This window comes from Clostridium grantii DSM 8605 (assembly GCF_900129965.1).
Lineage (GTDB): Bacteria > Bacillota > Clostridia > Clostridiales > Clostridiaceae > Clostridium_AF > Clostridium_AF grantii.
This window is the reverse complement of record NZ_FQXM01000002.1, coordinates 346,028-403,698: the sequence shown is the minus strand read 5'-3', so window position 1 is coordinate 403,698 and position 57,671 is coordinate 346,028. Positions and strand designations below refer to the sequence as shown.

General features: G+C 30.5%; 52 protein-coding genes (1 of these 52 cut by a window edge). 8 read left to right on the top strand and 44 right to left on the bottom strand.

Going from position 1 to position 57,671, the window contains the following annotated elements:
- Window positions 1-40 precede the first annotated feature (40 nt).
- From arcC to BUB83_RS01805, 4 genes are all read left to right on the top strand, one after another.
- On the top strand, window positions 41-970 hold the full coding sequence (gene arcC, locus BUB83_RS01820; RefSeq protein ID WP_073336394.1) for a carbamate kinase: 930 nt from the start codon (window positions 41-43) through the stop codon (window positions 968-970).
- 72 nt (window positions 971-1,042) lie between these two features.
- Window positions 1,043-2,389: a uracil-xanthine permease family protein gene (locus BUB83_RS01815; protein ID WP_073336392.1), complete on the top strand. Its 1,347-nt coding sequence runs from the start codon at window positions 1,043-1,045 to the stop codon at window positions 2,387-2,389.
- Between the two features lie 229 nt (window positions 2,390-2,618).
- Window positions 2,619-3,149, top strand: a complete 531-nt coding sequence (locus BUB83_RS01810) for a ribonuclease domain-containing protein (RefSeq protein WP_073336390.1) — start codon at window positions 2,619-2,621, stop codon at window positions 3,147-3,149.
- 18 nt (window positions 3,150-3,167) lie between these two features.
- Window positions 3,168-3,449, top strand: a complete 282-nt coding sequence (locus tag BUB83_RS01805; protein ID WP_073336388.1) for a barstar family protein — start codon at window positions 3,168-3,170, stop codon at window positions 3,447-3,449.
- A gap of 26 nt (window positions 3,450-3,475) precedes the next feature.
- Here the strand turns inward: BUB83_RS01805 and BUB83_RS01800 are convergent, their stop codons facing one another.
- From BUB83_RS01800 to BUB83_RS01790, 3 genes are read right to left on the bottom strand one after another with little or no spacing between them, the layout of a single operon-like run.
- Window positions 3,476-4,210, bottom strand: a complete 735-nt coding sequence (locus BUB83_RS01800) for an amino acid ABC transporter ATP-binding protein (RefSeq protein ID WP_073336386.1) — start codon at window positions 4,208-4,210, stop codon at window positions 3,476-3,478.
- Window positions 4,211-4,221: 11 nt separating this feature from the next.
- Window positions 4,222-4,890: an amino acid ABC transporter permease gene (locus BUB83_RS01795; protein ID WP_073336384.1), complete on the bottom strand. Its 669-nt coding sequence runs from the start codon at window positions 4,888-4,890 to the stop codon at window positions 4,222-4,224.
- Window positions 4,891-4,913: 23 nt separating this feature from the next.
- Window positions 4,914-5,723 (bottom strand): amino acid ABC transporter substrate-binding protein, encoded by an 810-nt coding sequence (locus BUB83_RS01790; protein ID WP_073336382.1) that lies wholly within the window; start codon window positions 5,721-5,723, stop codon window positions 4,914-4,916.
- Window positions 5,724-6,075: 352 nt separating this feature from the next.
- Here BUB83_RS01790 and BUB83_RS22635 point away from each other — a divergent pair, with 352 nt between their 5' ends.
- Entirely contained in the window at window positions 6,076-6,900 is an 825-nt protein-coding gene (locus tag BUB83_RS22635; RefSeq protein WP_073336380.1) for a prepilin-type N-terminal cleavage/methylation domain-containing protein, read from the top strand.
- 183 nt (window positions 6,901-7,083) lie between these two features.
- Here BUB83_RS22635 and BUB83_RS01780 read toward each other — a convergent pair whose 3' ends face one another.
- The 6 genes from BUB83_RS01780 to BUB83_RS01755 form a co-directional block, all read right to left on the bottom strand.
- Window positions 7,084-8,409: a 5'-deoxyadenosine deaminase gene (locus BUB83_RS01780; RefSeq protein ID WP_073336378.1), complete on the bottom strand. Its 1,326-nt coding sequence runs from the start codon at window positions 8,407-8,409 to the stop codon at window positions 7,084-7,086.
- Window positions 8,410-8,441: 32 nt separating this feature from the next.
- Complete coding sequence (xdhC, locus tag BUB83_RS01775) at window positions 8,442-8,927, bottom strand: xanthine dehydrogenase subunit XdhC (RefSeq protein ID WP_073336376.1); 486 nt, start codon at window positions 8,925-8,927, stop codon at window positions 8,442-8,444.
- On the bottom strand, window positions 8,920-9,807 hold the full coding sequence (xdhB, locus tag BUB83_RS01770; protein WP_073336374.1) for a xanthine dehydrogenase subunit XdhB: 888 nt from the start codon (window positions 9,805-9,807) through the stop codon (window positions 8,920-8,922). The genes xdhC and xdhB overlap by 8 nt, the downstream gene beginning before the upstream one ends.
- 19 nt (window positions 9,808-9,826) lie before the next feature.
- The gene (gene xdhA, locus BUB83_RS01765) at window positions 9,827-12,106 is read right to left on the bottom strand and encodes a xanthine dehydrogenase subunit XdhA (RefSeq protein WP_073336372.1); all 2,280 of its coding nucleotides are present in this window, start codon (window positions 12,104-12,106) and stop codon (window positions 9,827-9,829) included.
- A gap of 321 nt (window positions 12,107-12,427) precedes the next feature.
- Complete coding sequence (gene ade, locus BUB83_RS01760) at window positions 12,428-14,152, bottom strand: adenine deaminase (RefSeq protein WP_073336370.1); 1,725 nt, start codon at window positions 14,150-14,152, stop codon at window positions 12,428-12,430.
- Between the two features lie 46 nt (window positions 14,153-14,198).
- Window positions 14,199-15,575, bottom strand: a complete 1,377-nt coding sequence (locus BUB83_RS01755; RefSeq protein WP_073336368.1) for an NCS2 family permease — start codon at window positions 15,573-15,575, stop codon at window positions 14,199-14,201.
- Between the two features lie 377 nt (window positions 15,576-15,952).
- On the opposite strand from BUB83_RS01755, the gene BUB83_RS21470 reads away from it, so the two are divergent.
- Window positions 15,953-16,129 carry a ribosome alternative rescue factor ArfA gene (locus BUB83_RS21470; protein WP_143160449.1) on the top strand — a complete coding sequence of 59 codons (177 nt, stop codon included), beginning with the start codon at window positions 15,953-15,955 and terminating at the stop codon, window positions 16,127-16,129.
- A gap of 121 nt (window positions 16,130-16,250) precedes the next feature.
- Here the strand turns inward: BUB83_RS21470 and BUB83_RS01750 are convergent, their stop codons facing one another.
- Window positions 16,251-17,018: a sulfite exporter TauE/SafE family protein gene (locus tag BUB83_RS01750; RefSeq protein ID WP_073336366.1), complete on the bottom strand. Its 768-nt coding sequence runs from the start codon at window positions 17,016-17,018 to the stop codon at window positions 16,251-16,253.
- A 169-nt stretch (window positions 17,019-17,187) separates the two neighbouring features.
- On the opposite strand from BUB83_RS01750, the gene BUB83_RS01745 reads away from it, so the two are divergent.
- Window positions 17,188-17,397 (top strand): DUF378 domain-containing protein, encoded by a 210-nt coding sequence (locus BUB83_RS01745; protein WP_073336364.1) that lies wholly within the window; start codon window positions 17,188-17,190, stop codon window positions 17,395-17,397.
- Window positions 17,398-17,422: 25 nt separating this feature from the next.
- Here BUB83_RS01745 and BUB83_RS01740 read toward each other — a convergent pair whose 3' ends face one another.
- From BUB83_RS01740 to BUB83_RS01580, 33 genes are all read right to left on the bottom strand, one after another.
- Window positions 17,423-17,689 carry a stage V sporulation protein S gene (locus BUB83_RS01740; protein WP_073336362.1) on the bottom strand — a complete coding sequence of 89 codons (267 nt, stop codon included), beginning with the start codon at window positions 17,687-17,689 and terminating at the stop codon, window positions 17,423-17,425.
- A 122-nt stretch (window positions 17,690-17,811) separates the two neighbouring features.
- Window positions 17,812-19,359 carry a ribonuclease Y gene (rny, locus tag BUB83_RS01735; protein WP_073336360.1) on the bottom strand — a complete coding sequence of 516 codons (1,548 nt, stop codon included), beginning with the start codon at window positions 19,357-19,359 and terminating at the stop codon, window positions 17,812-17,814.
- Between the two features lie 168 nt (window positions 19,360-19,527).
- Window positions 19,528-20,610, bottom strand: a complete 1,083-nt coding sequence (recA, locus tag BUB83_RS01730) for a recombinase RecA (protein ID WP_073336358.1) — start codon at window positions 20,608-20,610, stop codon at window positions 19,528-19,530.
- 189 nt (window positions 20,611-20,799) lie between these two features.
- Window positions 20,800-21,348 (bottom strand): CDP-diacylglycerol--glycerol-3-phosphate 3-phosphatidyltransferase, encoded by a 549-nt coding sequence (gene pgsA / locus BUB83_RS01725; RefSeq protein ID WP_073336356.1) that lies wholly within the window; start codon window positions 21,346-21,348, stop codon window positions 20,800-20,802.
- Window positions 21,332-22,666 (bottom strand): 30S ribosomal protein S12 methylthiotransferase RimO, encoded by a 1,335-nt coding sequence (gene rimO / locus BUB83_RS01720; RefSeq protein WP_073336354.1) that lies wholly within the window; start codon window positions 22,664-22,666, stop codon window positions 21,332-21,334. The genes pgsA and rimO overlap by 17 nt, the downstream gene beginning before the upstream one ends.
- Window positions 22,667-22,743: 77 nt before the next feature.
- Window positions 22,744-25,110 (bottom strand): FtsK/SpoIIIE family DNA translocase, encoded by a 2,367-nt coding sequence (locus BUB83_RS01715; RefSeq protein ID WP_073336352.1) that lies wholly within the window; start codon window positions 25,108-25,110, stop codon window positions 22,744-22,746.
- A gap of 106 nt (window positions 25,111-25,216) precedes the next feature.
- Window positions 25,217-25,945: a ClpP family protease gene (locus BUB83_RS01710; protein WP_073336350.1), complete on the bottom strand. Its 729-nt coding sequence runs from the start codon at window positions 25,943-25,945 to the stop codon at window positions 25,217-25,219.
- Window positions 25,946-26,001: 56 nt separating this feature from the next.
- Window positions 26,002-27,210 carry an aspartate kinase gene (dapG, locus tag BUB83_RS01705; protein WP_073336348.1) on the bottom strand — a complete coding sequence of 403 codons (1,209 nt, stop codon included), beginning with the start codon at window positions 27,208-27,210 and terminating at the stop codon, window positions 26,002-26,004.
- A gap of 46 nt (window positions 27,211-27,256) precedes the next feature.
- A complete protein-coding gene (locus BUB83_RS01700; RefSeq protein WP_073336346.1) occupies window positions 27,257-27,532 on the bottom strand; it encodes a YlmC/YmxH family sporulation protein in 276 nt (91 codons plus the stop codon).
- A 122-nt stretch (window positions 27,533-27,654) separates the two neighbouring features.
- A complete protein-coding gene (locus BUB83_RS01695) occupies window positions 27,655-29,775 on the bottom strand; it encodes a polyribonucleotide nucleotidyltransferase (RefSeq protein ID WP_073336344.1) in 2,121 nt (706 codons plus the stop codon).
- 104 nt (window positions 29,776-29,879) lie between these two features.
- Complete coding sequence (rpsO, locus tag BUB83_RS01690) at window positions 29,880-30,143, bottom strand: 30S ribosomal protein S15 (RefSeq protein ID WP_073336342.1); 264 nt, start codon at window positions 30,141-30,143, stop codon at window positions 29,880-29,882.
- Window positions 30,144-30,283: 140 nt separating this feature from the next.
- On the bottom strand, window positions 30,284-31,219 hold the full coding sequence (locus BUB83_RS01685; protein ID WP_073336340.1) for a bifunctional riboflavin kinase/FAD synthetase: 936 nt from the start codon (window positions 31,217-31,219) through the stop codon (window positions 30,284-30,286).
- A 13-nt stretch (window positions 31,220-31,232) separates the two neighbouring features.
- Entirely contained in the window at window positions 31,233-32,105 is an 873-nt protein-coding gene (gene truB, locus BUB83_RS01680) for a tRNA pseudouridine(55) synthase TruB (protein WP_073336338.1), read from the bottom strand.
- A complete protein-coding gene (locus tag BUB83_RS01675) occupies window positions 32,102-33,064 on the bottom strand; it encodes a DHH family phosphoesterase (protein ID WP_073336336.1) in 963 nt (320 codons plus the stop codon). Before BUB83_RS01675 ends, truB begins: the two co-directional genes overlap by 4 nt.
- Window positions 33,061-33,411, bottom strand: coding sequence for a 30S ribosome-binding factor RbfA (gene rbfA, locus BUB83_RS01670; RefSeq protein ID WP_073336334.1), 351 nt, complete (start codon window positions 33,409-33,411; stop codon window positions 33,061-33,063). The genes BUB83_RS01675 and rbfA overlap by 4 nt, the downstream gene beginning before the upstream one ends.
- Window positions 33,412-33,425: 14 nt before the next feature.
- Window positions 33,426-35,510 (bottom strand): translation initiation factor IF-2, encoded by a 2,085-nt coding sequence (gene infB / locus BUB83_RS01665; RefSeq protein ID WP_073336332.1) that lies wholly within the window; start codon window positions 35,508-35,510, stop codon window positions 33,426-33,428.
- 24 nt (window positions 35,511-35,534) lie between these two features.
- On the bottom strand, window positions 35,535-35,816 hold the full coding sequence (rnpM, locus tag BUB83_RS01660) for an RNase P modulator RnpM (RefSeq protein WP_073336330.1): 282 nt from the start codon (window positions 35,814-35,816) through the stop codon (window positions 35,535-35,537).
- A gap of 42 nt (window positions 35,817-35,858) precedes the next feature.
- Window positions 35,859-36,908, bottom strand: a complete 1,050-nt coding sequence (gene nusA, locus BUB83_RS01655) for a transcription termination factor NusA (protein ID WP_073336328.1) — start codon at window positions 36,906-36,908, stop codon at window positions 35,859-35,861.
- A gap of 17 nt (window positions 36,909-36,925) precedes the next feature.
- Window positions 36,926-37,387, bottom strand: a complete 462-nt coding sequence (gene rimP, locus BUB83_RS01650; RefSeq protein WP_073336325.1) for a ribosome maturation factor RimP — start codon at window positions 37,385-37,387, stop codon at window positions 36,926-36,928.
- Window positions 37,388-37,579: 192 nt separating this feature from the next.
- Window positions 37,580-41,935: a PolC-type DNA polymerase III gene (locus BUB83_RS01645; protein WP_073336323.1), complete on the bottom strand. Its 4,356-nt coding sequence runs from the start codon at window positions 41,933-41,935 to the stop codon at window positions 37,580-37,582.
- 50 nt (window positions 41,936-41,985) lie between these two features.
- Window positions 41,986-43,035 (bottom strand): flavodoxin-dependent (E)-4-hydroxy-3-methylbut-2-enyl-diphosphate synthase, encoded by a 1,050-nt coding sequence (gene ispG, locus BUB83_RS01640; protein ID WP_073336321.1) that lies wholly within the window; start codon window positions 43,033-43,035, stop codon window positions 41,986-41,988.
- 18 nt (window positions 43,036-43,053) lie between these two features.
- Window positions 43,054-44,073 (bottom strand): RIP metalloprotease RseP, encoded by a 1,020-nt coding sequence (gene rseP, locus BUB83_RS01635; RefSeq protein ID WP_084133345.1) that lies wholly within the window; start codon window positions 44,071-44,073, stop codon window positions 43,054-43,056.
- Window positions 44,074-44,091: 18 nt separating this feature from the next.
- Entirely contained in the window at window positions 44,092-45,246 is a 1,155-nt protein-coding gene (gene dxr / locus BUB83_RS01630; protein WP_073336526.1) for a 1-deoxy-D-xylulose-5-phosphate reductoisomerase, read from the bottom strand.
- A 258-nt stretch (window positions 45,247-45,504) separates the two neighbouring features.
- Window positions 45,505-46,305, bottom strand: coding sequence for a phosphatidate cytidylyltransferase (locus BUB83_RS01625; protein WP_073336319.1), 801 nt, complete (start codon window positions 46,303-46,305; stop codon window positions 45,505-45,507).
- Window positions 46,306-46,315: 10 nt separating this feature from the next.
- Window positions 46,316-47,074, bottom strand: a complete 759-nt coding sequence (locus BUB83_RS01620; RefSeq protein WP_073336317.1) for an isoprenyl transferase — start codon at window positions 47,072-47,074, stop codon at window positions 46,316-46,318.
- 59 nt (window positions 47,075-47,133) lie between these two features.
- Complete coding sequence (gene frr / locus BUB83_RS01615; protein WP_073336314.1) at window positions 47,134-47,691, bottom strand: ribosome recycling factor; 558 nt, start codon at window positions 47,689-47,691, stop codon at window positions 47,134-47,136.
- Between the two features lie 21 nt (window positions 47,692-47,712).
- On the bottom strand, window positions 47,713-48,432 hold the full coding sequence (pyrH, locus tag BUB83_RS01610; protein WP_073336312.1) for a UMP kinase: 720 nt from the start codon (window positions 48,430-48,432) through the stop codon (window positions 47,713-47,715).
- 94 nt (window positions 48,433-48,526) lie between these two features.
- Window positions 48,527-49,438 carry a translation elongation factor Ts gene (tsf, locus tag BUB83_RS01605; RefSeq protein WP_073336309.1) on the bottom strand — a complete coding sequence of 304 codons (912 nt, stop codon included), beginning with the start codon at window positions 49,436-49,438 and terminating at the stop codon, window positions 48,527-48,529.
- Between the two features lie 25 nt (window positions 49,439-49,463).
- Window positions 49,464-50,165: a 30S ribosomal protein S2 gene (rpsB, locus tag BUB83_RS01600; RefSeq protein WP_073336306.1), complete on the bottom strand. Its 702-nt coding sequence runs from the start codon at window positions 50,163-50,165 to the stop codon at window positions 49,464-49,466.
- A gap of 197 nt (window positions 50,166-50,362) precedes the next feature.
- Window positions 50,363-51,142 (bottom strand): GTP-sensing pleiotropic transcriptional regulator CodY, encoded by a 780-nt coding sequence (codY, locus tag BUB83_RS01595; protein WP_073336298.1) that lies wholly within the window; start codon window positions 51,140-51,142, stop codon window positions 50,363-50,365.
- 186 nt (window positions 51,143-51,328) lie between these two features.
- Window positions 51,329-53,425, bottom strand: coding sequence for a type I DNA topoisomerase (gene topA / locus BUB83_RS01590; RefSeq protein WP_073336296.1), 2,097 nt, complete (start codon window positions 53,423-53,425; stop codon window positions 51,329-51,331).
- 356 nt (window positions 53,426-53,781) lie between these two features.
- Window positions 53,782-54,858 carry a DNA-processing protein DprA gene (gene dprA / locus BUB83_RS01585; RefSeq protein ID WP_073336294.1) on the bottom strand — a complete coding sequence of 359 codons (1,077 nt, stop codon included), beginning with the start codon at window positions 54,856-54,858 and terminating at the stop codon, window positions 53,782-53,784.
- Window positions 54,859-54,866: 8 nt separating this feature from the next.
- Window positions 54,867-56,384 carry a YifB family Mg chelatase-like AAA ATPase gene (locus tag BUB83_RS01580; protein ID WP_073336292.1) on the bottom strand — a complete coding sequence of 506 codons (1,518 nt, stop codon included), beginning with the start codon at window positions 56,382-56,384 and terminating at the stop codon, window positions 54,867-54,869.
- 108 nt (window positions 56,385-56,492) lie between these two features.
- On the opposite strand from BUB83_RS01580, the gene BUB83_RS01575 reads away from it, so the two are divergent.
- Window positions 56,493-56,861, top strand: a complete 369-nt coding sequence (locus tag BUB83_RS01575) for a YraN family protein (RefSeq protein ID WP_242950613.1) — start codon at window positions 56,493-56,495, stop codon at window positions 56,859-56,861.
- 20 nt (window positions 56,862-56,881) lie between these two features.
- Here the strand turns inward: BUB83_RS01575 and BUB83_RS01570 are convergent, their stop codons facing one another.
- On the bottom strand, window positions 56,882-57,671 hold the 3' portion of the coding sequence (locus BUB83_RS01570) for a ribonuclease HII (protein WP_073336522.1). The gene runs 20 nt beyond the window's last position; the window shows 790 of its 810 coding nt (coding positions 21-810); the start codon falls outside the window, past its right edge — the gene reads right to left on this strand; it ends in the stop codon at window positions 56,882-56,884.

Below are 57,671 nucleotides of genomic sequence, written 5' to 3'. Positions count from 1 at the left end.
TTACCCTGAAAATCAAAATTATTTTATGGAGGCAATTTTTATGAAGAAAAAAATAGTAATCGCATTAGGTGGTAATGCTCTTGGTAATAATTTAGAAGAGCAAATGGCCGCGGTAAAAACCACTGCTAAAGCTATTGTTGATCTTATTGAGGTGGGTAACGATGTTGTAGTTTCTCATGGAAACGGGCCTCAAGTAGGTATGATTAATAATGCTATGTCTGAATTTTATAAACATCATCCTAATTACCATTTATGTCCTATGTCTGTTTGTGTTGCAATGAGCCAAGGATATATTGGTTATGATTTACAAAATGCACTAAGAGAAGAACTTCTCAATCGTAATATTAATAAAGGTGTATCAACGATAATAACACAAGTGGAAGTGAATCCTGAAGATAAAGCTTTTCAAAACCCAACAAAACCAATTGGAAGCTTTATGACAAAAGAAGATGCTGACCTTGCTATTAAGAATGGTGAAACCGTTATCGAAGATTCTGGTAGAGGATATAGGGTAGTTGTTCCTTCACCAAAACCAGTAGGTATTGTAGAAATTGAAACAATAAAATCTTTAGTTAATATGGGCCAAGTTGTTATTGCTGGTGGCGGCGGTGGTATTCCTGTTGTAAAACAAGGTAATCATTTAAAAGGTGTTAGCGCTGTTATTGATAAAGATTATGCAAGTTGCACCCTTGCCAAAGAACTTGATGCAGATTGTCTTATAATTTTAACAGCCGTAGAAAAAGTTGCTGTAAACTTTGGAAAACCAAATGAAAAGTGGCTTGATAATGTTTCAGTTGATGAAATTAAAGAATATGTTAAAGAAGGTCACTTTGCTCCTGGTTCAATGTTACCTAAGGTAGAAGCTGCTATGGAATTTGCTGCTTCAAAAGCTGAAAGATATTCCCTTATAACTTTACTTGAAAAATCTAAAGATGGCATCTCTGGTAAAACAGGTACTACTATAAAATAATATACTAATAACTATAATAACTATAATACTATATTAACTCTATTAACTATAATAATTATGGGAGGTATTTTTATGAGTTCTAATCAAAAGTCTTTACTATTCCAATATGATGGTAAACCATCATTAAAAGAAATAATACCACTAGGTTTACAGCACGTTGTAGCTATGATTGTTGGGTGCGTTACCCCTGCACTAATAATTTCTGGGGTAGCCGACCTCACTCCAGCAGACAAAATTTTACTAGTTCAAGCCTCATTGTTTTTTGCTGGTATAGCAACCTTAATACAAATTTTTCCAATAGGTAAACGTATAGGTTCAAGGTTGCCTGTAATTATGGGTGTAAGTTTTGCCTATGTTCCAACACTAGTAGCTATTGCTGGTGAATTTAATATGGCTACGGTTTTTGGAGCTCAAATAATAGGTGGTTTAGTTGCAATACTTTTCGGGTTATTTTTGAAAAAACTCTTAGTTTTCTTCCCTCCACTAGTTACTGGGACGGTTATATTTTCCATAGGACTATCCCTTTACTCTGTTGCTATTAAGTATATTGCTGGTGGTGTTGGTTCTGCAACTTTCGGTTCGCCTAAAAACTGGGCTGTTGCATTATTAACACTTGGTGTAGTATTATTTGTTAATTACTTCACAAAAGGTTCTCTTAAACTTGCATCAATTTTAATTGGTATCATTGTAGGATATATTGTTTCTATTTTTCTTGGCATGGTATCTTTCGATGCTGTTGCTTCAGCAGGACTAGTTCAAATTCCAAAACCATTACATTTCGGTATACAGTTTAATGCTACAGCTATAATCTCTATGGTTATAATGTATATTGTAAATTCTGTTCAAGCTATAGGCGATTTATCAGCTACAACAGGTGGCGGTATGGATAGAGTTCCTACTGATGAAGAGCTTGCTGGTGGTGTTATTGGAAATGGGTTCTCAAGTATCATTGGTGCTTTATTCGGATGTATGCCAACTGCTACATATAGTCAAAATGTAGGTATTGTAACCGTAAATAAAGTAATCAATAAATGGGTATTTGCTTTTGCATCTTTTGTTGTTATTTTAGCAGGTGTTGTTCCTAAGTTTGCTTCTTTACTAACAACTATTCCTCAATGCGTACTTGGCGGAGCTACAATTTCTGTTTTTGCTACAATAACAATGACAGGAGTTAAAATGATTGCTTCAAACAATCTAACAATGAGAAATTCTGCTGTTGTAGGTATTGCAGTTGCCTTAGGTGTAGGTATTGTACAAGTTCCTGATGCTTTTGCATTATTTCCATCATGGTTTATATCAATATTCGGTAAATCTTCTATTGTTGTTACAACTATAGTTGCAATAGCCTTAAATCTTATCTTACCTAAAGATAAAGAAATTGTTTTGTCTAGTGCTAAAGGTGACTCAAAAAGTGTTTAATTAAAGATTACTTATAATTAAAGAATATGAGAAAGAAAAATTTTATTTCTTCTTATATTCTTTTTTTTGTTAATATTCTAACAAAATATGGTTTTTTGTCATGTTACTTATTTTTAAGTTTCCAAACACCTATCTCAACTTTCAACTCTACTAATTCTATGTTATACTTTAAATAAATTATTTCATCATAAAATATTGATTTTATATTAACTTGAAATGGGGATTAAAAATGCGAAAATTTAAAACTAAGAAACTTTTATCTTTTTGGATTACTTTAGCACTTACTTTGGTAATGCTATTTACCGGATGCAGTAATGAATTTTTAAATGAAGTTGCAAAAATAGTAACTGAGAATGCTGATAACAATAGCGTATCAGTTGATGATAATACTACTAATAATAAGATTAATACTAGTGGTATTGATGAAAGTGGTCGTTATTCTTCCAAAGAAGAAGTAGCTGCATATATTAATGCTTTTGATAAGTTGCCTTCTAACTATCTAAAAAAACAAGAAGCTATTGCTTTGGGTTGGGAAAGTAATAAAGGTAATCTGTGGGAAGTTACTGATGAAATGAGTATTGGCGGAGATTATTTCGGTAATCGCGAAAAACTTTTACCTATTGAAGATGGTCGAAAATGGTTCGAATGTGATATCAACTATGAAGGTGGTTATCGCAATAGTGAAAGAATTTTATTTTCTAATGATGGTTTGATTTTTTATACGGATGATCATTATAAAACTTTTACTCAATTATATTAATCAAGAAAGGATATTACTATGAAAGAAATTATATTAGATGGTAAAATCATGACTTCTGTTGAAGTTACTCATGATTATATAAAAAACACTCTTGATTTCCCTAATTATTATGGTGGCAACCTAGATGCTCTTTGGGATGTTCTTACCACTATAAGTAAGCCTTTAAAGGTTATTCTAATAAATAAAATAGATTTAGAAAATAATTTAGGTGCTTACGGCGAAAAACTTTTAGAAGTATTTTTAGAAGCTGAAGAAGAAAATAATAATTTTTCATTCGAAACTAAAGAAAAGAAAAAATAGTTTTAAACTATTTTTTCTTTTCTTGTTTATAATCTTACTTGTTTAAGAAAATTCTTGGTTTTTATATTTTCAGCAGAAAAAAAGATTTTTTCTGGAGTGCCTTCTTCAATAATCTTTCCCTCACTCATAAAAATCACTCTATCCGCTACATCTCTTGCAAAATTCATCTCATGAGTGACTATAACCATTGTCATTTTTTTAGCAGCCAACTTCTTTATCACAGTTAAAACCTCATCCACAAGTTCAGGATCTAATGCAGAGGTTGGTTCATCAAATAGCATAATATCTGGTTCCAACGCCATAGCTCTCCCAATACCTACTCTTTGTTGCTGACCTCCAGACAATGCTGAAGGATAATAATCTTTTTTATCTAACATTCCCACTTGTTTAAGTATTGTTAAAGCTCTTTCTTTTGCTTGACTTTTATCCATCTTTTTAACAAGAGTTAAAGCTTCAGTGATATTTTCAATTGCAGTTTTATTTCTAAATAAATTATAATTTTGAAATACCATTGCAGAAGCTTTTCTCAAACTATATATATCTTTTTTATCATGGCTTTCTACATCTATATTCAAATTCCCTATTTGTATTTTACCTTTATCAGGGATTTCCAAATAATTAATACATCTCAAAAGTGTGGATTTTCCCGTACCTGAAGGGCCAATAATAACAACTACTTCTCCCTTTCTTACATCCAAATTAACACCTTTTAATACTTCTACCTCTTTAAATTTCTTGTGTAGGTTTTCTATTTTTATCATTTCATCACATCCTAATAAGCTTCATTCATTTTGTTCTCAATTTTCTTTTGAAAGTATCCAAAAACTATTACGATTAACCAATACATTATCGCAACTGTTAAATAAGCTTCAAAAAATTTATAGGAACTAGCCGCTTCCATCTGAGCTTTTGCCATTATTTCTGCAACTCCTAAAGTGAAAGCTAAGGAAGACCCTTTTAAAAGATCTATAAAACTATTAGCCAAAGATGGTATAGCAGTTCTCGCTGCTTGAGGAAGCACTATTTTTTTCATAGCTTGTAAACTTGTCATACCTACTGATAAAGAAGCTTCCATCTGTCCTTTATCTACTGATAGTATGGACCCTCTAATTATTTCTGCCATATAAGCTGAAGCATTTAAGCTCAGACCTATAATAGCAGCCGTATAAGCATTCATACTTTTAAATACAGGAAATATTTGTGGAACCCCATAGTAAAGTAAGAAAAGTTGTACTAGTAATGGTGTCCCTCTAAAGAACGAAATATAAATTTTGCTCAATAAGTATAATCCTTTTATTTCATAAGTTCTTATCAACGCTAATAATAAAGACAAGGCCAAAGCAATGAACATTGACAAAACAGCCATTGTAATTGTTACATGTAGATATTTGAATAATAAAGGAAATAAATTTATAGAATACTGTATGTCAAAACTGCTCATTTTAAATCACCAACCTGAATCTTTTATTTTTTCGTTATATCCATTTCAAGCCACTTTTCTGATATTTCACTTAAAGTTCCATCAGCTCTCATTTCTTCAATTGTTGTATTAATTTTTTCTATAAGCTCTTCATTTTTTTCATTCTTAACAAATGGAAAAGCATTTTCATTAAAAGCAACTGGATCTCCTGCTAATTGTAAATCTAATCCCGTTTTCTTTATAAGTTCAACACTTGATAGTTTGTCCATTAAAAATGCATCAATTCTTCCTAATGCAACTTCTTGCTCCATAGCACCACCATCATAAGTTATAATTTCAATTTCATTATTCACATCAAATTCCCTTATAATCTGTTCATAGTTACTTCCTAAACTTACTCCTACTTTCTTGCCTTTTAAATCCTCAAGGCTTTTAATTGAATCATTTCCGGTCTTTACTACTAATTGAGCTCCATCATAAACATATGGAGTAGTGAATATATACTTTTCTTTTCTTTCTTCCGTTATAGCTATTTGATTTGATATACTATCTATTCTATCTGTATCTAACATTCCAAATAAACCACTAAATTTAGAAGTTACAAATTCCACATCATAGTCCAATCTTTCTCCAATTTCATTCCATACATCAATTTCAAATCCTTGAAGAACATCATTTTCAACAAAAGTAAAAGGGAAATATCCACCAGATGTACCTATTCTTATTGATTTAGTTTCTTTTACTTCATTACTTTTCTGATTTATTTCATTGTTTTTACTTCCACAACCTACAAATACCAAAGCTGTAGCCATAATCATAGATGTTATTAAGACTAATTTTCTTTTGTTAAACATTTTTTTCTCTCCTTTTATTAACCCCATGGGTTTACTTGGTTTTTAATTAAATAATATTGAATTGAAAATACATGCTTTATTTCATGTCCTCAATTCATTCCTACTATTCTTATATGTTTTATGTGATTTCTATTTTTATACTATACCTTATTATTTTTACTGTGTCAATATCTTTATGGTAAATATTTTATTTTTTCTTATAAGTTTATTTCTATTAAAAACAATAGAATTCTTTCTATATTAGGCGTATAATTTAATATGTGATTGAGTAAAATCATAAAAAATAGATAATTTTCGACAAATTACTACAAGATTATTATTGAAATATTTTTAGTAGAGGTGATTTTCTTTTATGAATATTATTTTCAAGACCTATATTTGTAAAAAAGATAAAATAAAAGGTTTTACACTTATAGAACTAATCATTGTAATCGCTATCTTAGGTATTCTTTCAGCTATAGTAATACCAAAGTATATAAGTTATGCAAATTCATCAAGTGAAACCGCTTGTTTATCAAACAGAAGAATAGCTAATTCCACTTATTTAATGTATTTAGCTAATGGAGGTTTAATAATTAAAGATAACTACTCCGGCACTAGTTTTTTAGTTAATAGTGGAGATTTATATGATGAAGTGTCTTGTCCATCTGATGGCACATTTTCATGGATAGTAGACAGTGACGGGAATGCTTATATTTCATGTAGCGTTCATAATCCTAGTAAAGAATTAGGTGATATTGTCTTGGAAACTATGTTCAACTTATTTGATTTATTAAAAGGCAAAACTGATACTGAAAAAGCAACTATATTAGGTATCAATAACAATAATTTTTCAAATGACACCTATCGTGCCTATATTTTAAAAAATGATTTTAACGGCACTTGGCCAACACTTTCTGTGGACTTACCTAAAAAATATGAAATCACCATCAATGGCTCTGAACTTAAAATTATGCCTTTTTCAAACAGCAAAGATCTATCCGATCCTGTTATTTATGCTAGTACAAATACAGGAAATAGTTGGAACTCGCCAGTATTTTATTATCCTGGTAAGGGTTGGTATATTCACAAAAATAGTTATAATGTTTATACCGGTGTTACTTTTTCAAGTTATACTGGAACAGACATAAAAAATTTAATTGATAGTAAGCCTTCTGAATGGGAATCTCTTAAGTGATATTGTTAGTTCCGTTATTTCCATTACCACTTTTGTGGCTAAAGTCACCTTCAAAATCTTTTCATTAAATTCAGTATGTTTCATCTTTCTTAATATTAAATTTGGAAATTAAAGAGGATAAAAAATAGTTTTAAACTATTTTTTATCCTCTTATTTATAATGTTAAATGATACTTTTTATTTACTATATTTTATTCATATTTTTCTTTATGAGTCTGTTAGCATCTTCAATTATAGAAGTTTCATTCAATGTGAGCAAAATTTTGTTTTTCATAACTATTTTACCATCAATAATAGTAGATTCAACATCACGGCTGGAAGCTGAATATACTAGTTTTGATATCAAATCTCCTTCATCACAAGGACTATTATAAATGTTATTCAAATCCATTATTACAATATCAGCTTTCTTACCAACTTCAACACTACCAAGTTCCTTTTCCATGCCCATAGCCTTTGCGCCTGCAAGTGTTGCTAATTCAAAAACCTTACTAGCCGGCATAACTGTTGGGTCTAATAACCTTGCTTTTTGAATTAATGTTGAACTCCTCATTTCTCTAAACATATCTAAATTGTTATTACAAGGAGCTCCATCTGCTGCTAAAGATACATTAGCTCCTAAGTCTAGTAATTCTGGAATTGGTGCTATGCCTGAAGCTAATTTTAAATTTGAATTTGGGCAATGAGCTATTTTTGTTCCTGTATCTGCTAAAATCTTCATTTCTTCACTATCTAGCCATATACAATGAGCTAAAATTAGATTTTTCCCTGTTAGTCCTAATTTGTTTAAATATTTAATGTTTCTCATACCTCTATCTTTGTAAACTAAATCTATCTCTCCTTGATTTTCAGATGCATGTGTATGAATCATAACCCCATATTCTTCAGCTAAATCTTTTACTTGAAGCAATAGATTTTCAGTACAAGATACTACAAATCTAGGGGTAAAAGCATATTTGATTCTTTTATTATCTTTGTTATGCCACTTTTTTAATAATCTTACACTTTCTTTTATTGATTCATCAGTGTTCTCCATCAAACCTGCTGGCACACCTATTCCATAGTCCATCATACATTTACCTGTAATACTTCTGAAACCGCTTCCATATATTGCATTGAAAACTGCTTCTGTATGATTTACAGTTTCCATACTAATTATTGAAGTAGTTCCACCTTTAATAAGTTCAGCAATACCTAGCTGGGCAGATAAATAGTTGGATTCTTCAGTATGGTAACTTTCTAGAGGCCATATTCTTTTTCTTAGCCAATCCATCAATTCCAAATCATCTGCCATTCCTCGGAAAAGTGATTGTGTTAAGTGAACGTGGGTTTGTATTAAACCCGGGATAATCACTTTTCCTTTAGCATCAATTTCTTCATCAACTTTTTTTTCAATGTGTGGAGAAATTTCAATTATTCTATCATTTTCTATTAATATATCACCCTTGAGTATTTCTCTTGTTTCATTCATAGTTACAATTGTTCCATTTGAAATTTTAAGTAAAGTCATAATATTCCTCCTGTCTTTCTATATAACAGCTATCAGATATCACTTTCACTATCTTTATTTTTAACTTTTTCTACAGCACTTAATATATTTTCATATCCAGTGCATCTACAAAAATTACCTGAAAGTTTCTTTTTAATTTCTTCAGTTTTATATTTTTTATCATCTTCTAATACTGGTATAGAAGACATTACGAAACCGCAAGTACAGAAACCGCATTGAACAGCTCCCTCATCAATAAATGATTTTTGAATATCTGAAATATTTCCTTCCTCATCCATCAAACCTTCAGTTGTACGAATTTTTTTACCTTCTGCCCAAACTGCAAGATAAATACAAGAATCAAATGCTTCATCATCGATAAGCACAGTACAAGCTCCACATTCCCCAACTTCACAGCCTTTTTTTACACTTAATAATTGAAATTTATTTCGAAGTACATCAGCAAGTGACTCTCTATCGTCTATCATAACCTGTTTTTCTTCTCCATTTATAGTACAATTTAAAATTACGTTAGCCATTAATTATCCCTCCTGATTTTTTTATTGCTTCCTTTAAACATCTTTTACTTAATTCTTCTACAAGCTGAAGACGTAGTTCTTTAGATGCACGCCAAGATGAACGAGGGTTTACTTCTGTAAGTACTATTGAACTAAAAGTGTTAAACATTTCCTCAGTAATTAATTTTCCTTTTATAGCTTCTTCCGCTTTAAAACATCTCATAGGAACAGGCCCTGCCACACCAAAAGCGATATGAACATCTTCAATAATATTTTTTTCTTGGTTAAGTTTACAAGATACAGAGCATCCTAAAGTTGCTATATCCATTGCATTACGCATAGCATATTTAATATAATTACCTGAAAAATTTTCATAATTATCTTTTGTTATATATATAGCTGTAAGCAACTCACCATTTTTCAAACATACTCTCCCTGGACCTGTATAATATTCTGAAATAGGGATAACCTTTTTTTCACTAGGCCCTGTTATTTCCACTTCAGCATTCAAAGCGAAAAGTGTAGAAGCACTATCAGCACTTGTAACCCCATTTGAAATATTTCCTCCTATAGTTCCAATATTTCTTATCTGTGGTCCGCCTATTTCATCCACAGCTTCACCCAAAACAGGAATATATTTTTGAATAATAGGATCTTTTGTGATATGAGAAAAACTTGTAACTGGTCCTATTTTTATAGTCCCATTTTCTAGCATAGAAACTCCTCTTAATTCATTTAATCCATAAATACTTACAAGGGAGCATCCAGCAAGTTTTCCATGACGAATGCTTATAAGTACATCACTTCCCCCTGCAATAACCACTGCTTTTGGGTCATCTACAAGATGTTTTATTGCATCTTCAACTGAAGTTGCTTGATAAAGCTTTTCAATATCATACATTTATATTTCACCTCATTATTTAAATTAATTTCTTTTCTTTGAATTTTTCTATTAATCTTTGTGGTGTTATTGGAGTAACATTAAACTTAACCCCTGTGGCATTAAGTACAGCATTTCTTATTGCAGGTGCAACAGGAATAGCTGGTGGTTCTCCCAATGCTTTATTTCCAAAAGGTCCTGATACATCAAAAGTTTCTACAAATTGTGCTTCCAAATGTGGTGTGTCCATAATGCTTGGAAGTTTGTAATCAAGCAAGTTATTATTAAGGGGTTTTCCTGTTTTTTCATCAAACAATAGTTGTTCACTTAATCCGAAACCTAAACTCATACTCATACCACCATGTACCTGTGCTGCAGCCATTTGTGGGTTAAGTACCTTACCACAATCATGAACATTAATTACTTTATTAATATTAATTTTCCCAATAGGAATATCAACTTCAACCTCTACAAAACATACCCCAAAGGAGAAAGTATTTGATTTACATTGATTGGTTACATCAGCTGTTATATGAACTGATGTTTCTTTATTGTAAAGTGCATGAGTAGCCACCTCTTTAAGTGAAGCTAAAATCTCACCAGTTTCTTTATTTATTATATTTTTATCTTTAAGTTCAAGATTACCCACCGGTAATTTTAACATGAAATTCGAATGTTCTAATATTTTTTCTTTTACTTCAATTGCCGCTTTTTTAGCAGCCATGCCTGATACATAAGATTGTCTAGATGCATAAGCTCCAGTATCAAAAGGTGTAATATCAGTATCTTGCGTAGATATCATATGCACATCTTCTACTGGTATATCAAGAATTTCTGATACCATTTGAGCAAATACAGTATCTGCACCTTGTCCTATTTCAGTAGCACCCATTTGAACTTGAACGGAACCATCTTGATTCAATACAATTCTACAAGCAGCAGTTTCTAAAGATATTGGATAAACCCCTGTTGCATAACTAAATATAGACATCCCAACACCTTTTCTTACTGGTCCTGTTTGATTCTTATATTCTTTTATTTTATTATCCCAATCAACATACTTTTTCCCTTTTTCAATACATTCTTCAAGTCCATTACTATTACATTTAATTTGATTATCAACAAATCCTAGTTTCATAGAATTGATTTTTCTTATCTCAATGGAATCTATTTTCAGTTCTTTTGCTATATCTTCAATATGAGATTCAATTGCAAAAGCAAACTGTGGAATACCATATCCACGCATAGCACCAGAGGCTGGTAAATTTGTAAATACTGAATACATATCAGCTTTAGTTGCAACTTCATCATTATATGTTTGCTTAAATGCATGTCCAGCTTTGCTTACCATGCTATGCCCATGAGATGCATAAGCTCCTTTATTACCATATAAAACTAATTTTCTTGCAACAAAACGTCCATTTGGTCTTACATAAGTTTCAATTTTAAATTTCATTGCAGTACGAACACGAGTACTCACAAAGTCTTCTTCCCTTGAAATATCAAGTTTAACACATCTTCCCCCAACTGCTAGGCTCAAATATGCATTAAGTGGTTCATATAAAACGTCTTGCTTATTACCAAATCCACCACCTATATAAGGTTTAATTACTTTAACTTTACCCCATTCAATTCCAAGGGCTTGGCCAATTACTCTTCTTGCAATATGTGGAATCTGTGTTGATGATACAACAGTAATTCTTGAACCTTCTGCATAAGCATAGGAAATAGGATTTTCAATATGGCAATGTTTTACCGGTGATGTTTCATATTCTCCTTGGAAAAAAATAAGATTTTCTTCTTGGATAGCTTTTTCATAATCTCCAATTTCATAACTTGTATGAGCAAGAATATTATCAGGATATTCTTCATGAATAGGAGTTTCACTTTCATTCAAAGCAGCTTCAACTGAAGTTAATGGCTTATATTCCTCATATTCAACTTTTATAAGCTTTATTGCTCTTTCTGCACTTACACTATCCTTTGCAACTACGGCAGCAATATCATCTCCATAATATCTAACTCTTTCATTCAATAATTTTCTATCTGCAATATCTGCATGAGAAGGATCTAAAGAATATGGATGTCCCGCTGTTGGAAATTTAATATCAGGAACATCAAAGCAAGTTATAATTTTGATAACACCTTTTAACTTAACCGCCTCTGAAATATCAATACTTTTAACTCGCCCATTAGCGATTGTACTATGCATAATTTTGGCTACAAGAGAATTATTTATTTGAAAATCATCTGTATACTGAGCTCTCCCAGTTACTTTATCAAAAGCATCAACTCTTTTAATACTTTTTCCAATACTCATATTATCACTCCTTGTATAATTAACACTATATGAAACTTTAAGTTATATTTATCTGAATGTTTTCGTTTACATTCAATATAATTTCTTAACTTAAATCCTATAGTGCTAAGTAAAGATTTAGTATATCCTCATAATTTTAGTATATCATTATGAAGAAGTAAGTCAATATTTTTTTGCAATTTTTTTTTAAGTTTGCAATTTTTTTAATTTTACCTATTAAAGTGATTTTTAATTCTTTAAATTTAATTAAAGCTTTCGCCAAAGCGAAAGCTTTTCATCACTATCCACAATCAATTATCTGGCCCTTATCCTACAAAACTTTTACAAATCAGTATGCTCAAATTTTACAACATCAAACAACCCTTGATCAGTAATTTTAAGTTTAGGAATAACAGGTAACGCCATAAATGCTAAGGTCATGAAAGCATTTATATTTACGTTAATTTTTAATTCATCTGTGGCAATTTTATTTAATTCCTCATGTCCTTTTGATACAATTTCTAAATCTTCACTAGACATTATGCCTGCGATATCCAAAGGTAAGCATCCTCTTACCTTACCATCTTTTACAATGACTAATCCCCCGCCAATTTCAATTATTTTATCAGCAGCTAGTTTAACATCACTAGGGTTATCTCCTATAATCACTAAATTATGTGAATCATGAGCAATGGTAGAGGCAATTGCTCCATTTTTCAGTCCATACCCTTCAATTAAGCCCTTACCAATGTTTCCCGTTCCTTTATGTCTCTCAATTACATAAATCGGTAATATATCTTGTGTTTCAGAATTCACATAAAAACCATCTTCGTCTCTCATAACTTTTCTTGTTACATTTTCTGTAAAAAGACTATGATCTACAATTTTAATTACTTTTGCAAAGTCAGATTTCAATTTTATTTTTAAATCATCCTTAGTGAACTCTTTTATATTTACACTATTAGATACTACTTTTAATAGGTTTTTATCTTCTTTTATATATTTATACCAATCTTCTTTTATTTGTTTTCCTTCTTTAAAAGTTTTTAAAACATTAAAATCTGTTAAATTATCAACTATTATAAAATCTGCTATATACCCTGGTGCAATGGCCCCAAGATTTTTTAGTCCATAACATTCTGCTGAATTTAATGTTGCCATTCTAATTGCAGTTATGGGACTAACTCCCCCTCTTATAGCAATTCTAATGTTATTATCTATATGCCCTTCCTGAATAATATCTTTAGGATGCCTATCATCAGTACAAAATGTAAATCTACGTTCATTAAAAGAATTCACAGTCCCAACTATATCCAATAAATTTTTTGCAGCTGAACCTTCTCTTACTGCAATATAAATTCCATTTCTTAATCTATCTAATACTTCTTTATGGTTCATGCATTCGTGATCAGTTTTTACCCCTGCTAAAGAATAAGCATTTAACTCCTTTTCTTTTATAACAGGTCCATGACCATCAACTACTTTATGGTATTTATCAGTTAGTTCAAGTTTTTTTATAATTCCTTCATCTGTAAATACAACACCTTGATAATTCATTAATTCCCCTAAGCCTAATACTCTATCATGCTTAATAAGTTCTTCTAAATCTTCTGCTTCTAGTACCGCTCCTGATGTTTCGAATTTTGTAGCAGGAACGCAGGAAGGTAACATGATATACACATCAAGTGGTAAATTTTCACTAGACTCAATCATATACTTGATTCCTTCAAGTCCTTTTACATTAGCGATTTCATGGCAATCTGATATTACAGTAGTAGTACCTCTTGGAAGTACTGCCCTTGCAAACTGATAGGGTGATCCCATAGAAGATTCTATATGAACATGGGAATCAATTAAACCAGGAACTATATATTTGCCTTCCCCATCCATTGTATTTACTCCTTCATAATCACCAATACCAACAAATATTCCATCACTAATTGCTAATTTCCCATATATGATTTCCTGTGAAAAAACATTGACAACATTACAGTTTTCAATAACTAAATCTGCTTTTTTTCTACCTGTTGCCACCTCGATTAAATTTTTTGTTTTACTTACTTTCATTATGCACCCTCCTGCTACTAGAATTTTAAGTTTTCTTATTTTACCCTTAAATGATTCCTTTAGCCTGTAATCCTGTAAAAAGTAATCTTATTATGAATAAAATAGTTAAAATATATATAATTATTGATACTTTCTTTCTCTTAGTTTTATCCTTTTCTAATACATTAGAAATGAAATTAATTAATCCATATGAAAGTATACCAATAGAAAGTCCATCTCCTATACTATAAGTTAAAGGCATCAAAGCAATAGTTAAAAATGCTGGCACTCCTTGAGTGAAATCTTCAAAGTCAATCTTCACTACATTACTTATCATAAATAGTCCTACCATAATTAAAGCCGGTGCAGTAGCACAACCTGGAATTGCCATAAATAAAGGTGAAAAAAACATAGCTAAAAGGAATAATACCCCAGTGACAATAGCAGCTAGTCCAGTTCTTGCTCCTTCAGCAACTCCAGCTGCACTTTCAACATAGGTTGTTACTGTAGAAGTTCCAAGCATGGCTCCCATTGTAGTACCAATAGAATCCACCAACAAAGCTTTTCCTCCATTTTTAACCTTACCATCTTTATCGAATAGATCAGCTTTTGTAGCTACTCCAACTAAAGTACCTAATGTATCAAAAAAATCCACAAACAAGAAAGTTATTACTATACCCATTATGGACCATAATTTAGATGGTGTAAAGATATAAGACCATTGAATTTTTCCTGCGATGGGCGCTATGGAGCTAAATCCGAAAAGAGTTCCCTCTGGTTTAAAAATCATATAACTAGCAGCACTTTCAGGTGATATTGCAGCATAAATCCATGCTATAGCAGTACTAACAACCATACCAATTAAAATAGCTCCCTTGATATTCTTTTTATGGCATATAACAATTACTAAAATACCAATAAAGGTAATAACAACAGTAGGGTCTGTAAAATTACCCATAGTTACTTTTGTAGCTGGATCAGTTATAACAATTCCTGCACTTACGAATCCAATAAAAGCTATAAATAATCCAATACCTGCAGTAACCGCAAGTTTTAAAGAAGTAGGTATACAATTTGCTACTGCCTCTCTAGCTTTTGTTAATGATAAAATAATAAAAATAATACCTTCGATAAATACTGCTGTAAGAGCTATTTCCCAAGAAATATTCATTTTAATACATACAGTATAAGCAAAAAATGCATTAAGTCCCATTCCAGATGCTAATGCTAATGGCAAATTAGCTATAAGCCCCATTAAGATAGTAGTTATTCCCGCTGTTAAGCAAGTTGCTGTTATGACAGCCGCTTTTGGCATCCCCGCATCGCTAAGTATGATACCGTTTACAGCAATTATGTACGCCATTGCTAAAAATGTAGTTATTCCCCCTGCTACCTCCCTTTTAATAGTAGTTCTGTTTTCTGTTAACTTAAAAAATTTTTCCATATGAATACCTCCATTTAATAATTTATATATTAAGGAGATGTGTAGCATCTCCCTAAATATTCTTTATTGTGAAATAGTTTTTGAATCTATGTTTGAATCTATGTTTGAATCTACTTTTAAAGGAGTTTCTTCTTTTAAAACTAAATTGAGTAGTAAAGCTACTACTGTACCTGCACTTATACCAGAGGAAAAGAAACGTTGAATTAATGTAAACCTTTTACTGTTTAAGATTACTCCTTCTTACAATTAAAGTCAATGATATTTGCTTAAAAAATTTTTGTAAATTAAAAATTTTTTAACAGTTGTTGTTACCTTTTTTTTAATAACATAAATCATTATTATTTAGGTATAATAAAATATATAGAGGTGGTCATTTTATGAGTAAAAAAAGTAAATTTAAAAAAGGTTTCTCTTTTGTAATAAGTATTGATCCATTTAACATTAGAAAATTTGATACAGATGAAATTGGTAGAGGTATAGGCATTCATAAAGCAAAAAAAGGGAAAGGTTCCTATACTAGAAAAGAAAAACATGAAAAACCTTTCATTACCTGATGCTAAGGTAATATACTATCACTTCTAAATTAATATTCACTTGAAACAAAAAAAATTGCCTATTCCTTTTTGGAATATAGCAATTTTTTCATGATATTTTAGTTTTAATTCCTATTATAAACTATAAAAAAAGAAATTCAATTGCATTGTACACATTTAAAGCAACCATTAGTATTACCAACAATATAAAAATCTTATGAATTTTTTCTGAACTTATATGATGATTAAGCTTAGTACCCATATGTCCTCCAATAATACTAGCTGGTATCATAAACCATAACATTTTTAAATTATAAGATGAAAATCCAGTTGTTATTAATATAGTTAACAACTTTGAAAATTGAGATAGCAGTATGATAAAAACAGAATTAATTGCTGCTTTCTTTATATCCATAGCAAAAAACATTATTAATACTGCTACATTAAAGGGTCCTCCACCTATGCCTAGAAATGAAGCAATGGTTCCAAGTATAATTCCTATTATAAATGTTGCTATTAAATTTTTAATATGGAAATGTGGTAGCTTTGATCTAAAAATCACCATAATTAATAATAATGCTAAAATAAGTGCTTGTATTGCTTTTCCAATGTCTTCTGGTACAATTAATAAAAATTTACCAAATAAAAGATTTCCTATAATTCCACCCATTATTGCTCCGGCTGATATAACATATAATCTTTTTTCAAATTTAAAACCTACTTTCCATTGCTTAATTGTAGACACAATGGCCATAAAGAAAACAGCAAAGGAAGATAACAGCCCTGTGGTTGATAAGTCAAAATGAGCAAAAGTGTCAAGTAAAGGTTTTATTATAACCCCTGCTCCCAATCCTGTCATAGTTCCTAATGTAGTCGCTAGCAGCGCAATTATAAAATAAATAAGTTCCATCTTTCCCATCCTTTTGTTTAAAATTTTGCGGTGAACAAATACTATATCATATTTTTATCTTTATTCATATATTTTTTTCAATAATATAAATATTCTCTATGAAATATTAGTTCTATTTGAAAGATATTCCTTATATACTTTACTAATAAAAACTTTTAGGAGGTAAAGTATGTATAAATTGAGCACTTTAGACAAAATTTCATTAATTTTAATACTTATTGGAGCTCTAAATTGGGGATTATTCGGTTTATTCAATGTAAATCTAGTTTATATTTTATTCGGATCCGTTACAATAATTGAAAGACTTATTTACATACTAGTAGGTGCATCAGGAATAAATGCTTTATTATTAATAAGTAAGAGTAAATTTAAAAAATGAAGACTCTTTTTTAAGAGTCTTCATTTTATCTTCTTCTAGGTTCTACAATAAATTTCATAGCCGTTCTTGTTTCTCCATCAATCATCACTTCTGAAAAAGCCGGAATGAAGATTAAATCTACACCGCTGGCTGCTACAAAGCCTCTTGCTATAGCTATTGATTTGATAGCTTGATTTATAGATGCTGCTCCTACCACTTGAATCTCGGCATGTCCATGTTCTTTTACTACCCCTGCAATTGCTCCTGCTACAGAATTACAATTAGATTTACTAGATACTTTTAATGGATTCAATTCTACCACCTACCCCAGTTTTTATTATATTTTATGGTTCAAACACTTTTTATTAGTATATATTACATATTCTACAAAAAAATAAAAAACCCTCTATTTTATTTAATAATAGAGGGTTTTTTTTATTTCGCGTAATCTACATGTCTTGTTTCTCTGATGATGTTTACTTTTATTTGACCAGGATATTCTAATTCTTTTTCAATAAGCTTTACAATATTTCTAGTCATTTCTACGCAACCTTCATCACTAACTTCATCTGGTTTAACCATGATTCTAATCTCTCTACCTGCTTGAATAGCAAATGATTTTTCAACGCCTTCATAGGTGTTAGCTATTTCTTCAAGTTTCTCTAATCTCTTGATGTATGTTTCAAGGGTTTCTCTTCTAGCACCAGGTCTAGCGGCCGAAATAGCATCTGCTGCTTGAACAAGCATTGCTTCAATCGATTCCATTTCCAAATCACCATGATGAGCACCTATAGCATTAACAATTTTTGCAGACTCATGATATTTTTTAGCAACATCAGCACCAATAAGCGCATGTGGGCCTTCAATCTCATGGTCAACTGCTTTTCCTATATCATGCAACAAACCGGCTCTTTTGGCTATAGTTGGGTCCATCCCTAATTCTGAAGCCATCAAACCAGCTAAATAGGAAACCTCAATAGAATGTTTAAGTACATTTTGACCATAACTTGTTCTATACTTAAGTCTTCCAAGTAATCTAATTAATTCTTGATGAAGTCCATGAACACCAGTTTCAAAGGTAGCTTGCTCGCCTTCTTCTTTAATGTCATTTTCTACTTCTTTCTTAGCTTTTTCAACCATTTCTTCAATTCTTGCTGGATGAATTCTACCATCAACAATTAATTTTTCTAAAGCTATTTTGGCTACTTCTCTACGTATAGGGTCAAAACTTGATAATATAACAGCTTCTGGAGTATCATCAATAATTAAATCAACCCCTGTAAGTGTTTCTATTGCTCTTATATTTCTACCTTCTCTTCCAATAATTCTACCCTTCATTTCATCATTAGGTAGAGTTACTACATGGACTGTACTTTCAGCTACGTGATCAGCTGCACATCTTTGAATAGCATAAGATATAATCTCTCTTGCTTTCTTATCAGCTTCTTCTTTAGCTTTATTCTCGATTTCTTTAACCATAATTGCTGCTTCATGTTTCACTTCTTTTTTTACTTCATCCAAAAGGATATCCTTTGCGGCTTCAGTAGTTAGTTCAGAGATTCTTTCAAGTTCTTGTCTTCTGGCATTGATAGTTTCATCTACTAAATCTTCTTTTTCTTTTAAGTCTTGTAATTTTTTATTATAAAACTCATCTCTTTTTTCAACTGCCTCTGTCTTCTTATCAAGAACTTCTTCTCTTTGAATTAATCTTCTTTCAAGCCTTTGAATCTCATTTCTTCTTTCTCTTTGATCTCTTTCTAAATCATTCCTAAGTCTGTGTACCTCTTCTTTTGCCTCCAAGATTGATTCTTTCTTTTTAGCAACTGCTTCTTTTTCAGCTTCATCTAAAATAAGTTTAGATTTTTGTTCAGCCTCACTTATTTTTGATAGAGCAATATTCTTTCTGATATAAACAATAACTAGAATACAAACTAATATTAATACAATGACTATAAGCCACAGTAATACTAAATTTGGTTTCATATGCAAAAACACCTCCTTGCTTACTTTGGTAAGTGCAAAAATAGGCCTAGAAGCTAAAAGGTGCTCATTTAAACATCATTTTCTATATCAAACCAGAATTTAATAATATTTTACTTTAATTTTAATTTATTGTCAAGCTTTTGTAAGTTTCCTGTATTTAATTGACAATTACTTTTCTTTTGGCTCTTTTGGTTCTTTTGGTTCTTTAACTTCTTTTACAGTTTTTTTAGTTGCTTCTTTTGGCAATTCCTTAACAGGTAATCCAAATTTTTCTCTTATTTGTCTGTCAATAGTACTAACTAACTCTGGATTTTCAGTAAAATAATTCTTAACATTTTCTCTTCCTTGGCCTAATCTAGTTTCATTATAAGAGAACCAAGAACCACTTTTTTGTATAATATCTTCTGCTACTCCTACATCTAAAACATTACCTTCATAAGAGATACCTGTTCCATACATTATATCAAATTCAGCTGTTTTAAATGGTGGGGCAACTTTATTTTTAACAACTTTAATTTTTGTTCTATTTCCAAGAAATTGATCCCCTTGTTTTATTGTTTCACTTCTTCTAACATCTAATCTAACAGAAGCGTAGAATTTTAAAGCTCTCCCGCCTGGAGTTGTTTCAGGATTTCCAAACATTACTCCTACTTTTTCTCTTAATTGATTAATAAATATGATTACACAGTTGGACTTGCTTATAGCACCAGCTAATTTTCTAAGAGCTTGGGACATAAGTCTTGCTTGAAGACCCACATGAGCATCTCCCATTTCCCCTTCAATTTCTGCTCTAGGAACTAATGCCGCTACTGAGTCCACAACTATAATGTCTACAGCTGCCGATCTTACTAATGCTTCACATATTTCTAAGGCTTGCTCTCCAGTATCTGGTTGAGATACTATTAAATCATCAATGTCTACTCCCAAAGCTTTTGCATAAACCGGATCAAGTGCATGTTCTGCATCTATAAATGCTGCAGTTCCTCCATCCTTTTGTGCTTCAGCTACCATGTGTAAAGCCACAGTTGTTTTACCAGAAGATTCTGGTCCATAAACCTCTACAATTCTTCCTCTAGGTACTCCACCAATACCTAATGCTATATCAAGAGATAAACACCCCGATGAAATTGATTCAACTTTCATCACATCATGTTCACCTAATTTCATTATAGACCCTTTACCGAATTGTTTCTCTATATTAGCCATTGCATTTTGAAGTGCTTTTAATTTTTCAGTATTTGCTGTTGCCATAAAGTACACCACCCTTTCCGCGAACAAATGTTCTAACTTAATTATACATTACCATTTTCTTATAGTCAACCTTTAAAGTAAATCTTATTTATAATTTTTCATTATCTTCTTCATTATTGACCATTTAAATTGATTTTAATCACTTCACAAAAATATCTAAAGAATAATACATCTAACTTTAATTTTTTTCTACTTATCTACAGAAATAGTGTTTTTATTCTTAACAAAATAATCTATTCCAGATATTATTGTAATTATTAGTGCAACATATAAACTAAATACAGTGAAATAATGTAAAAATGTATTTGCCACTATTAAATCCAAGAATGCAGCTATAATTGCTACAATTTGAATTACTGTTTTAATTTTACCCCATTCGCTAGCCGCTATAACATTTCCTTCTGCTGCAGCTACTGTTCTAAGTCCTGTAACAGCAAATTCTCTTGCTATTATAACCATACAAAACCAAGCAGATATAGAACCTAATTCCACTAAAGAAACTAAAGCAGATGATACAAGTAATTTGTCTGCTAAAGGGTCTAAAAATTTACCGAATGAAGTTATTTGATTTCTACTTCTAGCTATATAACCATCAAGTTTATCTGTAATTGCAGCTATTATAAAAATTAAAGTAGCCACTATTAAACCTACATTATTTGCAGTGTTAATTGAAACAAAAACCAAAAAAATCGGCACTAAAAAGATACGTATTATTGTTAGCTTATTTGCAAGATTCATCTTCCACATCTCCTATTAAATCATAGTCAAGTGTTTCACTGATTTTAACATTAACTAATTGGCCTAATTCTAATTCTTTATCACAAGAAAATAAAATTGTACCATCTATGTCCGGTGCCATTTGCCCACTTCTGCCAATCCAGTTTTCTTGGTTTCTTCCTTCAACCAAAACCTCATATGTTTTTCCTATTTTATCTGCATTCACTTCTTTTGATATGATTTGTTGAGTTTCCATTATTATTCCGTATCTAACTTCTTTCATTTCTTCTGAAACTTGTTTTTTCATTTTTGCAGCTGGTGTATCTTCTTCTTGAGAATAAGTAAACACTCCTAAATTATCAAATTTAACTTCTTCTACAAATGAAAGTAATTCACTAAATTCTTCTTCCGTTTCTCCTGGAAAGCCGACTATTAATGAAGTTCTAAGTGCAATATCTTTAACTTCTTTTCTTAATTTATTTATTTTTTCCCATATCTGTTCTTTGGTTGTTCTTCTGTTCATCCTTTTTAGTACATCATTGCTTATATGTTGAATAGGCATATCTAAATATTTACTCACTTTATTGTTATCTCTTATTTCATATATTAATTCATCGTATATTTCTTCTGGATAACAATAAAGTATTCTTAACCATTCTATTCCTTCTACTTGTGATAATTCATTTAAAAGTTTATGAAGAAGTTTTTCTTTATACAAATCAATTCCATAAACTGTAGTATCCTGAGCTACTAATATTAATTCTTTAACCCCTTGTTTTGCTAAGGATTTTGCTTCTTTTAAAATATCTTCCATAGCTCTACTTCTATATTTCCCTCTGATTTTTGGGATAATACAATAAGTACAATTATTATCACATCCTTCAGATATTCTTATATAAGCATAATGATTTGGAGTAGTTAGAATTCTTTCTCCTTTATTTATATTAGTGTCACTATAATTAAAAGTATTAACATACCCTTTTTCTTCCAAAGCTTCTTTGATATATTCTCCTATTTTTTCGTAATCATTAACTCCTAACATTAAATCAAGCTCTGGAATTAACTCTGTCAATTCTTCTTTATATCTTTGAGTCAAACATCCTGTAGCTATTAAAAACTTACATCTTCCTTTTTTATACTCTGCCATTTCTAAAATAGTATCAATAGATTCTTGTTTTGAACTTTCTATGAATCCACATGTATTAACAATAAGAATATCAGCCTCATTTGAATTATTTGTTATTTCATAATCACCCGCAAGCTTTCCTAGTACAATTTCTGAATCAATTCTATTTTTGTCGCAACCTAAACTAATTAAGCCAACTTTTAATTTTGTCAAAATATTTCCTCCTTAAAATCATCAAAATCTTAGTTCACATAACATTTTAATACAAAATGCATTAATAAACAATAAATTTAATTATCCATTTCTTTTTCATCAATCAAAATTTGTCTAGGTTTACTTCCATTTCTACCTGAAATAACTCCCCTATCCTCCATTTGATCTATCAATCTTGCTGCCCTATTATACCCAATTCTAAACTTTCTTTGAAGAAAAGAAGCTGATGCTTGTCCTGCTTCTAATACTGCATCAATTGCTTCTTCAATTAATTCATCTTCTTCGTCGCTATTTCCTTCCGCTTTTTTATTTATTTCTTCCATAATTTTTTCTTCATATTTAGGAGCTTCCTCTTTAATTTTTATATAATCAACGATTTTTTCTACTTCCTCGTCTGATATAAATGCTCCTTGAATTCTTAAAGGTTTCGATGCTCCTACCGGCAAAAACAACATATCTCCCTTACCTAAAAGTTTTTCTGCTCCTGAAGAATCCAAGATTGTTCTGGAATCTATTTGGCTTGATACAGAAAATGAAATTCTTGAAGGTATATTAGCTTTTATAACCCCTGTTATTACATCTACCGAAGGCCTTTGGGTGGCTATAACTAAATGCATTCCAGCTGCTCTTGCCATCTGAGCAAGTCTTCCAATGTATTCTTCTACCTCACCAGCACAAACCATCATTAAATCTGCTAACTCATCAATAACTATTATAATCCAAGGTAGTTTGTCCTCAACCTTGCCTTTAATAAATAATTCATTATATCCTTCTATGTTTCTTGTATTACTATCTGCAAATAATTGATATCTTCTTGTCATTTCAGTAACAGCCCAATGAAGAGCACCTGCTGCCTTCTTAGGTTGTGTTACCACTGGAATCAATAAATGAGGAATTCCATTATACACATTTAGTTCCACCATTTTAGGGTCTATTAAAAGTAATTTTACATCTTCTGGAGAATATTTGTATAATAAACTTATCAACAATGTGTTTATGCACACACTTTTGCCTGAGCCTGTTGCCCCAGCTATAAGCATATGAGGCATTTTATTTAAATCAGATACAATACAATTTCCTCCTATATCTTTTCCCAAAGCAAAAGTTACATTTAAAGGAGAGTTTTTAAATTCTTCACTATCAATTACCTCTCTTAAATATACAGGATATGTGTTATCATTAGGAATTTCTATACCTACTGCACTCTTACCCGGAATGGGTGCTTCTATCCTCACAGAAATAGCAGCTAATGAAAGAGATATATCATCAGACAAGTTAACAATCTTGCTTACCTTTACTCCAGAGTTAGGTTGAAGCTCATAACGTGTTACTGTAGGGCCTTTTATTACTTGAATTACCTTTGCCACCACTCCAAAACTTTCTAAAGTTTCTTCAAGTTTCTTTGCACTTTTCAATAAATCTTTTTTATCCCCTTTATTTGATTTAGAAAATGGATTAAATTTAAGTAAATCTAAAGGTGGGTATCTATACTCTGTTTCTTGATATAAATTATTTTCCTTTATTTCAATAAATACTTCTTCTTTTGATTTTTCATCAACTTTTTCTTTTTTCTTACTTTTTACATCCATTCCATCATCTATATTAAATATTATACTTTCTTCTTTAATTCCTTCTTTTATTTCTTCTTTTATTTCTTCGTTATTATATTTCACTTCATCAAATTTTATATCGCTTTCATTATTATTCTCTACAGCAACTTCTTCCATATTATTCTTTTTCATAAAATCTAATATCTTTATCTTTTTATTTAAATCTCCTATAAACTTTTCTTTCTCATTCTTATTTAACCCAAAAATTTCTTCTTTAACTTCTTTAACTTCTTTATTAGGTCTTTTTTCACTAGTTTCTTTTCTTTTATCCTTCATATTATCATATATAGATACAAATAGTTTATGAAGAGAAATTTCAAAAATAAGAATCAAAGATATTATGTAGAACGAAGTGAAAATTATATAAGAACCTGCTTTCCCAAATAAGCTGTATAATGGCACGTCAATTAAAAATCCTAATACTCCTCCATGTAACACAGAAGATGAATTATAAATATTATTAATTCCAATTAATATATCTTTTTCATAATAAAAATCTAAAAGTGTAACCATTTGAATAAATAATAAAGTATTTATAATAAATAATAAAATCCCGAAAAATCTAGTATTATACTTAAGTTTACCTTTTGAAAATATTATTGATATCCCCACTAGAATTAATATAACTGGGAATATATAAGCACCTATTCCAAATACCGTAAACAAAAGTTTATAAGAGGTTTTTCCTAATATACCTGATGAAGTAGAGAAAAAAATACTCATCAACATTAGTACTCCAACTGTGCTATAAATAATCCCTTTTATATCACTATTTATTTTTTTACTTTTTATATTTCTATTGTCTTTAGTTTTTTTGTTCATTCTTTTTGTCATAAAATCACCTCACTACTTGAATTCTACACTTAGTGTTTTTTTCCTTCTAAAATATTCTTTAAAAAACTTAAAAACTAAAGTTACCTTTAGTTTTTCGTATTTTTTACTATTCTTTTTCTAATTTGTTCTCTTTTTCTAAATTGTTCTCTTTTTCCTTAATCATTGAATTCAATTTTGCAATGGCATCACTTATACCTCCCACTTTATCAATGAGATTATATTCTACTGCTTGCTTTCCTATTAATATGGTACCTGTATCATTTAACAATTCATCTGATTGCATCATAAGCCTTGTTAAAGTCTTCTCATCTATCTTAGATGTTCTGACTATAAAATCTGTGATTCTATCTTGCATTTTTGAAAAATAATCAAAGGTTTGTTGAACTCCTAGAACAAGTCCATTCATTCTTATAGGATGAATAATCATTGTGGCAGAGGGTGATATAAATGAAAAATCTGCACAAGTTGCTAAAGGAACTCCAATGGAATGGCCTCCTCCAATCACTAAAGATACTGTAGGCTTGCTTAAACTTCTTATCATTTCTGATATAGCAAGACCTGCTTCCACATCTCCTCCTACCGTGTTTAAAATAATCAGAACACCCTTCACATTTTCATCTGTCTCAATATCCACCAGTTGAGGAATAACATGTTCATATTTTGTAGTTTTAGATTGTGGTGGTAGCACTGTATGCCCTTCTATCTGACCTATTATTGGAAGCACTTGAAAATCGCAGTCTCCCTTTGCTATATCCGACACTCCAAAATCTTTTATATTTTTATTTTGGGTATCTTTAATTCTTTCTTCATTTATTTCTTCATTATTTTCTGACATTATAAAAAACCTCCCTTACTTCTATATTGTTATCTAAGGAAGGTTTAGTTATTCACTTAATTACACTTTGATAATGAAAATTCATTATGCAGCGCATTTATGGCTTTTTCTGTGTTTTCTTCAGATACCAAGCACCAAATGGTAGTATGTGAATCTGCTGTTTGAAGTACCTCTATATTGTTTTTTATAAGTGCTTTAAGTATTCTTGCCATTACACCTGGAATACCCCTCATTCTAGATCCAATTATAGCTATTTTACTACAATTTTCTATTAAACTGAATAATAATCCTAAATTCTCCATTATATTTATAAATTTATCAATATCCTTAAAATCAATGGTGAAAATTAATTCATTAGGAAACATGTTTATTAAGTCAATACTGATACTATTATCAGCCAAGTAAGGCAATAAATTATCATAATTTTCATTGTCACTGTTTTCATTTAATTTAACTCTTACTTGAGTTCTTTTATCCATATGTGTTATTCCAGTAATTACATTTCCACTAGCCACATCACCAAAGCTATTTATTACAGTTCCGCAGCAATTATTATTTGTATTTTTGATTATGAGAGGTATATTTCCCCTCATAGCAATCTCTACTGCTCTAGGATGAATAACCTTCGCTCCTTGATCTGCTAATTGAAAAACCTCATTGTAACTAATATTTTCTATCAACGAAGCTGAATTAACTATTCTCGGGTCTGCAGTCATTATCCCATCTACATCAGTATATATTTCTACACTTTCAGCTTTCATAGCTACTCCAAGCAAAGAAGCAGTAACATCACTTCCCCCTCTACCAATAGTTGTAACCGCACCATCTTCCGTTATACCTTGAAATCCTGCTATAACAGGAATAATATCATTTTCCAAGAGTGCTTTTAAATTTTTAGTTTCTACATTTAAGACTGATGCATTTGAAAAATTATGGTCAGTTTTAATTCCTGCCTGTCCCCCTGTTAACGGCATAGCATTTATTCCATTTTCACTTAATTGCTCACTCATAACCACAGTACTAATAATTTCCCCACAGCTCATCAACAAATCAGTTGCTCTTAAGTTGTTTTCCTTAAACTCATTAGAAACTAAGGAAAGTAAAGTGTCTGTAGCATAAGGGTTACCTTTTCTCCCCATTGCAGAAACCACCACTATAGGGGTATATCCTTCTTCGATAGCTTTCTTTACTTTATCTGTAACACATTGCCTTGTGCTATAATCACTAACAGATGTGCCACCAAATTTTTGCACGATAATTTTCATAATTATCCTCCAAATTAGTTTATAAGTTATTATATGTTATATTTATCTATGGTGTTATTCTTCTTATCTCTGTTTCTTCAATATCTACAATTATTGTACTAGCTCCAATTTTTCTAACATTATCCCAAGGAACTTCCTGAAAATTATTTCCTTTAAAAAATTTGAACTTGGAAAAATTGTTATGGATGATAAGAAGCCTCATGTAGCCATCATCATCCACTATTATATCATTATTTAAAAGATAATTATATTTTTCACCATCATTAATATTTATTATTTCAAACCTCTCCATCTCACTGTAATATCTTATATTTTCTTCCATCTTTTTTTCCTCCAATATTATAAGACTTCTCTTAAATATTATGAAACAAAAGAAAATATTATTACAAAAGGAGTTACTTGATTTATTATTTTTCCGAAAAATAAAAAGGCATTTCTGCCCTTCTAAGAGTTTTCACTTTCATTTTCAGTTTCTGTTTCTGTTTCTTGGATAGCATCTTTTCTAGAAAGATTTATTCTACCTGTATTGTCTATTTCAGTTACTTTAACTAAAATTTCATCTCCTACTGATACAACATCTTCTACCTTAGCTACTCTTTTCTTGTCTAATTTAGATATATGAACAAGACCTTCTTTACCAGGTAAAATCTGAACAAAGCAACCAAAGGCAGCAATTTTCACTACTTTTCCTAAGTAAATTTCTCCAACTTTAACTTCTTTAGCATAACCTTCAATTAATTCAATAGCTCTTCTTCCACCTTCATAATCATCAGCAGTTACAAAAATTGTTCCATCTTCTTGGATATCAATTTTAACACCAGTTTCATCGATAATTTTGTTTATTATCTTTCCGCCAGCACCTATAACATCTTTAATTTTTTCTGGGTTTATAGAAATAGTAAGCACTTTAGGTGCATATGGTGAAAGTTCTTCTCTATGAGTTGGAATACATTCATTCATAACACTTAATATTTTCATTCTAGCAACTTTTGCTCTTTCAATTGATTTTTTTATACAATCAAAAGATATACCTGCTATTTTAGTATCTATTTGAATAGCTGTAATGCCTTTCTCTGTACCTGCAACTTTAAAGTCCATATCTCCAAAGAAATCTTCTAACCCTTGAATATCTGTTAAAACTTCTTCTTCTGAAAGATCATCACTTGTTACAAGTCCCATAGCAATACCAGCTGCTGGTCTCTTCAAAGGTACTCCTGCATCAAATAAAGCTAATGAACTAGCACATACACTTGCTTGAGATGTAGATCCATTTGAACTTAAAACTTCTGAAACAACTCTTATAGCATAAGGGAATTCATCTTCACTTGGTATTAATGGCTCTATAGCTTTTTCTGCTAAAGCTCCGTGTCCTATTTCTCTTCTATTTGGTCCTCTCATTGGTCTAGTTTCACCAACACTGTAAGAAGGGAAATTATAATGGTGCATATATCTTTTTGAAGTTTGTTCATCTATACCATCTATTGTTTGTGTTTCACTCATAGATCCAAGAGTTGCTACACTCATAACTTGAGTTAATCCTCTTGTGAATAATCCACTACCATGGGTTCTAGATAATAATGATACCTCAGATGCTAAAGGTCTAACTTCATCAAATCCTCTTCCGTCTGGTCTTAGTTTTTCTTTTAATATCATAGTTCTAACAGCTTTTTTCTGAAGTTTATAAACTTTTTCATTTATATCTTTTATGCTATTAGGATATTTATCAAATAATTCATCTGCTATTTTTCCTTTTATTTCATCTAAAACAACTTTTCTTTTGTCTTTATCTGTAATATGCATAGCAGAAACTATATCTTCTTTTGCAAACTCTTCTACAGCTTTTATAGCTTCTTCATCAATTTGCGGTGGGATCACCTCTTGTTTAGGTTTTCCATATTGATTCATCATTTCTTCTTGCCATAAAGCAAGTCTTTTAGCTTCTTCAAAAGCATATTCGATGGCTTCATACATTACATCTTCTTGTATTTCATTACCACCAGCTTCAATCATAATAACTCTTTCTTTTGTAGCACAAACAGTTAAATCAAGAATACTTTCTTCTCTTTGTTTAGATGTTGGATTTGTAACAAATTCTCCGTTTATGTATCCTACTGCTACAGTTCCTACTGGTGTTGTAAATGGAATACTTGATAAACATAATGCTAAAGAAGCTCCATTCATTGCTAAAATATTTGGTAAATTATCATGTTCTACAGATAAAACTGTACAAACAATTTGAACATCATTATAATAGTTATCTGGGAAAAGTGGTCTTAATGGTCTATCAATAGCTCTAGCATTAAGAATCGATTTATCAGAAGGTCTACCTTCTCTTTTTATAAATCCTCCCGGAATCTTACCTACTGCATACAATCTTTCTTGGTACTCAATGCTTAAAGGAAAGAAATCTATTCCATCTCTTGGAGATTCAGATGCATTAGCATTTACCATGATTTCTGTTTCGCCATATTTAATTAACAAAGCACAATCAGAAAGCATACCTAATTTTCCAAATTCGCCTTGAAGTTTTCTTCCTGCAATTTCAATTTCAAAAATATTATTCATATTGTTCCTCCTTTCAAAATATATACATATTTAATATTGCCTAAATATCTTTTTTTTAATTACTTTAATTGTAAAAACGGAGCGGGGTTAGCCGCTCCTAGAGATTATTTTCTTAATCCTAATTTTTTAATTAAAGTACGGTATCTCTCAATATCTTTTTCTTTAACGTAGTTTAATAAACCTCTTCTTTTACCAACCATCATTAAAAGACCTCTTCTTGAGTGATGATCTTTTTTGTGCATTTTTAAATGTTCGTTTAGTTCGTTAATTCTAGTTGTCAATAAAGCAACTTGAACCTCTGCAGAACCAGTATCACCTTCGTGTGTAGCATACTCTTTAATTATTGAATCTTTTAAAATTTTATCCATTTGTTGCACCTCCGTTAATTATCACCTATATTCCAAGAAATTCGTTGGCCTTCGAAAATCATAGAATATGGCTCACAAAATTCATTATATCAAAATTTTTGTTGTTTGTAAATTATTTTCTTCCATTATTATGCGATTTTTTAAAATAAATTGTAATTTTCTATTGTTTTTTCTTCTACATAATCTTTATCTAATGATAGTTGCTGTGCAAGTTTAGTCAAAGAATCAAATTTAATTTCATCTCTAAATCTTTCTATAAAATAAATCTTCACATTTTTATTATACACATCTTCATCAAAATTTAATATGAAAGTTTCAATAGAAAATTTTTTATTAAGTACAGTAGGGTTATATCCTATATTTGTAATTCCTTTATAAATTTTATTATTAACCCTCACTGCTGTAAAATACACTCCACCTTTTGGAATTAATAAGTTTCTATGGTAATCTAAATTAATAGTAGGAAAATTTATAGTTCTTCCTATTTGATTTCCATGTACTACCACTCCCGGAAGAAAAAAAACATAATTCAACATTTGATTTGCCTTAATTAATAATCCTTCACTTATCAAATTTCTAATTATAGAACTGCTAACCACTTGGTTTTCTAAAGAAATAGAGTCAACAACTTTAAGTTTTATACCCTCTTTTTTACATATATCAGTTAAAAGATTTACGTCACCCAAATTTTTATATCCAAATCTAAAATTGAATCCTACCACAAGTCCTTTAATATTAAAATGGTATTTCAACTTTTCTATAAATACTTCTGGTGGTAAATTCATAATTTTATTATTAAATTCTGCATAGTTTACTATATCAATGCCCAATGATTCTAGAATTGTATTTTTAGATTCATTAGATAAAATTAACTTAGGCGTCATTTCTTTATTTATCACGCTTAAAGGATGATTTTCAAAGGTATACACCATACTCTTAACTTTTAATTCTTTAGATAACTCAATAGCTTTCTTAATTAATTCCATATGGCCTAGATGAATACCATCAAAATTACCAAGTGCCACTACTGTATTATCTTTTATTCTTTCTTCAAAGTTATTATTCAAAATCACCATAATATTTACCTCTTTAAAATTGTATTTCCATCTTTAATTCTTCGTTTTCACGAATAGCTAACCCTAAAAATTCATTTTCATTATAGTAAATCATATATCTTTTATTCTCTTCAAACTGCTTTAATAAAAATTCATTTTTTATTTTAACTCCATTAGCTAGAAGAGTTTTCATTTTTTCGTTTACAATTACTTTCTCATAGCCCTCTAACGATAAAATTTCTTCTATACTACAAGTGTATTCCGAAAAATTTTCTTTTGTTATTTTATCAAGCTCTATACTTTCTTCAATATTAAAATGGCCACTTGAAATCCTTCTTAGATTCCACATGCACCCTCCCACATTTAATTTTTCACCTATATCATAACATAGACTTCTTATATATGTACCTTTTGAACACTGCACATCAAAAATTATATATGGTAAATCCATGTTTATTATATCGATATTATATATGGTAATGTCTCTTTTTTCTCTTTCCACTTCTATCCCTTGTCTTGCTAATTCATAAAGACGTTTGCCATTAATTTTCAAAGCAGAGTACATCGGTGGAATTTGCTTTATTTCTCCAACAAAGCTCATAATAGCCTCTGTAACTTTTTCTTTACTTAACTCTATAGTATTTTCACTTAGAATTTTTCCTTCTCTGTCATAAGTATCAGTAACTACCCCTAATTTCAACTCAGCTCTATATGTTTTCTTCTCACTCATTAAATAATTTGATAATTTGGTAGCTTTGCCTATACAAATAGGAAGCACCCCAGACGCCAAAGGGTCAAGTGTGCCTGTATGTCCAATTTTTTTTATATTAGTTGCCTTTTTTATTCGTCTAATAACATCAAAAGATGAAATGCCGACAGGTTTATCTACTATTATTACTCCGTTCATATAACCAACTCTTTTTCTATAATTGTAAGTAATTCTTTTTTTATGTCCTCAATTCTTAATTGAGTCGCAAAACCAGAGGCTTTTGTGTGTCCTCCCCCACCATATATTTCAGCAATTTTTCTTACATCTACATATGATTTTGCTCTTAAACTAACTTTTATTTTGTCTTCTGCCTCTTTTATTAAAACGGCTACTTCCACAGTTTTTATCTTTGTCCCTAATGTTATTAAATCTGAAGTATCTCCATTAAGAAGATTAAATTTATTTAAATCATCAAGAGTAACTTTCATAAAACAAATTTTATTGTTAGCTGCAAGTTCCATATTATTTATTACTTCACCTTGTAGCTTAAGTTTATCTAAAGTTGTGTTTTCAAATAAAGTTTGATGTATTTTTGAAAACTCACAACCTGTTGCAATTAATTTCCCTGCAACATTATGTGTATTTTCTGTTGTATTTGAATGTCTAAATGATCCTGTATCCGTCAGTAGAGATGTGTATATTGTAGTGGCAATTTCTTTATTTATATCCACTTCTAAATATTCTAATATTGAAAAAATTATTTCGCCTACAGCTGCACTTTTAGTGTTTACATAGTTTATAGAACCATAATTATCATTAGACATATGATGATCTATGTTTATTATAGAATACTTTTCACTTTGTAAGTTTAAGCTTGCATTTATTCTTTCAACATTTCCACAATCTAAAACTATTACTAGGTCTGTATCTTTTGAAGGTTCAGTGGTTTTTCCATCAATAGTTTCTGCCATAGGCAAGAATTTAAAATCATCAGGGCATTCTTCAAGCGATATAATATAAGCATTTTTTCCTAGTTGAAGTAAACCTTGCAAAAGAGCAAGGCCACTTCCTAGAGAATCCCCGTCTGGGTTTTGATGAAAAGTTATACCTATTTCCTTACTTTTACATATGGAATCAATAACTTTTTCAAACATTATTTTTTCTCCTTTAAATCAGCAAGGATACTATTTATATGCATACCTTGTTTTATACTTTCATCTAATTCGATAATAATCTCAGGAGTTATTCTTAATTTAACTCTGTGACCCACTTCTCTTCTTATAAGTCCTGTTGCACTTTTCAAGGCTTGAAGAGATTCTTTTTGTGACTCCTCACTACCGAATACACTGACAAATACTTTAGCATACTTAAAATCATTTGTAACATCAACTTTAGTAACACTAACCATGGCTGTTAGTCTATGATCGTTGATATCATTTCTTATTATATCCGATATTTCTTTTCTCATTTCTTCATTTATTCTGCCCAGTCTATATTTAGCCATAAGGTTCTCCTTTCTTATAGCTCTTTAGGTTTTATTTCAATTATTTTGAAGGCTTCGAATATGTCCCCTTCTTTTATATCATTGAATTTCTCTAATGTGATACCACATTCGTACCCTTGAGCTACTTCTTTTGCATCATCTTTAAATCTCTTCAATGAAGACATTTCAGTTTCAGCAACTACTATACCTTCTCTAACTACTCTTATTTTACTTGTTCTAGTTACTTTACCATTTGTAATATAACATCCTGAAACTGTACCTACATTAGAAATTTTATAAGTCATTCTAACTTCTGCTGTTCCTTCAACTTCTTCTTTAAACTCTGGCTCAAGCATACCTATCATAGCTGATTTAACATCATCAATAGCGTTATATATAACTCTATAAGTTCTTATATCAACATTTTCTGTTTCAGCTAAAGCTGCAGCATTACTATCTGGTCTTACATTAAATCCAATTACAATAGCATTTGATGCTGAAGCAAGCGTAATATCTGTTTCGTTTATAGCTCCTGCTGCGCCATGAATAACTCTAACTTTTACAGCATCTGTAGATAATTTTTCTAAAGAACTAATTATAGCTTCCACAGATCCTTGAACGTCAGCTTTAACAATTACATCTAATTCTTTAACTTTTCCTTCTTTTATTTGATTATATAATTCTTCAAGTGAAACTCTGCTAGTTGAGTTGATTCTCTCTTCTCTTATTTTTTCTTTTCTTTTATCTGCCATATTTCTAGCAGTTTTTTCATCTTTAACTTCATTAAATCTATCTCCGGCTGCTGGAACATCAGATAATCCTAAAATTTCTACTGGAATTGATGGTCCTGCACTTTTAATATTTTTCCCTTTATCATCAAACATAGCTCTTATTCTACCATAAGTTGATCCTACTATAATTGAATCTCCTACATGCAATGTACCATTTTGAACAAGTAAAGACGCTACTGGGCCTCTTCCTTTATCAAGTTTTGCTTCAATAACTGTACCTTTAGATTTTCTCTTAGAATCAGCTTTTAATTCTTCCATTTCAGCTGTTAATAATACCATTTCAAGTAATGTATCTAAACCTTCTTTAGTATGTGCTGAAACTGGTACACATATTACATCTCCACCCCAATCTTCTGCAAGAAGATTGTATTCTGTAAGCTCTTGCTTAACTTTATCAGGATTAGCTCCTTCTTTATCCATTTTATTTATAGCAACAATCATAGGAACATTAGCCGCTTTACAATGGTTAATAGCTTCTCTTGTTTGAGGCATTATTCCGTCATCTGCTGCAACAACTAGAATAACTATATCTGTAATTTGTGCTCCTCTAGATCTCATTGTTGTGAACGCTGCATGGCCTGGTGTATCTAAGAAAGTTATTTTCTCACCATTTAATTGAACTGTATAAGCACCAATATGTTGTGTAATTCCACCTGCTTCTGATTCTGTAACTTTTGCTTTTCTAATAGCATCCAATATAGACGTTTTTCCGTGGTCAACGTGTCCCATAACAGTTACAACTGGAGGTCTTTTTTCATTTCCTTCAGATTCGAATTCCACTTCTTCCTCTACTTCTCCAACAGCATTAATTACTTCAATTTTTTTAATTAATTGAACTTCTAATCTTTCCGATACTTTCTCTGCTGTTTCAAAATCAATTTCTTGATTTATAGCAGCCATAACTCCTGTAAACATTAATTGTTTTATAACTTCTGTAATTGGTTTATGAATTTTATCAGCAAATTCTTTTACAGTAATAGTTTCACCAATTTCTATTGAATCAGAAACTTCCTCTTCATCTGTTTCGTCACTTTTTTTACCTTTAGATTTTTTAGTTTTATTTCTGTTTTTCTTTTCTTCTATGCTGATTTTTTTATCAACTTCATTTTCATATTCGTCTACTACACTTACTAAGCCCTCATCATCTGCTGAAGTTGTTTTCTTCTCTTTGTCTGCAAAAATTTCTTTAATAAGCGCCGCATCTTCTTCGTCAAGAACACTCATGTGATTCTTTACTATAATGCTAAACTCTTCTTCTAAAACCGATATTAATTCTTTACTACTTACATCTAATTCTTTCGCTAATTCATGTACTCTTATTTTTGTCAAATTATGCACCCCCGCGTAGGATAATTAATTATCCACATTTTCATTTTCATTAATTTCTTCTTTTAATTTTCCATAAACTTCATCGTTAATTTTAACTTCCAAATTCTTATCTAATCTTTTAGACTTAATTGCTTTATCTAAACAATTAATATTTTTACAAATATAAGCTCCGCGCCCTGGTTTCTTACCTACTAAATCAATTGAAACTTCATTTTCTTTATTTTTAACTACACGAATCAACTCTTTTTTAGGTTTCATTTCCATGCATCCCGTACACATTCTCATAGGTATCTTTCTATTATTCATACTTAATTTCCCTCCTTTTCAAATAATTATTCTAGGAGAATATTAAAGTGAAACTTGTGATTCGCTAACAATGTCAATTTTCCATCCTGTGAGTTTCGCAGCAAGTCTAACATTTTGGCCTTCTTTACCAATTGCTAGTGAAAGTTGATTGTCTGCAACAACAACTTTTGCTGATTTGTTGTTTTCATTTATAGAAACTTCTACTACTTTTGCAGGACTCAAAGAATTGGCGATATAAATTTCTGGCATTTTATCATATTTTATTATATCAATTTTTTCATTTTTCAATTCATTTACTATTGTTTGAACCCTAACACCTTTTGGTCCTACACATGCTCCAGTAGCATCTACATTTTCATCATGAGATTGAACAGAAATTTTTGTTCTTGATCCTGCTTCTCTTGAAATACTCTTAATTTCCACTACTCCTGAGTATATTTCTGGAACTTCAAGTTCAAATAATCTTTTTATTAATCCCGGATGAGTTCTAGAAACAACAATTTGTGGCCCTTTAGTAGTTTTTTTAACTTCCGCAATATATAGTTTTAGCTTTTCATTAAAATTATACTCTTCACCCTTTATTTGCTCAGTTGGAGCAAGTATGGCTTCAATTTTTCCAAGGTCTACAAATACATTGTTTTTTTCTTTTCTAATAATTGTTCCTGTAATTATGTCAAACTCCATTGAGATAAATTCGTCATAAATTACTTTTCTTTCTGCTTCTTTGATTCTTTGAATAACCACTTGTTTTGCTGTTTGTGCAGCCACTCTACCAAAACTTTTCGGTGTACTTTCAAGATCTACAATATCATCAATATCAAATCTTGGACTTATCTCTCTTGCCGCTTCTAGCGAGATTGTATTTAATGGATCTTCTACTTCCTCAACAACTTTCTTAGATGTATAAACGTGTAATTCGCCATTTTCCCTGTTTATAGTAACCTTAACCGTTTGAAGATTTCCTCCAACTTTTGCATAGTTTTTCTTATAAGCCGAAACTAAAGCATCTTCAACTGTTTCAAATATCAAATCTTCACTAATGCCTTTTTCCATAACTATTTCTTTTAGTGCTTCGATAAATTCAGCATTCATTTTTTTGTTTAACCCCCCTAAAATTCTATTTTCAAAGTAACTTTTTTAATATTTTGTCTTGGAATAGAAATTTTCGCACCCTTACTTTTTATACATATATTGATTTCATCAAAAGATAAAAGTTCGCCTTCAAATTTCTTGCTACCATTAAAAATCTTAGATAATTTAATTTTTACTTCTTTACCTATATTAAGTTCAAGATGTTTATCATTAAATAGTGTTCTTTCTACGCCTGGAGAAGAAACCTCTAAATAATATGCATCGCTTATAGGGTCTGTTTCATCTAATAAAACCCCCACCGATTTACTTACCGCTGCGCAATTATCAAAAGTTATTCCTTCTTCACTATCAATATAAACTCTTAAATAGTTTTCATTTTCTTCCCTTACATATTCTACATAATAGAATTCAAAACCAGTTTCAATAACTACATTCTTTATTTGGTTAAATAATTCATCAGAAATTTTGTAATTACTCATACTTTACCTCCAATATTCAATTTTTATGGTTCTTTTTTATTTAAACTAACGAAAAACGCAACTTACGTTGCGTTTACTTAAATAGAAAGAGCGGGCTTATGCCCACTCTTCTGCTAGTTAATATAAGTAAAATTCTATATCATTATATCATATAAATAAAAGAAATTCAAGTTTTTAGTTAATTTTCTCCATTTAGAATAAGCAAAGCTGATTTGTATCTGGTAATCCATTTATACATCCATGAATTGAAAGAGTTTCTATAACTGATTTCGTTACCTTTGTTCTTAACCTTAAATCCTCTTTTGAAATAAATTCTCCATGAATTCTGGCTTCAACCATTGCTTTTGCTGCATTTACTCCTACACCTGCTAAAGCACTCAATGGAGGTCTAATTCCTTTTTCTTCTATAACAAATCTAGTTGCCTCTGATTTGTATAAATCTACTCTCAAAAGATTTATTTTTCTTTTATACATTTCATAGGATAATTCTAGCACCGTTAATAAGCCTTTTTCCTTTTGGCTTATATTATTACCCATTTCATTTATCTCATTTATTTTTAAATTTATAGCATCCTCGCCCTTACAAATTAATTCTGCATCAAAATCATCAAGCCCTCTTACTGTAAAAAAAGCTGAGTAATAAGCTTCTGGATAATAAACTTTATAATAAGCAATTCTCATTGCCATCATAACATATGCAACCGCATGGCCTTTTGGAAACATATATTTAATTCTTTTGCAAGATTCTATATACCAATCTGGCACTGAATTTTGTCTCATTAATTCTTCGTCTTTTTCACCTAAGCCTTTACCTTTTCTTACTTTTTCCATTATTGTAAAAGCATCCTGTGGTGGCAATCCTTTATAAATCAAATAAACCATTATGTCATCTCTAGTGGATATACAATCTTTCAATGTAGTTAATCCTTCTTTTATAAAATATTGTGCATTATTTAACCACACATCCGTTCCATGAGATAACCCTGAAATTCTCACTAAATCTGAGAATGTTTGAGGCATAGTATCTAATAACATTCCTCTTACAAATTTTGTTCCGAATTCCGGAAGTCCATAAGTAGCAACGGGACATCCCAATTCTTCTGGCGTAATCCCCAAAGCATCAGTACCAGTAAACAAACTAAGAACCTTTTCATCCCCTATAGGCACTGTAGTTGGATCAATACCAGTAATATCTTTTAACATTCTAAGCATAGTAGGATCATCATGTCCTAGAATATCTAATTTCAACAATCTTCCGCTTATAGAATGATAATCAAAATGAGTTGTTATTATATCTGAATTAGGGTCATCTGCCGGATGTTGAATTGGACAAAAGTTATAAATTTCGTTATCAGCAGGTACAACCATTATTCCTCCTGGATGTTGCCCTGAGGTTCTTTTAACACCTGTACAGCCTGCTGTAAGTCTATTTATTTCAGCAGTAGTTACTTTTGAATTGTTTTCATCTAAATATTTTTTTACAAATCCATAAGCTGTTTTTTCTGCTATTGTTCCTATTGTCCCTGCTTTAAAAGTATGACCTTTTCCAAATAAAACTTCTGTATATCGATGAATATCTGCTTGATTATCTCCAGAAAAATTAAGGTCAATATCAGGTTCTTTATCTCCCTCAAAACCTAGAAATGTTTCAAATGGAATATCAAAACCTTCTTTATATAAATTTTCTCCACAATTTGGACAATCCTTATCTGGCAAATCCACTCCTGATGATACCGATCCATCTGTTATAAATTGGCTATATTTACATTTTTCACAAACATAGTGTGCTGGTAATCCATTTACTTCAGTTATATCCGTCATGGTAGCTACCAAGGAAGAACCAACCGACCCTCTTGACCCAACTAAATATCCATCTTCCAAAGATTTAGCAACCAACTTATGCGCAATTAAATAAAGCACAGCATATCCGTTACTAATAATAGAATTCAATTCTTTATCCAACCTTTTTTGTACAATATCTGGCAAGGGGTCTCCGTAAATGGATTTTGCTTTTTGCATAGTCATATTTCTAATGTCATCGTCTGCTCCCTCAATTTTAGGTGGAAAAGTTTCTTTTGGTATAGGTAGTATATCCTCAATTTGGTTCGCTATCATATTTGTATTATAAATTACAACTTCTTTTGCTTTCTCTTCTCCTAAATACTCAAATTCCTTAATCATTTCGTTGGTAGTTTTAAAATATAAAGGTGGTTGGTCTTTCGCGTCGCTGAAACCCTTACCCGCCATTAATATTTCCCTAAATATAGAATCTTTTTCATCTAAAAAGTGAACATCTCCTGTAGCAACAACCGGCAAATTAAATTTCTCCCCTAATTCCACAACCTTTATATTTAATTCTTTTAATTGGTCTTCATTTTTTACAATACCCTTTTTTATCATAAATTCATTATTTCCAGTTGGTTGAATTTCAAGAAAATCATAAAATTTTACTATTTCTTGCATTTCTTCACTTGATTTACCTTGCAGAACAGAAGAAAATACTTGCCCAGCCTCGCAAGCCGAACCAATGATTAATCCATCTCTATATTGATTAATAATACTTTTTGATAATCTTGGTCTTTTAAAAAAATAATCTAAATTTGAGGTTGATATTAATTTATAAAGATTCTTTAATCCCGCTTGAGTTTTAGCATAAATTATAAGATGATAGGTATTCATCTTTTTTATATCAATGGTAGCAAGATACTCTTTATTTAATTCTTCAATAGTAACAATAGCTTTTTCTTTTAATCTTTTAAAACTTTCCTGTACTATTAGTGCAGTAGCTTCAGCATCATCCACAGCCCTATGATGATTTTCCAAAGATATTCCCAAATACTTACAAACAGTATTTAATTTATATCTTTTTAACTCTGGATACAAAAATTTTGATAAAGGAATTGTATCTAATACTGGAAAATCAAACTTCATATTTAAATCACTCATATTTTTTCTTATAAAAGAAACATCAAAACTGGCATTATGAGCTACCAAAACAGTTCCTTTAGCAAACTCAACAAACTTAGGCAATATTTTTTCAATGGTCTCTGAATTTTTTACCATTTCATTATTTATCCCAGTTAACTCAATGATTTTAAAAGGAATATTAGTTTCTGGATTAACAAAATAACTAAACCTATCAACAATTTCACCATTTATAATTTTAACTGCACCTATTTCAATTATTTTATCATAAGCACTAGAAAAACCAGTGGTTTCAATGTCAAACACTGTGAAACTATCTTTAATAGTTTTCTCATCACAATTTATAGCTATAGGTTCTCCATCATCCACAAAATATGCTTCAACTCCATATAAAACTTTTATGTTATATTTTTTTGCAGCATCCATGGCTTCTGGAAAAGCTTGAACTACACCATGATCAGTTATTCCAATTGCTTTATGTCCCCATTTAGCTGCTCTTTCAATCAATTTTGAAGCCGGTGCAATAGCGTCCATTGAACTCATTTGAGTGTGTAGATGTAATTCAACCCTTTTTTCTTCATATATATCCATTTTTTCTATTTTAGTTGTTTTTATTATATCTCTTCCCATAATAACAACTTCTCTTGAAAAAGTATCAAAGGTAGCTTCTCCTCTTAATTTCACTCTTATACCTTTTTTTATTTCTTCTTCCATCTTTTCAGTATCTTTTGGCCTTGGAAAACATTTTATTGTCATAGAACTTGTATAGTCCGTTACATCAAATACAAATATTTTTCTTCCTGATTTCGTTTCTATAATTTCACTTTTTATTATATCCCCACAAATAGCAACTACCCCTGATGTTTGAGTTATTGTAGAAATTTCTATTGTATCTCCATTAAAATCTCTGCCTACAATTACATTTGGATTATTTTCAGATGATTTTCCTTCTTTATTATAGAATTGTTTATCCTTACTCTTACCTTTAAAATCTTTTTGGAAAGTTTTCTGAGAATCTTTTTTATCTGAGGATTTGCTTTCATTGGTACCTTTATTTTTTATAATATTTGTAATTATTTCTCTTTCTTTATTTTCTCTTTCTTTAAAGAAATCTGCTCCCATTGTTTGAATACTATTATTGTAACTAATATTAACCTTTATTTTAGCTCCAAACATTTCTAAAATAGAATTTTCAATATGATTATTAATTTTTTTACCTTTTAAAAATGTATATATAAATTCTTCCCCTAAATGCAACGAAAGAACATTGTTATCTAATTTTTTTTCTGCTGCAATCAAACACTCTTTGCACAATGGTGTTTCTTCAGAAATTTTTGCCACAATATCTACCCAGTATTTATTTACTATTTCTGATATATCCACATTAGAAATATCTTTAGCTATTATTAATTCTATATTCTCAAATCCATTTAATTTACTGGCAATTATACTTTTTAGTACACTTATTTTCTCACCATTTAATGAGTTATGAGATTTTATATAAACCTTCATCTTACAGCTTTTAGATAAAAACTGAACTTTTTCTATTCTTAATTTATCATTCATAAGAATTTCATTTTTATTAAAGTCTTCTAATAGAGAATTTACAAAGTTCTGATTCATTTTTTCCTCCCTACATGCAATTCAAGTGAAAAAATATGTAGGCTTAAAACCTACATATTTTCAATTTCCTTAATTAATTCATCAATAAGAAATTCTTCCTTAACTTTTTTTATTATTTTTCCACCTTTGAAAATTAAACCTTCTCCATTTCCACCAGCTATTCCTATGTCTGCACCTTTAGCTTCTCCAGGCCCATTAACAACGCACCCCATTATAGCCACCTTAATATTTTTATCACAATTAGCCAACCTATCTTCAGCTTCATGTGCAATTTTTATAAGGTCAATTCCTGTTCTTCCACAGGTTGGGCATGAAATAAACTCAATACCTTCGTTTATCAATCCGATAGATTTTAAAATTTGTTTTCCCACTTTAATTTCTTCTAAAGGATCTCCTGTAAGAGATACTCTTAATGTATCTCCAATGCCTTCACATAAAAGAGTTCCTATTCCAATACTGGCTTTTATACTTCCTCTCCAAGGGGTTCCTGCTTCTGTAACCCCTAAATGAAGTGGGTAATCTACCTTCGCGGATAGCAACCTATTGCTTTCTATCATTTCCATAGTAGTGGAAGATTTTATGGAAACAACAATATCATAGAACCCTACAGATTCTAAAATATTAACATGTTCTAAAGCACTATCAACTAATGCTTCTGCACAAATTCCACCATATTTATCTAAAATCTTTTTATCTACAGATCCTGAATTAACACCTATTCTAATAGGTATATTATTCGCCTTAGCTTCTCTAGCAACAACTTTGATTCTTTCTATATCACCAATATTACCTGGATTTAATCTTAAAGCATCCACTCCACTTTTTATTGATTCTAAAGCTAATTTATAATCAAAATGAATATCTGCAACCACTGGTATATTAACTTGACTTACTATTTTCCTTAATGCCCTTGCAGCATCTAAATCAGGAACAGCGCATCTAGTTATTTGGCAACCCACACTTTCAAGAGCCAATATTTGTTTCACTGTTGCTTCAATATTTCTAGTATCTGTATTATTCATACTTTGTACTGTGATAGGTGAATCTCCTCCTACGAAGATATTCCCTACTTGTATTTTTTTTGTCATCTTTCTATCCACTTAATCATCCTCCCAACCTTAAAACTTAACAGGGAATAATATATCTTTTATTGTTATTGCCACCATCAAGAAAAGCAAAAACGTAAAACCTATCTTATTTATAATTGTAACATATTTTTGATCAATTTCTTTTCTTGTTATTATTTGAATCAAAAACAAAACAATCCACCCTCCATCCAATGCCGGTATTGGAAGTATATTGAAAATAGCGAATGACATTGAAATAAAACCACCTAAGTAAAGTAAGTTAAGAAATCCAGCTTTAGCCGCCATGCTAGTAACTCTTATTATTGTAACAGGCCCACCTACTTCGTCTTTAGATGCTTCACCTTTAAACATCCTGCCCAAAGAAACAAAAGTTTGCTTTGTTATAGTATTTACTTGTTTTAGTCCTTGCCCTAAAGCCTCTCCTAAATTAGGATTTTCTTCGTACATAGGTGTTATTCCTATTAAATACCTATCTTCTTTTTCTACATACATAGGAGTTAACTCAAAAGTATATTCCTCTCCATCTCTCAAAACAGTTAAGTCCAGTGGCTCATTTTTATTAAGAATAATCTCAGTTGTTATATCATCCCAAGATGAAATTTTACTATCATTGATTTTAATAATTTTATCCCCTGATTGTAAACCCACCTGTGCTGCCGGACTATTTTCCATAGTTTCAGTAATTGTAGTAGTTGCAAATCCACTTACAAAACCAATAAATGCAAAAATCACAATAGCTACAAGTAGATTCATTATTGGACCTGCTGCAACTATTGAAAGCTTTCTCCAAGGGCTTTTAGATGAAAATGATCCTTCTTCTTTTGATTGCTCATCTTCCCCAAACATTCTCACATATCCGCCAATAGGCAATGCTCTTATAGAGTACAATGTTTCTTTTCCTTGAATTGATGTAAGCAACGGCCCCATACCCACAGCAAACTCCTCTACTTTTACTTTATTTAACTTTGCCAAAGTAAAATGTGCCAGTTCATGTAAAATAACTAATACTCCTAAGAGTAGAATTCCAATTAGTATATAAATAATGTTCAATAAAGGTTCCTCCCTTAATTACTGATACTTACTTAAAATATATTTATTAACTTGTTTTTCAGTGTCTAAAATAGTTTCAATATCCAAATTTGTTTGATTTGGAAATCTATTTAGGCTCTCTTCTATGATATTTGCGATATCTAAATAAGCTATTTTTCTGTCCAAAAATAGTTGAACTGCCACCTCATTGGAAGCATTTAAAATAGTTGGCATAATCCCCCCAATTTTACCGGCTTCATAAGCTAAATGAAGGCATTTGAAATTCTTGATATCTGGTTTATCAAAAGTCAATTTTGAAATCTTGTAAAAATCTAAGGGTTCTATCACTCTTTGTTTTCTCTCCGGGTAATTCATGGCATATTGAATAGGAAGTTCCATATTCGGTGTAGCTAATTGAGCAATTACACTTCCATCTACATATTCTACCATAGAGTGGATGATACTTTCTGGGTGAACTAGTACCTGAATTTTATCATAATCAACATCATAAAGCCATTTAGCTTCAATAACTTCTAATCCTTTATTCATAAGCGTGGAAGAATCGATTGATATTTTCACTCCCATATCCCATTTAGGGTGTTTAACCGCATCCTCTGGCGTTATGTATCTTAAATCTTCCATGGTTTTTCCTTTAAAAGGCCCCCCCGAAGCTGTAAGTATTATTTTCTCAACCTCATTATGAGAACTTCCCCTCAAACACTGTAATATAGCCGAATGTTCTGAATCTACAGGCAAAATATTCACTTTATGCTTTTTAGCCGCCTGCATAACTAAACTTCCACCTGTTACTAATGTTTCTTTGTTTGCAAGAGCAATATCTTTTCCTGCTTCAATAGCTCTCATTGTAGGTTGAAGACCAATCATTCCTACAATTGATGTTACGACTAAATCAACATGAGGAATTTCAACTATAAAATTTATACCTTTCATTCCCAAGAGGAGATGTGTTTTTTTTAAAAAAGTTTTACAATAACCATCAACTTTTTTATAAGTATCTTCATCAGTAATAGCACAAAACTCCGGTTCAAATTCTTCTATTATTTTTATTGTCTTTTCATAACTTTTATTAGCCGAAAAAGCTACAAGTTTAAAATTTTTATTTTCTTTTCTAATAACATTTAGCGTTTGACTTCCTACAGAGCCAGTAGCTCCTACAATACATATATTTTTCATATTATCACCTAATCCATAAAAATAAATTCTTTTGCATAAATTTACAATAATAATACTAATGATAGCATTAATATTATTATTAAACAAACCAAATCTATCTAGTAAGTTATATATTGGTTTAGCCAATGCAAATAATACCAAGATAATAAAAAAAGGTTCAAAGTATACTTTGATAATATAGGTTACCATAAGAAAAATTAACAATAGTATCAAACTATATTGAAGTTTTTTATCTACTTTAACTGATTTATACAAATACTACATCCCCAAAATAATTGCTACATAATAGTATACTAACACTGATGTGAAAAGTATGCTATCAAATCTATCTAAAATTCCTCCATGTCCTGGAATTAAATTACTATAATCTTTAGCTCCAACATATCTTTTGATTGAAGAAGCAGCCAAATCACCTAATTGACAAATAACCCCTCCTAAAATTCCTATAACTACATAGTTAAAAATAGGGATAACTATCCCTTTACTTTGAATAAAAAATCCAAAAGCGGTAACTGCAATTACACTTCCTATCAATCCACCAACAGCACCTTCAACAGTTTTTTTAGGACTTACTCTTGGTATCAATTTTGTTTTTCCAAAAAATCTACCCGTGTAGTATGCTAAAGAATCACAGACCCAACATGATATAAAAATTATCCATACAAAATAATTCCCATAGCTTTTTTCACTTATTAAAGCAATTAAACTAAAAGGAACAGCAACATAGAATATGCCTAAATATGTAATAGCAGCATCTACGATATTATATTCCTCAAAAAATATAATTATAGTTAAAAGCGTGATTGTTCCAACTACAAAAATCAGCGAAACCCACTTCAGTTCAACTCTTTCTAAGAAAATCAGGCAATAGTATAAAAAACTTACAATATACCCTACTATTTTTATTGGTTTTATTTTATTTTCAGTAAATATATTATAAAACTCATAAATCCCCATAAATGAAAATAATGCCAATACTAATTTTAGATATATTCCCCCTAAAAATAGCACAATCACCAAGGGAGATAAAATAAATGCACCTACATACCTTTTATTCATCATTTCACCCCTATTTTAATCCACCGAAACGTCGATCTCTATTTTGAAAATCATATATAGCCTTGTGTAGTTCCGCTTCATTAAAATCTGGCCAACTTTTGTTTGTATACCAAAATTCAGAATAAGCACACTGCCATAATAAAAAATTGCTCAATCTTTGTTCTCCGCCTGTTCTTAAAATAATATCTGGATCTTTCAACCCTTTAGTAAATAGATTATCAGATATAGTATCTTCCGACACATTTGATAATAAAATATCACCTTTATTAACGTCATTCATTATTTTCTTAAAAGCATGAACTATTTCATCTCTTCCTCCATAGTTAAGTGCTAGATTTAAAACTAAGCCAGTATTATTTTTGGTATTTTCATAACTTTTTCTTAATTGGTCTCTGCACTCCTTTGGGAGATCCTGAATATTACCAATACTTTTTATAACAACATTATTATCTTGTAATTCTTTGAATTCATTTTTTAAGTAATCCACAAGCAGTTTCATTAAAGCATTAACCTCATCTTTTGGTCTTTTCCAATTTTCAGTTGAAAAAGTGTACAAAGTCAAAGCCTTCACGCCTAATCTATTACATTCTTTTACTATAGTTCTTACATTTTCTGCACCCGCTTTATGCCCTGCAACTCTAGGTAACCCCTTGGCTTTTGCCCATCTTCCATTTCCGTCCATTATAATTGCTATATGTTGTGGAATTGCATTCATATCAAGCTTATATGTATTTTCATTTAATTTCTTTTTTATTTTAAATAACGCCATTCTATTCACCTTTTCTAGAAATTAAAATTTAAATACCTGCGTAACCACAGGTATTTATTTTAAACAGACATAATTTCTTTTTCTTTATTTTCTACAACTCCATCTATTTTTTGAACATATTTATCAGTAATTTTTTGTATATCTTTTTCTCCAAGTTTTTCTTCATCTTCATTTATTTCTCCATCTTTTTTAAGATGTTTAATTTTCTCATTAGAGTCTCTTCTTATTCCTCTAACTGCAACCTTTGTTTCTTCTCCATATTTTCTTACTTTCTTAACAATATCTTTTCTTGTTTCTTCAGTAAGTTCAGGTATAATTAATCTAATTGATATGCCGTCATTTGATGGATTTATTCCTAAATCAGACATTAAAATAGCTCTTTCAATATCCTTTAAAGCTGCTTTATCCCAAGGTTGAATCATTAAAATCCTTGGTTCCGGAACAGAAATACCCGCGATTTGACCTATTGGTGTTTCTGCGCCATAATACTCAATAGATATTTTATCAAGCATTGTAGGATTTGCTTTTCCAGCTTTCAATGTTGCTAATTCATTTTTTAAGGCAACTAAAGATTTGCCCATCTTCTCTTCCGTATGATTAATAATTTCTTTAATCATAATGTCCTCCTGTAATTATTATTATTTTGATATTTTTGATACTATAGTTCCTATGTTTTCACCTAACATAACTTTTTTAATATTATTTGGCTCATCTAATCCAAAAACAATTATTGGAATATCGTTATCCATACATAGTGAAGTCGCTGTTGAGTCCATAACTTGTAGCCCTTTTTCTAATACCTCTATATATGATAACTTCTCAAATTTCACTGCATCCGCATATTTATGTGGATCTTTGTCATAAACGCCATCAACTTTTTTAGCTAAAAGAATAGCATCTGCTTCTATTTCCGCTGCTCTTAATGCGGCTGTTGTATCTGTTGAGAAGTAAGGATTCCCTGTTCCTGCTGCAAAAATTACAACTCTATTTTTTTCCAAATGCCTCATAGCTCTTCTTCTTATATAAGGCTCAGCTACTTCTTTCATTTCAATAGCTGTTTGGACTCTTGTCATAACACCTATATTTTCAAGAGAATCCTGTAATGCTAGTGCATTTATACAAGTAGCAAGCATTCCCATATAATCGGCCGTAGTTCTGTCCATTTCTTTACCATTTCTTCCGCGCCAAATATTTCCTCCGCCAACTACCGCTCCAACTTCAACTCCTAGGTCTACTAATTCCTTTATTTCGTAAGCAATCTTAGTTGCCACATCAAAATCAATTCCATAGCCACCTTCTCCTGCTAAAGCTTCACCTGACAGTTTAAGCATAACTCTCTTGTATTTTAATTTGTCCATATCCTTATTATACCTCCAAATCATTCGTGATGACAATAAAATTTATTTTAAAAAAAGAGAACACTAAGTGTTCTCTTATTAACTTTTTATATAACTATTTCAATTGTTTTTGAACTTCTTCTGCAAAGTTTTCTTCTTTCTTCTCGATACCTTCGCCTTTTTCAAATCTAATGTACTTATTAATCTTGATTTCTGAACCAATTTCTTTAGATTTAGCTTCTAAAAGTGTTTTTATAGTGAAATCACTATTTTTTACAAACACTTGATCAACTAAGCAAATTTCTTTTAAGTATTTTTTGATTCTACCTTCAACCATTTTATCAACGATTTTCTCAGGTTTTCCTTCATTTAAAGCTTGAACTCTATAGATTTCTCTTTCTTTATCTAAAACTTCAGAATCAACTGATGTTTCATCTAAGAATAAAGGATTAACTGCTGCAACTTGCATTGCTATGTCTTTACCTAATGAAGATAAAAGTTCATCGTTTTTGTCACAAGATAATTCAACTAAAACGCCTATTCTTCCTCCACCATGTACGTAATCAGCAATAACTCCATTGTCAACTGTAAATCTTTCAAATCTTCTGATATTCATGTGTTCGCCTAATTTAGCAATTAAAGCTGTTAATGTTTCTTTAACAGTTTCTTCACCAGACATTTTTGCTTCTAATAATTCTTCAACTGTAGCTATTGTTGAATTAGCAACATAAGCAGCTGCAGTATTTGCAAATTCAATAAATGCTTCATTTAATCCAACGAAGTCAGTTTCACAGTTAAGCTCTAAAACAACAGCAGTTTTCTTGTCTTCTGAAACGTATGTAGCAACAACACCTTCAGCAGCAATTCTTCCTGCTTTTTTAGCAGCCGCAGCCAAACCTTTTTCTCTTAAAAATTCAACAGCTTTTTCCATATCTCCTTCAGTAGAAGTCAAAGCTTTCTTGCAGTCCATCATTCCTGCACCAGTCATTTCTCTTAATTCTTTAACCATTAAAGCAGTTATAGCCATAAGTATATCCTCCTAAATTGTAATTTTATTCAGCTAATTGTGTACCTTGATTTCCTTCTAAAACAGCATCAGCGATTTTAGCAGCAATTAATTTAACAGCTCTGATAGCATCATCATTACCTGGAATAACATAATCAACATCATCTGGATCACAATTAGTATCTACTATCGCAACAACTGGTATTCCTAAAATCTTAGCTTCATTTATAGCATTTCTTTCTTTTCTTGGGTCTACTACGAACATTGCTCCGATATTTCTAGCATCCATGTTTTTGATTCCACCAAGGTTTCTTTCTAATTTTTCTCTCTCAGCTCTTAATTTAATAACTTCTTTTTTAGGAAGAACTTCAAATGTTCCATCTTCTTCCATTTTTTCTAATTCTTCTAATCTTCTAATTCTAGCTTTTATAGTTTGGAAGTTTGTAAGCATTCCACCTAACCATCTGTGGTTTACAAAATGCATACCAACTCTAATACTTTCTTCTTTAATAGCGTCTTGAGCTTGTTTTTTTGTACCAACAAATATAACTTCTTTTCCATCAGCTACAACATCTTTAACGAAGTTATAAGCAGCATCTACTTTCTTAACTGTTTTTTGTAAGTCAATAATGTAAATACCATTTCTTTCTGTGAAAATATATGGAGCCATCTTAGGGTTCCATCTTCTTGTTTGATGTCCAAAATGAACACCTGCTTCTAATAATTGTTTCATTGAAATTACTGCCATAATAAATCCTCCTTAGGTTTTACCTCCATCATTTAAACCATAGATAACCTGATAGGCACCCATCTATTTAAAAATGATGTGTGTATTTTTAACTTCCTCAAGTATTATAGCACAAGCAAAGTAGTGTTACAACAAATTTTTTAAATTTTGTTTATTTCTGAGCAAAAAAACAAAATAGGATTTAAAAAATCCTATTTTTATCTTATTTTCTTTAATTCATCAATCAATTTATCATTTAATATTTTGATATGAGTTCCTTTCATACCTAAAGATCTGGATTCAATTACACCAGCACTTTCGAACTTTCTCAATGCATTTACTATTACGGATCTAGTTATACCAACTTTATCTGCAATTTTAGAAGCAACTAACAACCCTTCTGACCCATTTAATTCATTAAATACATGTTCAACGGCTTCTAATTCCGAATAAGATAAAGTTCCTAAAGCTAATTGAACTACAGCTTTTTTTCTAGCCTCTTCTTCTAACAAATCATTTTGAGATCTTAAAATTTCAAGACCTACAATAGTTGCACTATATTCAGCTAAAACCAAATCATTATCATCAAACTTAGTTTCAAAACGTGTTAAATACAAAGTGCCTAACCTGTCTCTATTTCCTATAATCGGAATAATAGTGGATAATTTACCTTCTATTTCTGCTGGTTGCGTTTCATCAAATGAAGACTTTCCATAATTCTCTACATTAAATAAAGTGTCATTGATTGATAACAACTTGTTATTGAGATATTCTGGAAATTTTTTATCTACTAAAACAGTTTGTTTAACACTCTCACATTCCACACCATTATTAAATGTATAACCAAGTATCTTTGCTTTTCTACTAATTATATAAACATTGCATTCCAATACATGGCTTAAAGTATTGCAGATATCCTCAAAAATTACAGGTTCTGCTCCTTTTTTTTGCAATATCTTATTAAGCAAGCGCATTTTTTTTAATAATTCCGAAGCCATGTTATCACTCCTTTTCGCATTATATTCTTTTGAATAGTTATTATTGTGAATTGATGATAAATTGAGAATATTTCAAAAATTTATTTTATTCTATACCATCATATCATATGAGTTTTTTTTATTCAACAAAATAATAAAAAAATAGCGAAATAAGTTATATAACATTATTTTAGAATACATCCATACTTATTCGTTACTCTCATCTTTTGCTTTTTCTTCTATATGCTTACATTCCTTGTTAGGACATTGATAAAATTCTCCAAGTTTTTTATTATTTTTAACCACCATAAGCGATTCACAAACAGGACATTTCTTATCTGTAGGTTCATCCCAACTAACGAAATCACATTCTGGATAATTATTGCATCCATAAAATGTTCTACCTTTTTTACTTCTTCTTTGAACTATTTTACCTCCACACTTAGGGCAAGGTATATCTAATTCTGTTTGAATTTGCTTGGTATTTTTACACTCTGGATAACCTGGGCAAGCAAGAAAATCACCAAATCTACCTTTTTTAATCACCATAAGTTTTCCACATTTATCGCAAGGAATATCACTTACTTTATCTTCAATAGTTATTTTAGCAATTTCTTTCTCCGCTTTATCTATTAATTCGCTTAGCGGCGAATAAAATGCATCTACTACTTTTTTCCATTCAGTGTTTCCTTCTTCAATACTATCTAGATTATCTTCCATAGATGCAGTAAAATCCACATCAACTATTTGCTTGAAATACTCACTCACTATATCATTAACAATTAAGCCAAGTTCCGTTGGTAAAAGTGTTTTCTTTTCTCGTTCAACATATCCTCGTCCTAGCAAAGTGCTTACTATAGGTGCATAAGTACTAGGCCTACCTATTCCATTTTCCTCTAGGGTTTTTATAAGAGATGCTTCTGAAAATCTAGCAGGCGGTTGAGTAAAATGTTGTTTTTCTAAAACTTCTTTACACTTTAATATTTCTTCTTCATTTAAATCCGGAAGTTGAATATTGTTTTTTTCATCGTCTGTTGAATACTCATACACCTTCATAAAACCTTCAAATTTTACAGTTGATCCGCTAGCCTTAAATTTATAATCTCCATTGTAAATACTTATAGAAATTGTATCCATTATGCAAGAAGCCATTTGACTGGCCATAAATCTTTTCCATATTAGATTGTATATTTTAAATTGCTCTGGTTTTAAACTTTCTTTTATAAGTTCTGGAGAAAGTTCTATATATGTTGGTCTTATAGCTTCATGTGCATCTTGTATATTTTTCTTACCTTTAAAATTCCTAGGACTTTCAGGTATATACTCATCCCCAAAATTATTTGATATAAATTCCTTTGCACTTAATTGTGCTTCAGTAGATATCCTAACTGAATCTGTTCTCATGTAACTTATCAAACCTACAGTACCATGCCCTTTAACATCTACCCCTTCATACAATTGTTGAGCTATTGACATGGTTCTCTTTGTTGTGAAATTTAATTTTTTATAAGCCTCTTGTTGAAAAGTACTTGTAGTAAAAGGTGGTAATGGATTTTTACTTTTTTCAGTTTTTCTGACTTTTTTAACAACATATTCTCCATTTTTAAGTTCATCAACAACATTCTTACACTGTTGCTCTCCAGTTATAGAAATCTTCTTATTGTTCTTAGATGCTAATCTTATTGGAAAACTATTTTTTTCATTATTTTTATACACTAAAGATTCTATAGTCCAATATTCTTCAGGAACAAAACCTTTAATTTCTTCTTCTCGCTTACATATCATATTCAAAGTGACAGATTGTACTCTTCCGGCGCTAAGCCCCCACTTTACTTTTCTCCAAAGAATAGGACTAATTTTATAACCAACCAATCTATCTAAAACTCTTCTTGCTTGTTGAGCATCTACAACATGTTGATTTACTTTTCTAGCTTCTTTTATTGCACCTTTTACAGCATTTTTTGTTATTTCATTAAAAACAATTCTACATTCATCTTCTTCATTAATTTTTAAAGCTTTAAGCAAATGCCAAGAAATAGCTTCTCCTTCTCTATCAGGGTCGGTTGCCAGATATACTTTATCTGATTTCTTAGCTTCTTTTCTAAGTTCAGCAAGCAATGTGCCTTTTCCTCTTATAGTTATATACTTAGGTTCATAGTCATTATCTATATCTACGCCTAATTGACTTTTAGGAAGATCTCTAACGTGACCCATGGAAGCTTTTACTTTATAATTTTTTCCTAAATACTTACTTATAGTTTTTGCTTTTGCTGGTGACTCGACTATTACTAACTTTTGTCCCATTTTATCCCCCTCCAATTTACTAGGGTTAAATCAAAATTTAGTTCATTAACCTCAATAATATGCAAATATTAACTGTAATTAGAATAATACAGTATCAATTTAACTTATGTCAACAGTAATTTTTTCAATTTATCAATATATTCATTTAATTATCATTAAAATAAAAATAAATTTCGGAAAAAATTTTATAATTTATTGATTTTTTTTCTATAATTTTTTTCAATAGAAATCCTAATATATCAATACCTGAAAGCAGAAAGAGAAATATAAAACTTTATATTTTTTACTATTCTCTTTCTTGAAAAATTTCTAAATTAAAACTTTTATGTAATTTATAATAATCTACTATTACTAAATTACATTTTATCATAAACTCTTACATAATAATCTCCAGATATTCTCATTATTTTTTTCTTTAATTCTAAATTAAATAGCACTTCGTATAAAGTAGTTATATTCAAATTTACTTTTTTTAATAAATCATTTATATGCAAAGGCTTATTTAATATATAAGAATATACACTAGCTTCATTAACATTATTTTGTTTATTTAAAGGTGTTTTCTTAACAAATGTATTCATTTTTAAAACTTCATATACATCCTCCAAAGAAGTTAAAACATAAGCCCCATCCTTTATTAATTTATTACACCCAACACTTTGCTTTGAAAATATATCTCCTGGTACTGCCATAACATCTTTTCCTTGTTCTAAAGCTGCTCCTGCTGTAATAAGAGACCCACTTCTATCTGACGCTTCTACAACAATAATTAATGAACTTAAAGCGCTTATAATTTTATTTCTGACTGGAAAATTATAAGCATAAGGAGGTTCTCCAGGTAAAAATTGTGAAATCACACATCCTTTCTGAGTTATTTCCTCATATAATCCATAATTTTCTTTTGGATATACAACATTTACCCCTGATCCTAGAACAGCACAGGTCTTTCCTTTTACTGCTAATATTTTTTCATGTGCATAAGTATCGATACCCTTAGCCATTCCACTAACCACTGTAATATTATTATCTGCAAAAGAGTCACATAATATTTTAGTAATATTTTCACCATAATAAGTCGCTTTCCTTGAGCCAACAATGGATACTGTATTTTCAAATAAGCAGTCAATATCTCCCTTATAAAATAGCATGTATGGAGCTTCATCATATATTCTTAATTTTTCAGGATACAATTCATCATTAATAACTATTGCCTCAATATTATCTTTGTACATTACTCTTTTTATTTCATCAATTTTTTTTACGTTCCAAGCTGTTCTAAATTTTTCATAAAGAATTTCAGCTTTATTTACTTCTATAGATTCATTTATAAATGCATACCATATATTCTCAGCATTTCCATACAAGTCTATCAATTTATTTTTAATTTTATAAGAAAGCTTTGCCATAGCAAACCATAATTGATAATCATTCATCTCATCACCTATATCACTTTATTATTTATAAATTTTCTATATTGAACCGCTTCTATAACATGTTCTTTTTTGATTTTTTCATTATTTGATAAATCTGCTAAAGTTAGTGCAACTTTTAATACTCGGCTATATGCTCTCATACTTAAATTATGTATTTCATAGAGTTTTATTAATGTTTTTTCCGCTTCCTTTTCAAGTTTACAATATTTTCTTACATGATTTTCATTCATTTCACCATTAGAAAATATATCTTCGTTTTTAAATCTTTCATTCTGAATTTCTCTTGCTTTTATAACTCTTTCTTTTATGATTTTAGACTGTTCTCCCTCTGTACCCTTTAATTTGTCAAATGGCACAGAGGGTACAGCTGAAAATAAATCTATTCTATCTAGCAAAGGTCCTGATAGTTTCCCTTGATATTGTCTTCTTTCATATTCAGTACAAGTACAAGTTTTAACTTCATGACCATAATATCCACACTTACATGGATTACTTGAACCAACCAACATTATACTAGCTGGATATTCTACGGTTCCTGAACTTCTTGATAAAATTATCTTTCTATCTTCCAATGGTTGACGCAGCACTTCCAGATTATTTTTGTTGAACTCAAGCATCTCATCTAAATAAAGTACGCCATGATGAGCTAAAGATATTTCTCCTGGATGTAACTTTATACCTCCACCTATTAATGAAATTTTCGTACAAGAATGATGTGGTTTTCTAAAGGGCCTTTTATAAATAAGCCCCTCTAGCATTTTATACTCTCTTGAAATGCTATAAATCTTAGTAACTTCCAAAGCTTCCTCATATGTTAACGGGGGCAAAATCGATGGAATTCTCGATGCTAACAAGGTTTTTCCACACCCAGGCGATCCATACAAAAAAATATTATGATTCCCAGCAGCAGCTACCTCTATGGCTCGTTTAGTGCTTTCCTGACCAACTACATCCTTGAAATCCAGATAAACCTCTTCCTTTAATTGTATTTTTTCTTTGCTATAAGGCAATAAATCTTTATACTTTAAAAATCCAATCACTTCAATTAAATTTTTCAAAGGATATGTATTTGCGTTGCTAACAATAGATGCTTCTGCTTTATTTTCATAAGGAATCACAAAATTTTTTATTCCATTATCAAATCCCCCCATAACTATAGTAAGAATACCACTAACTTTCTTTAGTTCTCCTAGCAAGGATAACTCCCCTGCAAACAAATAATTATCTATACCTTCTTCATTTATTTGTCCTGTAGCAAGTAGAATTCCAACCGCAATGGGCAAATCAAAAGACGATCCTATTTTCCTTACATCTGCCGGTGCTAAATTAACTGTTATTTTTTTTATAGGAAACTCAAATCCAGAATTTATTATTGCTGCTCTCACTCTATCTTTTGATTCTTTAATAGAAGTATCTGCTAGCCCAACAATACTAAACGAAGGTAACCCCTGCGATATATCCACTTCTACAGAAATTTTTACACCATCCATGCCATTAAAAGTGGCAGTATTTATTTTAATTGCCATAAACTCACCTCCTCAATGAGTTTTGACAATAAAAAAAAATCTAAACCTGATTTGAATATAAATTATTCAATAAGTTAAGATTTATATATTATAAACAAATATTTAGAGGTGATTACTATCAAAAAATTCAATTACGAAATAGGGAAATTAGGCGAAGATTTAGTTGCAACACATTTAAAAGAGAAAGGATACTATATACTTGAAAGAAATTTTACTTGTTCAATTGGAGAGATAGATATTATTGCTAAAAAAGATAATATTCTATGTTTTGTAGAGGTTAAATCTAGATATAATTTAAGCTTTGGTTATCCATGCGAATCAATTACAGGAAAAAAGGTTAGAAAAATAAAAAAAATTGCACTTTGGTATATTTCAAAGTACAAAATAAAAAATACTGATTTTAGATTTGATGTGGCAGAGGTTTACTTTGAAAAAAATAATGAATTAATGATTAATATAATTCAAAATGCTTTCTAGGGCGGTATAAAAACCGCCCTCTAGATTGAGTTATTATATAATAATTTCTTCAAAAAACTTAATCTATGGATTTCAGTAGGTCCAAATTCTAAAATCGCATTCATGTGGTCTTTTGTTCCATAACCAACATTTTGCTCAAAAGAGTATTGATTGTATTTTCCGCTCATTTTTTTCATTATTTTGTCTCTATAAACTTTTGCAATTATAGATGCACAAGCAATACTGGCGCTTTTAGAATCCCCTTTTATTACATAATGATTTTTTATAGCACAATTTTTAATAGCATATCCATCTGATAAAACTAAAGAAGGTTGAGTTTTTAAACCTTCAACAGATTTTTTCAAAACTTCATTGTTACAAAATGCTATCCCTTTAGAATCAATAATTCTATTATCTAGCTCTACAATATTATAGTCTATTGCTTTTTCTTTTATTATTTCAGCTAATTCTTCTCTTAATTTTTCATTTATTTTCTTTGAATCATTTATCTGCAATATTAAATCTTTATCATCATTAATGTTTAATTTGAGAACAACTGCTGCTGCAACGATAGGACCTGCTAAGGGTCCTCTACCAACTTCATCTACCCCTGCTATTAATATATCATTGCCAAAAGAAACATCGAAATTATATAAGTTTCTCACTCTTACAATTTCTAATCTGATTTTTTCTAAATCATTAACCATCTTCTGCCCTAATTTATTAACTGATTTTCTCTCATCTTTTATCAATGCATCTATCAAAGAAGTGTGATCCTTTTGCTTTTTCACTTCATTATTAACTATATTTTTTATATCATTTACTTTTAAT

Excerpts from the sequence above, each read along its gene's own strand:
- arcC (WP_073336394.1), top strand. The coding sequence starts at position 41 with ATGAAGAAAAAAATAGTAATCGCATTAGGTGGTAATGCTCTTGGTAAT.
- BUB83_RS01815 (WP_073336392.1), top strand. The coding sequence starts at position 1,043 with ATGAGTTCTAATCAAAAGTCTTTACTATTCCAATATGATGGTAAACCA.
- BUB83_RS01810 (WP_073336390.1), top strand. The coding sequence starts at position 2,619 with ATGCGAAAATTTAAAACTAAGAAACTTTTATCTTTTTGGATTACTTTA.
- BUB83_RS01805 (WP_073336388.1), top strand. The coding sequence starts at position 3,168 with ATGAAAGAAATTATATTAGATGGTAAAATCATGACTTCTGTTGAAGTT.
- BUB83_RS01800 (WP_073336386.1), bottom strand. The coding sequence starts at position 4,210 with ATGATAAAAATAGAAAACCTACACAAGAAATTTAAAGAGGTAGAAGTA.
- BUB83_RS01795 (WP_073336384.1), bottom strand. The coding sequence starts at position 4,890 with ATGAGCAGTTTTGACATACAGTATTCTATAAATTTATTTCCTTTATTA.
- BUB83_RS01790 (WP_073336382.1), bottom strand. The coding sequence starts at position 5,723 with ATGTTTAACAAAAGAAAATTAGTCTTAATAACATCTATGATTATGGCT.
- BUB83_RS22635 (WP_073336380.1), top strand. The coding sequence starts at position 6,076 with ATGAATATTATTTTCAAGACCTATATTTGTAAAAAAGATAAAATAAAA.
- BUB83_RS01780 (WP_073336378.1), bottom strand. The coding sequence starts at position 8,409 with ATGACTTTACTTAAAATTTCAAATGGAACAATTGTAACTATGAATGAA.
- xdhC (WP_073336376.1), bottom strand. The coding sequence starts at position 8,927 with ATGGCTAACGTAATTTTAAATTGTACTATAAATGGAGAAGAAAAACAG.
- xdhB (WP_073336374.1), bottom strand. The coding sequence starts at position 9,807 with ATGTATGATATTGAAAAGCTTTATCAAGCAACTTCAGTTGAAGATGCA.
- xdhA (WP_073336372.1), bottom strand. The coding sequence starts at position 12,106 with ATGAGTATTGGAAAAAGTATTAAAAGAGTTGATGCTTTTGATAAAGTA.
- ade (WP_073336370.1), bottom strand. The coding sequence starts at position 14,152 with ATGAAAGTAAGTAAAACAAAAAATTTAATCGAGGTGGCAACAGGTAGA.
- BUB83_RS01755 (WP_073336368.1), bottom strand. The coding sequence starts at position 15,575 with ATGGAAAAATTTTTTAAGTTAACAGAAAACAGAACTACTATTAAAAGG.
- BUB83_RS21470 (WP_143160449.1), top strand. The coding sequence starts at position 15,953 with ATGAGTAAAAAAAGTAAATTTAAAAAAGGTTTCTCTTTTGTAATAAGT.
- BUB83_RS01750 (WP_073336366.1), bottom strand. The coding sequence starts at position 17,018 with ATGGAACTTATTTATTTTATAATTGCGCTGCTAGCGACTACATTAGGA.
- BUB83_RS01745 (WP_073336364.1), top strand. The coding sequence starts at position 17,188 with ATGTATAAATTGAGCACTTTAGACAAAATTTCATTAATTTTAATACTT.
- rny (WP_073336360.1), bottom strand. The coding sequence starts at position 19,359 with ATGAAACCAAATTTAGTATTACTGTGGCTTATAGTCATTGTATTAATA.
- recA (WP_073336358.1), bottom strand. The coding sequence starts at position 20,610 with ATGGCAACAGCAAATACTGAAAAATTAAAAGCACTTCAAAATGCAATG.
- pgsA (WP_073336356.1), bottom strand. The coding sequence starts at position 21,348 with ATGAATCTTGCAAATAAGCTAACAATAATACGTATCTTTTTAGTGCCG.
- BUB83_RS01715 (WP_073336352.1), bottom strand. The coding sequence starts at position 25,110 with ATGACAAAAAGAATGAACAAAAAAACTAAAGACAATAGAAATATAAAA.
- BUB83_RS01710 (WP_073336350.1), bottom strand. The coding sequence starts at position 25,945 with ATGTCAGAAAATAATGAAGAAATAAATGAAGAAAGAATTAAAGATACC.
- dapG (WP_073336348.1), bottom strand. The coding sequence starts at position 27,210 with ATGAAAATTATCGTGCAAAAATTTGGTGGCACATCTGTTAGTGATTAT.
- BUB83_RS01700 (WP_073336346.1), bottom strand. The coding sequence starts at position 27,532 with ATGGAAGAAAATATAAGATATTACAGTGAGATGGAGAGGTTTGAAATA.
- BUB83_RS01695 (WP_073336344.1), bottom strand. The coding sequence starts at position 29,775 with ATGAATAATATTTTTGAAATTGAAATTGCAGGAAGAAAACTTCAAGGC.
- rpsO (WP_073336342.1), bottom strand. The coding sequence starts at position 30,143 with ATGGATAAAATTTTAAAAGATTCAATAATTAAAGAGTATGCTACACAC.
- BUB83_RS01685 (WP_073336340.1), bottom strand. The coding sequence starts at position 31,219 with ATGGTGATTTTGAATAATAACTTTGAAGAAAGAATAAAAGATAATACA.
- truB (WP_073336338.1), bottom strand. The coding sequence starts at position 32,105 with ATGAACGGAGTAATAATAGTAGATAAACCTGTCGGCATTTCATCTTTT.
- rbfA (WP_073336334.1), bottom strand. The coding sequence starts at position 33,411 with ATGGCTAAATATAGACTGGGCAGAATAAATGAAGAAATGAGAAAAGAA.
- rnpM (WP_073336330.1), bottom strand. The coding sequence starts at position 35,816 with ATGAATAATAGAAAGATACCTATGAGAATGTGTACGGGATGCATGGAA.
- nusA (WP_073336328.1), bottom strand. The coding sequence starts at position 36,908 with ATGAATGCTGAATTTATCGAAGCACTAAAAGAAATAGTTATGGAAAAA.
- rimP (WP_073336325.1), bottom strand. The coding sequence starts at position 37,387 with ATGAGTAATTACAAAATTTCTGATGAATTATTTAACCAAATAAAGAAT.
- BUB83_RS01645 (WP_073336323.1), bottom strand. The coding sequence starts at position 41,935 with ATGAATCAGAACTTTGTAAATTCTCTATTAGAAGACTTTAATAAAAAT.
- dxr (WP_073336526.1), bottom strand. The coding sequence starts at position 45,246 with ATGAAAAATATATGTATTGTAGGAGCTACTGGCTCTGTAGGAAGTCAA.
- BUB83_RS01625 (WP_073336319.1), bottom strand. The coding sequence starts at position 46,305 with ATGAATAAAAGGTATGTAGGTGCATTTATTTTATCTCCCTTGGTGATT.
- BUB83_RS01620 (WP_073336317.1), bottom strand. The coding sequence starts at position 47,074 with ATGGCGTTATTTAAAATAAAAAAGAAATTAAATGAAAATACATATAAG.
- frr (WP_073336314.1), bottom strand. The coding sequence starts at position 47,691 with ATGATTAAAGAAATTATTAATCATACGGAAGAGAAGATGGGCAAATCT.
- pyrH (WP_073336312.1), bottom strand. The coding sequence starts at position 48,432 with ATGGACAAATTAAAATACAAGAGAGTTATGCTTAAACTGTCAGGTGAA.
- tsf (WP_073336309.1), bottom strand. The coding sequence starts at position 49,438 with ATGGCTATAACTGCTTTAATGGTTAAAGAATTAAGAGAAATGACTGGT.
- rpsB (WP_073336306.1), bottom strand. The coding sequence starts at position 50,165 with ATGGCAGTAATTTCAATGAAACAATTATTAGAAGCAGGTGTTCATTTT.
- codY (WP_073336298.1), bottom strand. The coding sequence starts at position 51,142 with ATGGCTTCGGAATTATTAAAAAAAATGCGCTTGCTTAATAAGATATTG.
- topA (WP_073336296.1), bottom strand. The coding sequence starts at position 53,425 with ATGGGACAAAAGTTAGTAATAGTCGAGTCACCAGCAAAAGCAAAAACT.
- dprA (WP_073336294.1), bottom strand. The coding sequence starts at position 54,858 with ATGAATGATTATCAATTATGGTTTGCTATGGCAAAGCTTTCTTATAAA.
- BUB83_RS01580 (WP_073336292.1), bottom strand. The coding sequence starts at position 56,384 with ATGGCAATTAAAATAAATACTGCCACTTTTAATGGCATGGATGGTGTA.